This window comes from Streptomyces sp. NPDC048383 (assembly GCF_040651775.1).
GTDB lineage: Bacteria > Actinomycetota > Actinomycetes > Streptomycetales > Streptomycetaceae > Streptomyces.
The window spans coordinates 1-57671 of sequence record NZ_JBEZKS010000050.1; the positions used below are offsets into that span (position 1 = coordinate 1).

The 57671-nt window shown below is 72.7% G+C and carries 43 protein-coding genes and 1 other RNA gene (1 of these 44 running past the window's edge); 17 read left to right on the top strand and 27 right to left on the bottom strand.

The features are described 5' to 3' along the window. Positions 1-182: 182 nt before the first annotated feature. From AB0D46_RS28605 to AB0D46_RS28640, 8 genes are all read right to left on the bottom strand, one after another. A complete protein-coding gene (locus AB0D46_RS28605) occupies positions 183-464 on the bottom strand; it encodes an HU family DNA-binding protein (RefSeq protein ID WP_007264399.1) in 282 nt (93 codons plus the stop codon). Between the two features lie 643 nt (positions 465-1107). Beyond that, the gene (locus tag AB0D46_RS28610; RefSeq protein WP_362881640.1) at positions 1108-2514 is read right to left on the bottom strand and encodes an NAD-dependent malic enzyme; all 1407 of its coding nucleotides are present in this window, start codon (positions 2512-2514) and stop codon (positions 1108-1110) included. Between the two features lie 548 nt (positions 2515-3062). Continuing rightward, positions 3063-5369 carry a UvrD-helicase domain-containing protein gene (locus AB0D46_RS28615; RefSeq protein ID WP_362881641.1) on the bottom strand — a complete coding sequence of 769 codons (2307 nt, stop codon included), beginning with the start codon at positions 5367-5369 and terminating at the stop codon, positions 3063-3065. 272 nt (positions 5370-5641) lie between these two features. Further along, positions 5642-6220 carry an ABATE domain-containing protein gene (locus AB0D46_RS28620; RefSeq protein ID WP_362881643.1) on the bottom strand — a complete coding sequence of 193 codons (579 nt, stop codon included), beginning with the start codon at positions 6218-6220 and terminating at the stop codon, positions 5642-5644. A gap of 82 nt (positions 6221-6302) precedes the next feature. Continuing rightward, positions 6303-6845: a GNAT family protein gene (locus AB0D46_RS28625; RefSeq protein WP_362881644.1), complete on the bottom strand. Its 543-nt coding sequence runs from the start codon at positions 6843-6845 to the stop codon at positions 6303-6305. Between the two features lie 76 nt (positions 6846-6921). Continuing rightward, positions 6922-8217 (bottom strand): uroporphyrinogen-III synthase, encoded by a 1296-nt coding sequence (locus AB0D46_RS28630; protein ID WP_362881646.1) that lies wholly within the window; start codon positions 8215-8217, stop codon positions 6922-6924. A gap of 227 nt (positions 8218-8444) precedes the next feature. Continuing rightward, positions 8445-9815 carry a nitrate/nitrite transporter gene (locus AB0D46_RS28635; protein ID WP_362881647.1) on the bottom strand — a complete coding sequence of 457 codons (1371 nt, stop codon included), beginning with the start codon at positions 9813-9815 and terminating at the stop codon, positions 8445-8447. A gap of 96 nt (positions 9816-9911) precedes the next feature. Then, complete coding sequence (locus AB0D46_RS28640; RefSeq protein WP_362881649.1) at positions 9912-10880, bottom strand: LysR family transcriptional regulator; 969 nt, start codon at positions 10878-10880, stop codon at positions 9912-9914. 84 nt (positions 10881-10964) lie between these two features. Here AB0D46_RS28640 and AB0D46_RS28645 point away from each other — a divergent pair, with 84 nt between their 5' ends. The 4 genes from AB0D46_RS28645 to AB0D46_RS28660 all read left to right on the top strand — a co-directional run bounded on the left by AB0D46_RS28645 (position 10965) and on the right by AB0D46_RS28660 (position 14311). Further along, entirely contained in the window at positions 10965-12251 is a 1287-nt protein-coding gene (locus AB0D46_RS28645; RefSeq protein ID WP_362881650.1) for an MFS transporter, read from the top strand. Positions 12252-12345: 94 nt separating this feature from the next. Next, positions 12346-13587 (top strand): SH3 domain-containing protein, encoded by a 1242-nt coding sequence (locus AB0D46_RS28650; protein WP_362881652.1) that lies wholly within the window; start codon positions 12346-12348, stop codon positions 13585-13587. A 194-nt stretch (positions 13588-13781) separates the two neighbouring features. Then, a complete protein-coding gene (locus AB0D46_RS28655; RefSeq protein WP_362881654.1) occupies positions 13782-14057 on the top strand; it encodes a type II toxin-antitoxin system Phd/YefM family antitoxin in 276 nt (91 codons plus the stop codon). After that, the gene (locus AB0D46_RS28660; protein ID WP_362881656.1) at positions 14054-14311 is read left to right on the top strand and encodes a Txe/YoeB family addiction module toxin; all 258 of its coding nucleotides are present in this window, start codon (positions 14054-14056) and stop codon (positions 14309-14311) included. The genes AB0D46_RS28655 and AB0D46_RS28660 overlap by 4 nt, the downstream gene beginning before the upstream one ends. Before the next feature lie 62 nt (positions 14312-14373). On the opposite strand, the gene ssrA is transcribed toward AB0D46_RS28660, so the two are convergent. From ssrA to ftsE, 5 genes are all read right to left on the bottom strand, one after another. After that, positions 14374-14762: a transfer-messenger RNA gene (gene ssrA, locus AB0D46_RS28665) on the bottom strand. 128 nt (positions 14763-14890) lie between these two features. After that, a complete protein-coding gene (gene smpB / locus AB0D46_RS28670) occupies positions 14891-15376 on the bottom strand; it encodes an SsrA-binding protein SmpB (protein ID WP_362881658.1) in 486 nt (161 codons plus the stop codon). A gap of 18 nt (positions 15377-15394) precedes the next feature. Next, positions 15395-16612, bottom strand: a complete 1218-nt coding sequence (locus AB0D46_RS28675; RefSeq protein ID WP_362881660.1) for a S41 family peptidase — start codon at positions 16610-16612, stop codon at positions 15395-15397. Positions 16613-16679: 67 nt separating this feature from the next. Beyond that, entirely contained in the window at positions 16680-17660 is a 981-nt protein-coding gene (ftsX, locus tag AB0D46_RS28680; protein WP_362881661.1) for a permease-like cell division protein FtsX, read from the bottom strand. 17 nt (positions 17661-17677) lie between these two features. Further along, positions 17678-18367 (bottom strand): cell division ATP-binding protein FtsE, encoded by a 690-nt coding sequence (ftsE, locus tag AB0D46_RS28685; RefSeq protein WP_030240478.1) that lies wholly within the window; start codon positions 18365-18367, stop codon positions 17678-17680. Between the two features lie 225 nt (positions 18368-18592). Here ftsE and AB0D46_RS28690 point away from each other — a divergent pair, with 225 nt between their 5' ends. Then, complete coding sequence (locus AB0D46_RS28690) at positions 18593-18784, top strand: hypothetical protein (protein WP_362881663.1); 192 nt, start codon at positions 18593-18595, stop codon at positions 18782-18784. Between the two features lie 108 nt (positions 18785-18892). On the opposite strand, the gene prfB is transcribed toward AB0D46_RS28690, so the two are convergent. Further along, positions 18893-20002, bottom strand: coding sequence for a peptide chain release factor 2 (gene prfB / locus AB0D46_RS28695; protein WP_362881665.1), 1110 nt, complete (start codon positions 20000-20002; stop codon positions 18893-18895). 319 nt (positions 20003-20321) lie between these two features. Here prfB and AB0D46_RS28700 point away from each other — a divergent pair, with 319 nt between their 5' ends. Continuing rightward, entirely contained in the window at positions 20322-21377 is a 1056-nt protein-coding gene (locus AB0D46_RS28700; RefSeq protein ID WP_362881667.1) for a 2-oxoglutarate and iron-dependent oxygenase domain-containing protein, read from the top strand. A gap of 65 nt (positions 21378-21442) precedes the next feature. Here the strand turns inward: AB0D46_RS28700 and AB0D46_RS28705 are convergent, their stop codons facing one another. Together AB0D46_RS28705 and AB0D46_RS28710 are read right to left on the bottom strand one after the other, a co-directional pair. Further along, the gene (locus AB0D46_RS28705; protein ID WP_362881669.1) at positions 21443-22702 is read right to left on the bottom strand and encodes a serine/threonine-protein kinase; all 1260 of its coding nucleotides are present in this window, start codon (positions 22700-22702) and stop codon (positions 21443-21445) included. Between the two features lie 220 nt (positions 22703-22922). After that, positions 22923-24704, bottom strand: coding sequence for a protein kinase (locus tag AB0D46_RS28710; RefSeq protein WP_362881670.1), 1782 nt, complete (start codon positions 24702-24704; stop codon positions 22923-22925). A 489-nt stretch (positions 24705-25193) separates the two neighbouring features. On the opposite strand from AB0D46_RS28710, the gene AB0D46_RS28715 reads away from it, so the two are divergent. The 5 genes from AB0D46_RS28715 to AB0D46_RS28735 all read left to right on the top strand — a co-directional run bounded on the left by AB0D46_RS28715 (position 25194) and on the right by AB0D46_RS28735 (position 34309). Beyond that, positions 25194-28145, top strand: coding sequence for an FtsK/SpoIIIE domain-containing protein (locus AB0D46_RS28715; protein ID WP_362881713.1), 2952 nt, complete (start codon positions 25194-25196; stop codon positions 28143-28145). 118 nt (positions 28146-28263) lie between these two features. After that, positions 28264-29652 carry an ABC transporter substrate-binding protein gene (locus tag AB0D46_RS28720; protein ID WP_362881672.1) on the top strand — a complete coding sequence of 463 codons (1389 nt, stop codon included), beginning with the start codon at positions 28264-28266 and terminating at the stop codon, positions 29650-29652. A 63-nt stretch (positions 29653-29715) separates the two neighbouring features. Continuing rightward, positions 29716-31029: a sugar ABC transporter permease gene (locus AB0D46_RS28725; RefSeq protein ID WP_362881674.1), complete on the top strand. Its 1314-nt coding sequence runs from the start codon at positions 29716-29718 to the stop codon at positions 31027-31029. Then, entirely contained in the window at positions 31026-31901 is an 876-nt protein-coding gene (locus AB0D46_RS28730; protein WP_362881676.1) for a carbohydrate ABC transporter permease, read from the top strand. Before AB0D46_RS28725 ends, AB0D46_RS28730 begins: the two co-directional genes overlap by 4 nt. Positions 31902-32002: 101 nt before the next feature. Continuing rightward, positions 32003-34309 carry a bifunctional glycosyltransferase family 2 protein/CDP-glycerol:glycerophosphate glycerophosphotransferase gene (locus AB0D46_RS28735; protein ID WP_362881678.1) on the top strand — a complete coding sequence of 769 codons (2307 nt, stop codon included), beginning with the start codon at positions 32003-32005 and terminating at the stop codon, positions 34307-34309. Positions 34310-34373: 64 nt separating this feature from the next. On the opposite strand, the gene AB0D46_RS28740 is transcribed toward AB0D46_RS28735, so the two are convergent. After that, positions 34374-34988, bottom strand: coding sequence for a TetR/AcrR family transcriptional regulator (locus AB0D46_RS28740; RefSeq protein ID WP_362881680.1), 615 nt, complete (start codon positions 34986-34988; stop codon positions 34374-34376). 162 nt (positions 34989-35150) lie between these two features. Between AB0D46_RS28740 and AB0D46_RS28745 the strand changes: the two genes are divergently transcribed. Both AB0D46_RS28745 and AB0D46_RS28750 read left to right on the top strand, forming a co-directional pair. Further along, positions 35151-36056, top strand: coding sequence for an ABC transporter permease (locus AB0D46_RS28745; RefSeq protein WP_362881715.1), 906 nt, complete (start codon positions 35151-35153; stop codon positions 36054-36056). 88 nt (positions 36057-36144) lie between these two features. Continuing rightward, positions 36145-36888 (top strand): ABC transporter ATP-binding protein, encoded by a 744-nt coding sequence (locus AB0D46_RS28750; protein ID WP_362881717.1) that lies wholly within the window; start codon positions 36145-36147, stop codon positions 36886-36888. 82 nt (positions 36889-36970) lie between these two features. On the opposite strand, the gene AB0D46_RS28755 is transcribed toward AB0D46_RS28750, so the two are convergent. The 3 genes from AB0D46_RS28755 to AB0D46_RS28765 form a co-directional block, all read right to left on the bottom strand. Beyond that, positions 36971-41938: an NAD-glutamate dehydrogenase gene (locus tag AB0D46_RS28755; RefSeq protein WP_362881682.1), complete on the bottom strand. Its 4968-nt coding sequence runs from the start codon at positions 41936-41938 to the stop codon at positions 36971-36973. Positions 41939-42308: 370 nt separating this feature from the next. Then, positions 42309-42977: an HAD family hydrolase gene (locus AB0D46_RS28760; protein ID WP_362881684.1), complete on the bottom strand. Its 669-nt coding sequence runs from the start codon at positions 42975-42977 to the stop codon at positions 42309-42311. Beyond that, positions 42974-43474, bottom strand: coding sequence for a hypothetical protein (locus tag AB0D46_RS28765; RefSeq protein ID WP_362881686.1), 501 nt, complete (start codon positions 43472-43474; stop codon positions 42974-42976). Before AB0D46_RS28765 ends, AB0D46_RS28760 begins: the two co-directional genes overlap by 4 nt. A 317-nt stretch (positions 43475-43791) precedes the next feature. Between AB0D46_RS28765 and AB0D46_RS28770 the strand changes: the two genes are divergently transcribed. Then, the gene (locus tag AB0D46_RS28770) at positions 43792-44277 is read left to right on the top strand and encodes an Rv3235 family protein (RefSeq protein WP_362881688.1); all 486 of its coding nucleotides are present in this window, start codon (positions 43792-43794) and stop codon (positions 44275-44277) included. Positions 44278-44396: 119 nt separating this feature from the next. Here the strand turns inward: AB0D46_RS28770 and secA are convergent, their stop codons facing one another. After that, the gene (secA, locus tag AB0D46_RS28775) at positions 44397-47189 is read right to left on the bottom strand and encodes a preprotein translocase subunit SecA (RefSeq protein WP_362881689.1); all 2793 of its coding nucleotides are present in this window, start codon (positions 47187-47189) and stop codon (positions 44397-44399) included. A 240-nt stretch (positions 47190-47429) separates the two neighbouring features. On the opposite strand from secA, the gene AB0D46_RS28780 reads away from it, so the two are divergent. Together AB0D46_RS28780 and AB0D46_RS28785 are read left to right on the top strand one after the other, a co-directional pair. Continuing rightward, a complete protein-coding gene (locus AB0D46_RS28780; RefSeq protein ID WP_362881691.1) occupies positions 47430-48011 on the top strand; it encodes a GNAT family N-acetyltransferase in 582 nt (193 codons plus the stop codon). Positions 48012-48021: 10 nt separating this feature from the next. Further along, a complete protein-coding gene (locus AB0D46_RS28785) occupies positions 48022-49212 on the top strand; it encodes a crosslink repair DNA glycosylase YcaQ family protein (protein WP_362881693.1) in 1191 nt (396 codons plus the stop codon). Between the two features lie 12 nt (positions 49213-49224). Here the strand turns inward: AB0D46_RS28785 and AB0D46_RS28790 are convergent, their stop codons facing one another. From AB0D46_RS28790 to mtrA, 6 genes are all read right to left on the bottom strand, one after another. Then, on the bottom strand, positions 49225-49953 hold the full coding sequence (locus tag AB0D46_RS28790; RefSeq protein ID WP_362881695.1) for a response regulator transcription factor: 729 nt from the start codon (positions 49951-49953) through the stop codon (positions 49225-49227). A 184-nt stretch (positions 49954-50137) separates the two neighbouring features. Beyond that, positions 50138-50833, bottom strand: a complete 696-nt coding sequence (gene raiA, locus AB0D46_RS28795) for a ribosome-associated translation inhibitor RaiA (RefSeq protein WP_362881697.1) — start codon at positions 50831-50833, stop codon at positions 50138-50140. Positions 50834-51187: 354 nt separating this feature from the next. Beyond that, on the bottom strand, positions 51188-51946 hold the full coding sequence (locus AB0D46_RS28800; protein WP_362881698.1) for a phosphoribosyltransferase family protein: 759 nt from the start codon (positions 51944-51946) through the stop codon (positions 51188-51190). 462 nt (positions 51947-52408) lie between these two features. Then, complete coding sequence (locus AB0D46_RS28805; RefSeq protein ID WP_362881700.1) at positions 52409-54247, bottom strand: LpqB family beta-propeller domain-containing protein; 1839 nt, start codon at positions 54245-54247, stop codon at positions 52409-52411. After that, entirely contained in the window at positions 54237-56213 is a 1977-nt protein-coding gene (gene mtrB / locus AB0D46_RS28810; protein ID WP_362881702.1) for an MtrAB system histidine kinase MtrB, read from the bottom strand. The genes AB0D46_RS28805 and mtrB overlap by 11 nt, the downstream gene beginning before the upstream one ends. Next, positions 56185-56874 carry a two-component system response regulator MtrA gene (gene mtrA, locus AB0D46_RS28815; protein ID WP_199810456.1) on the bottom strand — a complete coding sequence of 230 codons (690 nt, stop codon included), beginning with the start codon at positions 56872-56874 and terminating at the stop codon, positions 56185-56187. The genes mtrB and mtrA overlap by 29 nt, the downstream gene beginning before the upstream one ends. 239 nt (positions 56875-57113) lie before the next feature. Between mtrA and AB0D46_RS28820 the strand changes: the two genes are divergently transcribed. Further along, positions 57114-57671 carry the 5' end (the start) of a glycerophosphoryl diester phosphodiesterase membrane domain-containing protein gene (locus AB0D46_RS28820; RefSeq protein WP_362881704.1) on the top strand. Its footprint extends 708 nt past the window's final position, so 558 of the gene's 1266 nt are visible here — the first part of the coding sequence; its start codon is at positions 57114-57116; its stop codon lies off the right edge, out of view.

The following is a 57671-nucleotide window of genomic DNA, read 5'->3' on the forward strand; positions in this document are numbered from 1 at the left end:
CGGCGTCGAGCGGGTTGGTGATCTCCGGTGAGCTGTATTCGGGGTGCGCGTATCTCGTCGCCGAAACCGGGGACGAAGCGGTAGATCATCGCGGACGCGAAGATCGCGAGGAGGATGATCGCGAGCCGCAAGCTCGGCCTGACCCCCGGCACCCGGCTCCTGCCCTCGGCACAAGGGCGGTGCTACTTGCCCTTGGCGGCTTCCTTGAGCTTGGAGCCCGCGGAGACCTTCACGCTGTAGCCGGCCGGAATCTGGATGGGGTCGCCGGTCTGCGGGTTGCGCGCGGTGCGAGCGGCACGGTGGGTGCGCTCGAAGGTCAGGAAGCCGGGAATGGTGACCTTCTCGTCGCCCTTGGCGACAATCTCGCCGACGGTCTCGGCGAGCGCGGCCAGAACGGCGTCGGCGTCCTTGCGGGTCACCTCGGCGCGCTCGGACAGAGCGGCCACCAGCTCACTGCGGTTCATGTTGTACTCCCGTGTTCAACTTGCCTTAGAGGCGTGAGATCGAAGCCGATGCTGCCAGGGCCCTCGGACAGTCCCCGGACCCGGGTCTGAACGTCAGACCCTCTCGCCCGGTTACGCATCCTGCCCCCACCAGCGGCGGGAAAGCCAATCCGGCACCCGCCAGGGTCACACGAAAAGCGCCACAGTCACGCCGCGGTGACGCTCCGTCCGCACCGGAGGCCATCCGGTTGGATGCGGACCGCGAGCCACGCGGGCATCCCCGCAACCCTAGAGGCGGCCCGCCGGGCCCGCATCCCGCGACGCGCCGGGACGCGGGCGTGGGGCCCGTCACAACGGCGGCCGGAACGCGCTTCGAACGGGTCTTCGGACAGCCGTGGGACCGTCCGGCAGCGGCCGTTCGGACGGAGCGCCCGAACGGGCGGCCGGAACGGCGCGCGGGGGGCGGTCCGCGGGGCGGGCCGACGGAGGCCGGCCCGAGGGGCCGAACGGGGCTCCGGGCCCCGCCTGTCGGCCACGGGCCGCCCGTACGGCCGTGGCGGCACGCGGCGGGTGCGTGCGGCGCCGCACGCACCGCCCCACGCGCCGTCAGGCACGCCGAACGGGCCCAGCGGGTCCGTGGTGGCCGCCGAGCCCGTCCGGGAGGCTACTGACCGGCGGTGGCGGCCTTGCGGACCGCTCCGGCGACCGCGCCCGCGACCTTGTCGTTGAAGACCGACGGGATGATGTAGTTCGCGTTCAGCTCGTCCTCGCCGACGACGTCCGCGAGGGCGGTGGCGGCGGCCAGCATCATGTCGGTGTTCACGGTGCGGGACTGAGCGTCCAGCAGACCGCGGAAGACGCCCGGGAAGACCAGCACGTTGTTGATCTGGTTCGGGAAGTCCGAGCGGCCGGTGGCCACGACGGCCGCCGTCCGGCGGGCGACGGCCGGGTCCACTTCGGGGTCCGGGTTCGCGAGCGCGAACACGATGGCGCCCTCGGCCATGGCCGCGACGTCCTCGCCGGAGAGCACGTTGGGGGCCGAGACGCCGATGAAGACGTCGGCGCCGACCACGGCCTCCTTGAGGGTGCCGGTGTAGCCCTCGGGGTTGGTGTTGTCCGCGATCCAACGCAGCGGGGAATCGGCCGCCGCGTCCACCAGGTCGGGACGGCCCGCGTGCACGACACCGTGGATGTCGGCGCTGACCGCGTTCTTGACTCCCGCCGCGAGGAGCAGCTTCAGAATGGCCGTACCGGCGGCGCCGGCGCCGGACATGACGACCTTGACGTCACCAACTGCCTTGCCGACGACGCGAAGTGCGTTGGTCAGCGCGGCGAGGACGACGATCGCGGTGCCGTGCTGGTCGTCGTGGAAGACGGGGATGTCGAGGGCCTCGCGCAGCCGGGCCTCGATCTCGAAGCAGCGCGGTGCGGAGATGTCCTCCAGGTTGATGCCGGCGAAGCCCGGGGCGATGGCCTTGACGACGGCCACGATCTCGTCGGGGTCCTGGGTGTCCAGGCAGATCGGCCAGGCGTCGATGTCGGCGAAGCGCTTGAAGAGGGCCGCCTTGCCCTCCATGACCGGCATGGCGGCCATCGGGCCGATGTTGCCCAGGCCCAGCACGGCGGAGCCGTCCGTCACAACTGCGACGGTGTTGCGCTTGATGGTCAGGCGCCGGGCGTCCTCGGGGTTCTCGGCGATCGCCATGCACACGCGGGCGACGCCCGGGGTGTAGATCATCGAGAGGTCGTCACGGTTGCGGATGGGGTGCTTGGACGCCATCTCGATCTTGCCGCCGAGGTGCATCAGGAAGGTTCGGTCGGAGACCTTGCCGAGGCTGACGCCCTCGATGCCGCGCAGCTTCTCGACGATCTCGTCGGCGTGCGCGGTGGAGGTCGCGGCGATGGTGACGTCGATACGGAGCTTTTCGTGGCCGGAGGCGGTCACGTCGAGGCCGGTGACCGAGCCCCCTGAAGACTCCACGGCGGTGGTGAGCTGGGAGACCGCGGTTCCGCTCGCGGGCACTTCCAGGCGGACCGTCATCGAATACGAGACGCTGGGCGCCGTTGCCATGGCCGTGTTCCTCTTCTGTCCCTGATTTCGCTGTACACGGGGCCCGCACACGACAGGTGTGACGGGTCCCGTTGTCCGATCGTCCCACCTACCAGCCGGTAAAAGGTAACCAGCTACAAATTTCGGAAGAACTCTTCCACCATACGAGAGAGTCAGGGCCGGCGGAATGGTGGATTAACACAAAACAGGTCCGCGCCCCCCACTGGGTGGAGGGCGCGGACCTGGTGTTCCGTCTAAGACACCGACCCGCCATGCTCGCCTCGCGGCAAGTGGTCGCTCTGAGCGACGAAGGTTGGGCCCGGGGGCTTGGATCGAGCCGGTGTCCTGACCAGGCTAACAAAGGTTCGCCGAATGCGATCCCCCTCCAGCGGGTTCGATCGCCCGATCACGCTCCTGGCCGCGGGCCATCCGGCCCCGCCCGGGAAGCCGACCCGGGGGCGGGCGGCGGGAACCCGGCCCCGGGACGCGGGCGGCGTACGGGGCCGGGGTTCGCGTACCGGGTTCGGGTACCGGGTTGGCGTACCGGGTTGGCGTACCGGGTTCGCCCCTCAGGGCCGCAGCAGCTCCGCGACGCCGTCCGGGCCCGGCCGGTCGCCCGGCGCCGAGACCACCGTCAGCTGCTGCGTCGCGCGCGTGAGCGCCACGTACAGGACGCGCAGGCCGGCCGGGGACTCGTTCGCGATCTCCGCCGGGGAGACCACCACCGTGGCGTCGTACTCCAGGCCCTTGGCCTCCAGGCTGCCCAGCGCCACGGCACGCTCCCCGAGGTCGGCCAGCCAGCCGGCCGCCTCCGCCCGGCGGTCCATGGCGACGACGACGCCGACCGTGCCGTCCACCTGCTCCAGCAGCCGCCGGGTCTCCTCCCGGACGGACGCGCCCAGGTCTGCGCCGGCCACCGCGAAGCGGGGCTCCAGGCCGGTGGAGCGCACCGCGGTGGGCGGCTCCATGCCCGGCATCGCCAGCTTCAGCACCCGCGAGGCGACCTCGGCCACCTCGGCCGGGTTGCGATAGTTCACCGTGAGCGTGAAGCGCCGGCGCGGCCTGCGCCCCAACGCCTCGTCCCGGGCGGCGGCCGCCTCCTCGGGATCGGTCCACGAGGACTGCGCCGGGTCACCGACCACCGTCCAGGTGCCCATCCGGCCCCGCCGGCCCACCATCCGCCACTGCATCGGCGTCAGGTCCTGGGCCTCGTCGACGATCACGTGCGCGTACTCGGTGCGCTCGGCCGCGATCCGTTCCGCCCGCTCCCACTGGGTCTCCTCGCGGGTCGGCATCAGCTCCTCCAGCCCGCTGAGCTGGTCCAGCGGATCCATGTCCCGCCTGCGCCTGGGCCGCGCCGGCGCGCCGAGGAGCTGCTGGAGCTCGTCCAGCAGGGCCACGTCGTGCACCGACAGCGGACCCTTGCCGTCCGGGCCGACCCGGCGCAGGGAGCGCGCCAGCTGCCGGGTCTCGCGCGGGTTCAGGTCCCGGCGAGACCAACGGCCGAGGCGCCGCTCGTCGGCCATCGCCGCGAGGACCTTGCGCGGGGTGAGCTCGGGCCACCAGGCGTTCAGGAACCCGATGAAGTCGTCCTCCGTCGAGATGTCCTCGTCGAACGCGGACCGCAGCTCGGCCGCGAGCTCCGGGTCGCTGTGCCGGCCCGCGCCGCCGGACTTCGAGTAGAGGGCGTCGAGGAGCAGCTTGCGGGCGCGCGGGCGCAGCAGGTTCACCGGCGCCGTCCCGCCGAGCACGTTCTGCCGGATCCGGTTCAGCTCGGCGGACTCCAGCTCCTGACGCCGCCCGAAGGCCACGACGCGCAGTCGATCGGGCGCGTCGCCCAGCTCCAGGGCGCCCCGTACGGCCTTGCGGAGCACCTTGAGCATCCGGGAGGAACCCTTGATCCGGGCGACGGCCGGATCGTCGTACGTGGTCGCCTCGGCCCCGTCGACGAGCGAGCCGAGTGCCCGGATGGCGACCTGCCCCTCCTCGCCGAGGGACGGCAGCACGCCCTCCGTGTAGGCGACGAGCAACGGGGTCGGCGACACGATCAGGATGCCGCCGGAGTAGCGCCGCCGGTCCTGGTAGAGCAGGTACGCCGCCCGGTGCAGGGCGACGGCGGTCTTCCCGGTGCCGGGCCCGCCCGCCACCTCGGCGACGGACGCGGCGGGGGCCCGGATGACCAGGTCCTGTTCGGCCTGGATGGAGGAGACGATGTCGCGCATGGAGTGCGTCCGCGCCCGACCGAGGGCGGCCATCAGCGCCCCGTCGCCGATGGCGGGCAGCTCGACGCCGTCGAGGGTGGCGGTGACCTCGGGACGCATCAGGTCGTCCTCGACACCGAGCACCTTGCGGCCCTTGGACCGGATCACGCGCCGCCGCACGACACGGCCGGGGTCCTTGGGCGTGGACCGGTAGAACGGCGCGGCCGCGGGGGCGCGCCAGTCGATGACGAGGGGCGCGTAGTCGGTGTCGAGTACGCCGATGCGCCCGATGTGCAGGGTTTCGGCGATGTCGGCGGTGAGGTCCGGGCGGATCGCGTCGTCGGCGGGCTCGACGGAGGTGAAGGCGCCGTCGGCGCCGCGCTCCCCGTCCTTGCCCTGGACCAGGTCGATCCGTCCGAAGAGGAAGTCCTCGAACTCGTTGTTCAACCGGTTGAGGTGGATCCCGGCGCGGAACACCTGCGCGTCGCGCTCGGCGAGCGCGCCGGGCGTGCCGACCTGGCCCCGTTTGGCGGCGTCGTTCACCAGGAACTCGGCCTCGTGGATCTTCTCCTCAAGGCGTCGGTACACCTGGTCGAGATGCGTCTGCTCGCCCGCGATCTCCCGATCGCGGACGGAATCCGCCGTGCTGTCGACAGCGGCATTCTGCGCGGCCACCAAGGCCCCCTTCTGACGTGCATGGGCGACCGTCAACCGTACGCGAATCCAGCCCCTGTCCGCACGCCGGTTCCGCGCGCCGGACGAATTGCGCGGATCGGGGCGGGGGGAGCGCGATCGGACTTGGGGGGGTTGGGGAGGGTTTGAGGGGAGGGGGTGGGGAGCGGGTCTCTCAACGATGAGACGAGGGGACGGACCCGTTCCTGCCCATCCGTCCCCCATGCCGTTCCTTCGGGGGTTTCCCCCCCCCGAGGTGCGCCGCCCACCCGTCGTCAGCCCGACCCCGCCCCCGCCACCCCCGCCACCCTCCGGCGGTGGCGGGCCACGCGTTCGCGGTTGCCGCAGAGTTCGCTGCTGCACCAGCGGCGGCGGTGGCCGCGGGAGGTGTCCAGGTAGACCCGGGCGCAGCCGTCGCCCGCGCAGGCGCGGAGCAGGGCCATGTCGCCGGGTTCCGTGAGGAGTTCGACGGCGTCGCGGGCCACCGCGGCGAGCAGGCCGGCGCATTCGACGCCGCCGCACAGTTCCCGTACGAGGTGGCCCTCACGGTCCCGGACGGCGCACAGGCCCGGGGGTGGGCCCGCGGCCGCCGCGTTGACCCGGGCGAGGGCGTCCTCGGCGGGGGGCCGGCCATTGAGTGCGGCGCGGACGAGGCGGTCGACGTCGTCGCGCAGGCCGCGGAACGCGGCCACCCAGTCGGGGCCCAGGCCTCCCAGCGGGGTCCGGTCGGGCACCAGGCCGGCGCCGACGAGCCACAGGCGCAGCTCGTCGCCGTCGCGGAGGCCTTCGGTGTCCCCGTGGGGGGTGAAGGTGGCCAGCAGGGCCAGACAGACCCGTCCGGACTCGAACCACATGCCCGTCACCGCCTCGGTCGCCGGGAGCCGCCTCCCCAGAGTGCCGTCGGCGGGGGCGATGCGGAACCCCCCGCGAGGGGGGCTACGGGGCGGGCGGGTCGTCGTGGAGCAGGCGTTGGAAGAGGACGTGGTCGCGCCAGGCCCCGTTGATGTGGAGGTAGCGGGGCGCGAGTCCGTACGCGGTGAAGCCGGCCTTGGCCAGGACCCGCTGGGAGGCGAGGTTGTCCACCAGGGTGCCGGCTTCGACGCGGTGCAGCCCGGCCTCGTCGCGGGCGATCCGGCAGACCTCCTCGACGGCGGCCGTCGCGATCCCCTTGCCGGCCCACACCCGGTCGATCCAGTAGCCGACGCCGCCGCTGCACAGCGGGCCGCGGACGAGGTTGCCGAGGTTGATCGTCCCGATCGGGGCGCCGTCGGCGGTCAGGACGTACGGCAGGGCCCGCCCGGCGTCGCGGTCGGCGAGCAGGGTCCGCAGCCGCTCCAGCTGGCCCCCCTCGGTGTAGAACTCCGGGGCGCGCCCGGGCTCGTACGGCGCCATGTACGCGCGGTTGCGGGCCAGTACGTCGGCCAGCCCGGCGGCGTCGTCGAGCGTGACGCCCCTCATCCCCACCCCGTCAACGATCATCCGAGCACGCTAACGGAACCGCCCCGCCCTGCCCAGGCCCCGGCCCGGCCGGCTCACGGGCAGGGCGCCCCGCCCCTCACCCCCGCTCCGCGAAGCGGTCCTCGCCGCCGGCGTCCACCGACAGCCGGTAGCCGCGTTTGACCACCGTCTGGATCAGCAGCGGCGCCCCGAGGGCGGCCCGCAGTCGGGCCATCGCCGTCTCGACGGCGTGCTCGTCGCTGCCCGCGCCCGGCAGGGCCCGCAGCAGGTCGGCCCGGGACACCACCCAGCCGGGCCGCCGGGCCAGCGCCGCGAGCAGGGCCATGCCGGCCGGGGGCACCGCCCGCAGCTCGGCGTCGACGAGCACCGCGTGTCCGCGGATCTCCAGCCGGTGTCCGGCCACGGCGAGCACCCGGGCCCGCCCGGGCAGTTCCTGGCAGAGCAGTTGGACGAGCGGTCCGAGCCGGAAGCGTTCGGGCTGGACGGTGGGGACGTCCTCCGCCTGTAGCGGCAGCGCGGTGACCGGGCCCACGCAGGCGGCCAGGACGGGCCCGCGCAGCGCCTCCAGCACGGCCTCCCGCAGTCCGCGTTCCGCGGCCCGGGAGAGCAGGGAGGCGGCGGCGGGCGCGGAGGTGAAGCCGAGGGCGTCGACGGTGCCCACGGCCACCGCGTCGAGCAGTCGGTCCAGCGGGGCGAGGTCCTCCGGCGGCATCCACCGGTAGACGGGTACGGGGACCACGTCGGCGCCGCCGGCGCGCAGCGCCTCGACGAAGCCGGGCAGGGGTTCGCCGTGGAGTTGGAGGGCGATGCGGCGGCCGGCGACGCCGCCGTCGAGCAGCCGGTCCAGGACCTCGGCGAGCGATTCGGACGCCGGTGACCAGGACTCCACCAGCCCGGCGGCCCGTACGGCGCCCTTCACCTTGGGTCCGCGTACGAGGAGTTCGCTCGCCCGGAGCCGGGCCAGCAGGTCCTCGCCGATGCCCCACCCGTCGGCGGCCTCGATCCAGCCGCGGAAGCCGATGGCGGTGGTCGCGACGACGACGTCCGGCGGGCTGTCGACGAGTTGCTTGGTAGCGGCCATCAGCTCACTGTCGTCGGCCAGCGGCACGATCCGCAGGGCGGGCGCGTGGATGACGGCCGCCCCGCGCCGCTTCAACAGCGCGATGAACTCGTCCGCCCGGCGGGCGGCGGTGACCCCGACGGTGAACCCGGCGAGCGGTCCGGTGGGAACGGCCGCTCCTCCGGCCCCTCCCCCGCCCGCTCGGGCCGCGCCACCGGCGGCCCGACGCCCGCCGCCGGCCGAACCCCCGTCCGCGCTCCCGCCCGCGCTCCCGCCCGCGTCCGCGGCCCGTCCGCCGTGCGTCGCGTCGTCGCCCTCGTGGTCGTCGTCCATCGTTGTGACCTGCCTCGGCTGCCGTGCCCGGGGCCCGCTGGGCCTTCCCGGGTGGGGTGGGGTGTCTCGTACGCGGTGGAGTCTCCCGTCCCCGAGGGGGTCGGGGTGTCCCGTCCCCCGATCGGATCGGGGTGTCCCGCCGCGCTCACCGAGCCTGCCAAGCCGGCGTGTCGGACTCGGTTCCACCGCATTTCGGCGCCGTAACGCCGCCCGCCGCGCCGGTGCCGTCACACGGCGGTGAGCTGCGGTTTCGCCTCGGTTCCGGCGGTGGGTGCCGGTACCGCCGCCGGGCGGCGAAGGTATACCGCCCAGGTGACGGCGCAGCACGCCGCGTAGAAGCCGAGGAAGGTGACGAAGGCGGCGGTGCCGGAGCCGGAGGAGGCGAACGCCTCCCGGAACACCAGGTTGATGGCGAGTCCGCCGAGCGCGCCGACGGCCCCGATCAGTCCCATGGCGGCGCCGGAGAGCCGGCGGCCGTACGCGGCGGCGTCCTCGCCGTCCATTCCGCGGGCCAGGGCCTTCGCCTGGAAGATCCCGGGGATCATCTTGTAGGTGGAGCCGTTGCCGACGCCGCTGAGCGCGAACAGGGCGACGAACCCGATCAGGAACACGGGCAGGGAGGCCCGTACGGAGGCCAGGACGACCACTCCGGTCGCCGCCGCCATCGCCACGAAGCAGGCCAGGGTGATCCGGGCGCCGCCGAGCCGGTCGGCGAGCGCGCCGCCCACGGGCCGCACCAGGGAGCCGAGCAGCGGTCCGATGAAGGTCAGCGACGCGGCCTGGAGCGGGGTCCGGCCGAACTGGGTCTGGAGCACCAGGCCGAAGGCGAAGCTGTAGCCGATGAAGGAGCCGAAGGTGCCGACGTAGAGGAACGCCATGATCCAGGTGTGGGCCTCACGGACCGCCTCCCGGACGGCGCCCGCGTCGTTGCGCACGGGTGCCAGGTTGTCCATGCGTACGAGGGCCAGGGCGGCCGCGGCGACGATCAGCGGCAGGTAGGCGGCGAGCAGCAGCCGGGGCCGGTCGGCCCCGGCGGTCGCGATGACGAGGAGGGCGGCGAGCTGCACGACGGGGACGCCGATGTTGCCTCCGCCCGCGTTGAGGCCGAGGGCCCAGCCCTTCTTGCGGAGCGGGAAGAAGGCGTTGATGTTCGTCATCGACGAGGCGAAGTTGCCGCCGCCCACCCCGGTGAGCGCGGCGACGACCACGAAGGTGGCGTACGAGGTGCCGGGCTCCATGACGAAGAGCGCGGCGACGGTCGGCGCGAGGAGCAGCAGGGCGCTGACGACGGTCCAGTTGCGGCCGCCGAAGCGGGCGACGGCGAAGGTGTAGGGCACGCGCACCAGGGCCCCGACGCAGGTGGCGGTGGCGATGAGGAAGAACTTCCCGGCGGGGTCGATGCCGTAGCGGGGACCCATGAAGAGGACCATCACGGACCACATGGACCAGATGGAGAAGCCGATGTGTTCGGAGAGGACGGAGTAGAGGAGGTTGCGGCGGGCGGTCCGCTCCCCGGTCTCCTTCCAGAACGTCTCGTCCTCGGGGTCCCACCGCTCGATCCAGCGGCCCCCCTCGCGCGGTGCGGTCGTACGGGTCATCACTCGCCTCCACAGCTCTCGCATCCTTGGTCCGACGGTAGGAAGGGCGCGTTTCGGCCCCGGTCCCCGCCGGATGACCGGCGGGATACCGTGCACTCACCCGCCGCCGGGGCCCGGTGTGAGTGTGGCGGGGAGCCAGCTGCCCGGGGGGACGTCCAGCCAGCCGGCCGGGCCCTGGAGTTCCTCGACGGCCCGCAGCAGGGCGTCGAGGCCGGGGTGGCGCAGGTCCGTGCGCCACACCATGGCCAGCGGGGACAGCGGGACGGGGTCGACGAGGGGCCGTTTGACGGCTCCGGGCATGTCGGCGAAGCCGACGGTGACCAGGACCGGGTTGCGGGTCTTGGCCATCACCCGGCCGAACTCCTCCTTGCCGACGGCGACCGGGGCGGGCGGCGCCGCGTGGATGCCCCGGCCGGCGAACAGTTCGCCGGCCAGCCGCGTCCACTCCGCGGTGCGCGGGTTCCCGGCCCCCGTGTACACGGTCTCCCCGGCCAGCGCGGCCAGTGGTACGTCGTCCCGCGCGGCCAGCGGGTGCCCGTCGGGCAGCAGCACGGCGAGGGGTTCGTACCGCACGGGCCGGTGCGCGAGGCGGGAGCGCAGCGCCGGGTCGAGGCCGGCGGCGTAGCCGAAGGAGACGTCCAGCCGGCCGGCGACGACCTCCCCGGCGGCGTGGGTGAGGCCGCTCTCGAAACGGGCCATCAGTTCGCAGCCGGGGGCGAGTTCGCGGGCGCGTTCCAGGACGCTGCGGCCGGTGCCGGGGCCGTCGGTGTTGACGTCGACGAGGAGGGCGCGGGGCGGCCCGGTGAAGGCGGCGGCGAGTTCCTCGTGCGCGCGCAGCACCTCGCGGGCGTACGGGAGCAGTCGCTCGCCCTCGGGGGTGAGTTCCACGGCCCGGGTGGTGCGGGCGAACAGCGGCGCGCGGACGAGAAGTTCGAGGCGGCGCACGTCGCGGCTGAGCGCCTGCTGGGCCACGTGGAGGCGGGCGGCGGCGCGGGAGAAGTGGAGGTCCTCGGCGACGGCGACGAAGCCGCGCAGCAGCCGGGGGTCGACATCGCGGGTGGTCATCCCCGGAGATTAACAACTCGGAGCGGTGAATGGCCCCCGAACAGGTGTTGGACCGCGGGCCGATGCGGGCCGCAGGCTCGTGGCATGCCGCAGAAGACCCCGTTCATGGCCGTAACGGGCAGCACCCTGGTCCTGTCCCCCCGCCGCCCCGGCCCCGTCGCCCCCGCCCGCGCCGTCGCCCCCGCCACCCGCCGTACCCGCCCGCCGGGCCCGTACCGCCGGCTGTTCGCCGTGCCGGGCGCCCGGGGCTTCACCGCCGGGAACCTGATCGCCCGCCTGCCGATGGGCATGTTCGGGATCAGCGCCGTACTGATGATCGCGGGCCAGCGCGGTTCGTACGCCCTCGCCGGCGCGGTCACCGCGACCGGACTGGCGGCCACCGCGCTCGTCGCCCCGTGGACGGCCCGGCTGGTCGACCGGTACGGCCAGGCCCGGATCGCCCTGCCGGCCACCGCGGTCGCGGTCCTCGGCTCGCTGTCGCTGGTCCTGTGCGTCCGTACGCAGGCACCGGCCTGGACCCTGTTCGCCTCGTACGCGGCCACCGCCACCACCCCCAACATCGGCGGCATGTCCCGGGCCCGCTGGACCCACCTGCTGCCCCCGGCCTCGCACCACACGGCGATGTCCTTCGAACAGGCCGCCGACGAACTCTGCTACCTGCTCGGCCCGGTGGCGGCCGCGTTCCTGTGCACGGCGCTCTTCCCGGAGGCGGGCACCCTCGTCGCGGCGGTCCTGCTGCTGACCGGGATGGCGGTGTTCACCGCGCACCGCGCCACGGAGCCGCCGGCCGCCGGCGCCCGGCCCGTGACCGGCGCCGACCCTTCCCCGGCGCGCCGGCTGCTGCCGCTGCTCGGGCTGTTCCTCGCCACCGGGGTCGTGTTCGGCTCGATGGAGGTCACCTCGATCGCGCACCTCGGCGCGCAGGGGCTCGGCGCCGCCACCGGCCCGGTCCTCGCCCTCCAGGCGGCGGGCTCCTGCGCGGCAGGCCTGCTCTACGGCACCCGCCGGCCCCGGAGCCTGCGCACGTGCCTGCTCGCCCTGGCCGCGGCGATGGCGCTGCCCTGGATCGCGGCCGGCGCCGAGTCCCTGGCCCTGTTGGGCTGCGCGCTGTTGCTGGCGGGCGCGGCGACGGCCCCGGCGATGGTCACCGCGATGGCCCTGGTCCAGCGGGCCACCCCGCGGGAGCGGCTGAACGAGGGGCTGACCCTGGCCGTCACCGCCATCCTCGGCGGCATCGCCGTCGGTTCGGCCACGGCGGGCCTGACCGTCGACCGCCTCGGCACGACGACGGCGTACCTGCTGCCCGCCGCGGCCGCCCTGTTGGCCCTGCTCGGCGCCGTGACGGGACGATTTGATCCGGCGGCCGAGTGATCACTCCCGCGTGGTACGCACCACCGCCGCGCGGGATCGGCCATAACTGGGGAGCCTTCCCCCCGACGCCCTTCCCCTTGCGGAGGAACACCCCTTGCCTGCTTCCCGTTCCGTGCCCGCCGCCCTGTTCGTCGCCGCCGTCACCGCCGGCTGCCTGCTGCCGGCCGCGCCGGCCCTGGCCGCCGCCTCGGACCTGCGCTTCTCCCAGCCGTACGTCCCCTCGATCGCTCCCGGCACGACGGGGCGCGTGGTCATCTCGGCCGCGGGCGGGGCGGACGCGACGCGCAGCAGCACCTTCCGCATCACCGCTCCGGAGCGGACGACGTTCCCCGAGGCCCGCGTCTACTGGAACGGCGACCGCGCGGCCGGTTCGTGCGAGCGCTCGTCGGACGCCCGCCTGCTGACCTGCGACGCGGGAACCCGCGCGGGCTTCACCTTCCCGGCGAACACCCGGACCCGGCTCGCGGTGGCGCTGCACGTGGACGCGGACGCCCCCGAGGGCGCCACCCTGGACGGCGGCGAATGGGCCGCCGGCTCCGAGGAGTCGGCCCTGTTCGCGGTGTCCACCCCGGTGACGGGCCCCAAGGGCGACGACGGCCGGCCGGGCCACGACGGTCACGACGGCAAGCCCGGCCACCACGGCAAGCCGGGCCGCCCCGGCCCGCAGGGCGACAAGGGCGACAAGGGCGACCAAGGGGACCAGGGCGAACGCGGCCCCAAGGGCGACCGCGGCGACACCGGCCCGCAGGGCCCGAAGGGCGACCAGGGCCCGTCGGGCGGACCCCGCGGCGAGAAGGGCGACCGCGGCGAACGGGGCGAACGCGGCCCCAAGGGCGACCGCGGCGACACCGGCCGGGGCGGCCCCGCCGGTCCCCGCGGCGAGGCGGGCCCGCGCGGCCCGAAGGGCGACCGCGGCCCGTCCGACGGCCCCCAGGGCCCGAAGGGCGACCGCGGCCCGAAGGGCGACAAGGGCGACAACGGAAAGCCCGGCGCCTGCAAGAAGTGCGAGAACGGCCACGGCGGTCACGACAAGCCCGGTCACGACAAGCCGGGCCACAGCAAGCCCGGTCACAACAAGCCGGGCCACGACGAACACGGCAAGAAGACCCCGAAGGCCCGCATCGTCCCGCCCGGCAAGGGCCTCGGCATCCGCTCCGGCCCCGGCACCAACTACGCCGAGAAGGGCAAGGCGCCGACCGGCACGGTCGTGGCCCTCCAGTGCAAGGTCAACGGCCAAAAGGTCCACGGCAACACGATTTGGTACAAACTCGCCGACGGCACCGGCTGGATCGCCGCCCGCTACGCCCAGAACCTCAACAAGGTCCCCTTCTGCTGACCTGACCCCCGCACGGGTCCCCCACCCCGCCCGGACATGACGAAGGCCCCGCTGCCAGGAGCTGCGGGGCCTTCTTCTTCAAGGAGCACCGAGGAGCACCGGAACCGGAGGAAGAGGAGACCCCCTTCCAGATAGGTACCAGTTCACGGTACCGGTCTCGTACCGTAAACTGGTACGAGCGAGAAGGAGTGATCATGTCCATGAGCGCCAGCGAAGCACGGGCCAACCTCTTCCCCCTCATCGAACGCGTCAACACCGACCACCACCCGGTGCGGATCACGTCGCGCGGCGGCGACGCCGTCCTCATGTCCGCCGACGACTACGACTCCTGGCAGGAGACCGTCTACCTGCTGCGCTCCCCGGCCAACGCCCGGCGGCTGATGGAGGCCGTCGCCCGCGACCGGGAGGGTGCGCCCACGACGGTGACATCCCTCGATGAGCTTCGGGAGTTGGCCGGAGGCGAGGAGTGAGGAGCGTCCACTTCGACTCCGACGCCTGGGAGGACTTCCTCTTCTGGCTCGCGTCCGACCGGAAAAGGGCTCGCAGGATCACCCGTCTGATCGGGGAAATCCAACGCGACCCGTTCACCGGCATCGGCAAGCCCGAGCCCCTGAAGGGAGAGCTGTCCGGCTACTGGTCCCGCCGCATCGACGACGAGCACCGCCTCGTGTACCGGGCGGACGAGAAGGAAGTGAAGATCCTCAAGGCCCGGTATCACTACTGACCCCGCCCGGGCATGACGAAGGCCCCGCAGCCAGGAGCTGCGGGGCCTTCGCCTACATGGGGTGGTGGAGATGGCGGGAATCGAACCCGCGTCCAACGGTGCAGAAGTAGGGCTTCTCCGAGCGCATTCCGCTGCGCTTTTCTCGGCCCCGGAGATCACACGGACAAGTCTCCGACGGGCTCAGTCACTGTTTGATTTCCCTCTATCCCCCGTGACCGGAGTTAGAGGTTTAGATCCCTAATTGACGCCAGGATCCGGACCGGGACCACTTCCGGGCTGACGCTCCTCACAGAGGCTTCAGCTCACTGTTATTAGGCAGCGAGGGTGAAGCGGGAGTTATCGCTCTTGGAGTTGGCGATTATTGTTTGCGACATATGGTTAACGAGATCATTGCCGCTTCCTCGGCTCGCTTCCCCTACATCGACAGCCGCTGTCGAAACCGATCATCCCCATGTTTCACGCTGTTCAGTTATTGAGATCCAGCGGGCGCTCTCCATGCGTCCCGCTCGACCGGCGCCACCCGCAAGCGCGTGGTGCTGACGCCATCGTACGCGAAGTGGACCACTGCGTGCCAGGACATTAGAGCCGGCCCCGCTCCTTGCGCTTGACGGCCGAGATCACCCGGTTCGTCTCGCGCGTGTCCTGCTTCTCGCGCAGCGACTGGCGCTTGTCGTACTCCTTCTTGCCCTTCGCCAGCGCGATCTCGATCTTCGCCCGGCCGTCCTTGAAGTAGAGGGCGAGCGGCACGATCGTGTTGCCGGTCTCCCCCGTCTTCGAGTCCAGCTTGTCGATCTCCTCGCGGTGCAGGAGGAGCTTGCGCTTGCGCCGCGCGCTGTGGTTGGTCCAGGTGCCCTGGCTGTACTCCGGCACGTGCACGTTGTAGAGCCACGCCTCGCCGCTCTCCACCGACACGAACCCGTCCACCAGCGAGGCCCGGCCCTGACGCAGGGACTTGACCTCGGTGCCCGTGAGCACGAGACCGCACTCATAGGTGTCGATGATCGTGTAGTCGTGCCGCGCCTTCTTGTTCTGGGCGATCATCTTGCGCCCTGTTTCCTTAGCCATAGTGCGGTCATTTTCGCACTACGGACCCACCCCGAGGCCACCCAATACCTTGCGCGCCCGTTCCTCGGCCCCTTCGCGGGCCGCGAGGTCCGGGGTGATGCCGCCGCCGTCGAGGCTGCGGCCCGCCGGCGTGCGGTACGTGCCGACGGTCAGCTCGGCCACCGAGCCGTCCGGGAGCTCCGTGGGCATCTGCACCGAGCCCTTGCCGAAGGTGCGGGTGCCGACGGTGACCGCGCGGCCGCGGTCCTGGAGGGCGCCGGTGACGAGTTCGGCCGCGCTCATCGTGCCGCCGTCGACGAGGGCGACCAGGGGCCGCCCGGTGTCCCCGCCCGGGGCGGCGTACAGGGCGCGCTCGGAGCCCCGTACGTCGTACGTCGCCACCAGCCCGCCGTCCAGGAACGCGGAGGCCGCGGTCACCGCCTCGGCGACCAGCCCGCCCGGGTTGCCGCGCAGGTCCAGCAGGACGCCGGCGCCGGGCGGCGCCTCGCGGACGGCCGCCCGCACCCGCTCCCCCGAGCCGCGGGTGAAGGAGTCGACCTTGATGACGGTGACCCCGTCCGCGAGCCGGCGCACCGTCACCGGCTCGGCGCGCAGTTGCTCCCGGCGGACGGTCTCGGTGAGGTCCGCGCCGTCCCGGCTGAGGTGCAGCACCACCGGTGTGCCGGCCTCGCCGCGCAGCAGCGCCACCACGTCGACCACGGCGAGGCCGGTGACGGCCCGCCCGTCCACGCTCAGCAGTCGGTCCCCGGCGCGCAGGCCGGCCCGGGCGGCGGGGCCGGCGGCCTGGACGCGGTCGACGCGGATCCAGCCCTCGCGGGTACGTTCGGCCCAGAGCCCGACCCCGGTCCACCGGCCGTCGAGGTCCTCGGCGAAGGCGGCGTACTCGCCCCGGTCGTAGACGATGCCCCAGCGGTCCCCGCTGCGGCTGACCACCTCCTGGGCGGCCTTCTTGCCGGACTTGCCCTCGGCGACCGCCTCGGCGGCGGCCCGGGCGACGGCCTCCCGGTCGGCGGTGCCGCTCGCCCCGTCGGGGACGGCGGCGGGCGCGGGGCCCGGCGTCGGCCCGGAGGCGGCGGCCCGCGCGGGAACACTCGTACGGGCGAGGGCGCCGGCGTGCGCGGCGTCCCGGTGGCCGGTGCTCGCGGCGGCGACGACGGAGGTCACGAACACCAACGTCAGGACGGCCCCACGACGCAGGTCGCGGGGCCGGAGACGGTGAGCGGGCAGACCCGGCATGGCGCCGAGTCTAGGACAAGGCCCGCCGTGGCACGGCGGGTTGGGCGTACCTCACAGGGGGCGCTCGTCACACCTTCAGGTACTTGCGCAACGCGATGAAGGCGGCCAGCGAGGGCATCAGCAGCCCGATGACCAGCACCAGCGGCAGCTTGGTGAGGACGGCGTCCCAGCCGATGAAGTTGATCAGTTCGAGCTTGTCGCGGAGCGCGGCGCCGTGGTCGATCACGAAGTACTGGCCGGTGCCCAGCATCACGCAGGCCAGGACCGCCCCGATGAGGCCGGCGACGGCCGCCTCCATGATGAACGGGACCTGGATGTAGAAGCTGGAGGCGCCGACGAGCCGCATGATGCCCGTTTCCCGCCTTCGGCTGAAGGCGGAAACCCGCACGGTGTTGACGATCAGCAGCAGCGCCACGACCAGCATGATCAACATGATGCCGAGGGCCGCCCAGTTGAGGTAGCCGAGCAGCTTGAAGAGGTTGTCGAGCTGCGAGCTCTGGTCGGCGACCGACTGGACCCCGTCGCGGCCCGTGAAGGCGGAGGTGATGACCTCGTACTTCTCCGGGTTCTTCAGCTTCACGCGGAAGGAGTCGGGCATCTGGTCCGGGGTGACGACCGAGGCCAGTGCCGTGTGCCCGAAGCGCTCCTTGTAGTGCTTGTACGCCTCGTCCGAGGACTCGTACGTGACGGTCTGGACGAGCGTCATCGCCTTGAGCTCGGTCTCGATGCCCTGGCGCTGCTCGGGCGTCACGGCCCCCTTGGCGCAGGCGCGCGGCGAGCCGACCGCGTCGGACGCGCCGCCGGCGGCGGGCGGGCCGGCGGCCGCGGTCCCGGCGGCCTCCAGGGCGTCGTTCTTGGTGCAGAGGTAGACCGTGACGTTGACCTTGTCGTACCAGTACCCCTTCATCGCGCTCACCTGGTCGCGCATGAGCAGGGAGCCACCGAACAGGGCCAGCGACAGGGCCACGGAGATGATGACCGCGAAGGTCATGGTGAGATTGCGGCGGAGGCCGACGCCGATCTCCGACATGACGAACTGGGCGCGCATGACGTCTCAGGGGCCTTTCAGTGCTGGTAGCCGTAGACGCCGCGCGACTGGTCGCGCACGAGTCGGCCCTGTTCGAGTTCGATGACGCGCTTGCGCATCTGGTCCACGATCTGCTGATCGTGCGTCGCCATGATGACGGTGGTGCCGGTCCGGTTGATCCGGTCCAGCAGTTTCATGATCCCGACGGAGGTCTGCGGGTCGAGGTTGCCCGTCGGCTCGTCCGCGATCAGCAGGGCCGGACGGTTGACGAAGGCGCGGGCGATGGCCACGCGTTGCTGCTCGCCGCCGGACAGCTCGCCGGGCATCCGGCCCTCCTTGCCGCCGAGGCCCACGAGTTCCAGTACCTGCGGGACGGCCTTGCGGATCTCGCCCCGCGGTTTGCCGATGACCTCCTGCGCGAAGGCGACGTTCTCGGCGACCGTCTTGTTGGGCAGCAGCCGGAAGTCCTGGAAGACCGTCCCCAGCTGGCGCCGCATGTGCGGGACCTTCCAGTTGGAGAGCTTGGCGAGGTCCTTGCCCAGGACGTGCACCTGGCCGTGGCTGGCCCGCTCCTCGCGCAGGACGAGGCGCAGGAAGGTGGACTTGCCGGAGCCGGAGGAGCCGACCAGGAAGACGAACTCGCCCTTGGCGATGTCCAGGGAGACATCTCTGAGTGCGGGCCGGTTCTGCTTCGGGTAGGACTTGGAGACGTTGTCGAATCGGATCACGGGTGCACCACGGGGTCGCCGGGAGTAGGTGTGCGTGACCATACGCGAACGGACGGTGGGTGTGGACCCGGCCACCGCAGTTGCCCGAATAATCCCCGGGTACCCCCGCAGCCCGATCGTGATTGCCCGGACGGGCCGCGCCGAATGCCCTCGGAGCCGGCACAGTGGTAGAGGGAACGGACTCGGTCCCTGTGCCGTTGTACGAGGGGACGAGAGGAGGAGCGCATGACTTATGACCGGCTCGTGTGCGCGAACTGCGCCGCGCCCGTCAGCCAGGGCCGGTGCCCGGTGTGCCGGGCGAACCGGAAGCACCTCCAGCAGGAGGGCAATCCCTTCGCCGGGCTGAACCCGGTGACACTCATCGCGCTTCTGGTGGTGCTGGTCGCGGCGCTGGCGCTGGCGGCGCAGACCGCCTAGCCCGCGACACGTCCCGATCACACGGAATGGGGAAGGGCCCGGACACCCAAGGTGTCCGGGCCCTTCCTCGCGTCGTACCGTGCTGGGCCCCGCCTCGCGGGAGGTCCGTTACGCGGACTGCTCCTGCTGCTTGCGCCAGCGGATCCCGGCCTCCAGGAAGCCATCGATCTCGCCGTCGAGGACCGCCTGCGGGTTGCCGACCTCGAACTCCGTCCGCAGGTCCTTGACCATCTGGTACGGGTGCAGGACGTAGGAGCGCATCTGGTTGCCCCAGGAGCTTCCGCCGTCCTTGAGGGCGTCCATCTTGTCCTTCTCCTCCTGGCGGCGCCGTTCCAGCAGCTTGGCCTGGAGCACGTTCATCGCGCTGGCCTTGTTCTGGATCTGCGAGCGCTCGTTCTGGCAGGAGACGACGATGCCGGTCGGCAGGTGCGTGATGCGCACCGCGGAGTCGGTCGTGTTGACGCCCTGGCCGCCGGGACCGGAGGCGCGGTACACGTCCACGCGCAGCTCGGTCTCGTCGATCTCGACGTGGTCGCTCGTCTCGACGACCGGCAGCACCTCGACGCCCGCGAAGGAGGTCTGGCGGCGGCCCTGGTTGTCGAAGGGCGAGATCCGGACGAGCCGGTGCGTGCCCTGTTCGACGGAGAGGGTGCCGTAGGCGTAGGGGGCCTTGACGACGAAGGTGGTCGACTTGATGCCGGCCTCCTCCGCGTACGAGGTCTCGTACACCTCGGTCGCGTAGCCGTGCCGCTCGGCCCAGCGCAGGTACATGCGCTGGAGGCGCTCGGCGAAGTCGGAGGCGTCGACGCCGCCGGCCTCGGCGCGGATGTTGACCAGGGCCTCGCGCTCGGCGTACTCGCCGGAGAGCAGGGTCCGGACCTCCATCTCGTCCAGCGCCTTGCGCACGGAGACCAGCTCGGTCTCGGCCTCGGCGAGGGTGTCCGCGTCGTCCATTTCCTGGGCGAGCTCGAACAGCACCGCGAGGTCGTCGATGCGCCCGCGCAGGTTCTCGGTCTTGCGGACCTCGGCCTGGAGGTGCGAAAGCTTGCTCGTGATCTTCTGGGCGGCATCCGGGTCGTCCCACAGGGACGGCGCGGCGGCCTGCTCCTCAAGCACGGCGATATCGGCCCTCAGCTTGTCGAGGTCCAGGACGGCCTCGATCGACCCCATGGTCGAGGAGAGGGACTTCAGCTCTTCGGATACATCGACAACTGCCACGGGCCCAGCCTAGCCGGTCCCCGGACGGCACTCTCCGGTCAGGCCGGATCGGCACGTACGGAAGGGGGTGGGTACAGGCGTACGCTCACCGTATGACTGTCCTCCTCCTCGTGAAGCGCCGCCATGTGGACCACATGCGTGTCACGACGACGAGCTGTCTGCCGACGGAACACGCACGAGCCTGATCCACCCCGATCCGACTTCGGTCCTGTACGCGGCGGTCACGCGGCCCCGGCGCCACCCCTGCCGACCTGCCGTTCCTCCGCTGCCCCGCCATCTTTGGGGCGCAGGACCCCGTGACATCCGAAACGGAGCCGTCATGCCGTCCGCGCACCCCTCCTCCTCCGCGGCCGCCTCTCCCGTGGCCCCTTCCGCCCCGCCGACCGCCTCCCTGGCTGTGATCGACCTCTCCCGGGCCGACGACCCCGCGCAGCGCGACGACTTCCTGCGGCAGCTCCACGCGGCCGCCCGGGACACCGGGTTCCTCTACCTGACCGGGCACGGGATCAGCGAGCGGGAGACCGCCCGGATCCTGGAGCTGACCAGGGCCTTCTTCGCACTGCCGGAGGCCGACAGGCTGGCCGTGAGCAATCTGAACTCCCCGCACTTCCGCGGCTACACCCGCATAGGTCACGAGCTGACGGGCGGCGCCTCCGACTGGCGCGACCAGCTGGACGTCGGCGCGGAACGGCCCGCGCCGCGGGTGGGGCCGGGGGATCCCGCGTACCTGTGGCTGGAGGGCCCCAACCAGTGGCCGGCGGCCCTGCCCGAGCTGCGGGAGGTGGTGCTGTCCTGGCAGTCCCGGCTGGCGGCGGTGGCCCACCGGCTGCTGCGGGAGCTGCTGGCCTCGATCGGCGCGGCCCCCGACGCCTTCGACGCGATCTTCGCGGACCGCCCCCACCTGCACACGAAGCTGATCCGCTACCCCGGCTCGGCCCCGTCGGGCGCCGATCAGGGCGTCGGCGCGCACAAGGACTACGGGTTCCTGACCCTGCTGCTCCAGGACGGGGTGGGCGGGCTCCAGGTGGTGCGGGACGGCGGCTACGTCGACATCCCGCCGATGCCGGGGGCCTTCGTGGTCAACCTGGGCGAGCTGCTGGAGATCGCGACGGAGGGCTACCTGGTGGCGACCGACCACCGGGTGGTGAGCCCGCCGGGCGCGGTGGAGCGGTTCTCGGTGCCGTTCTTCTACAACCCGCGGCTGGACGCGGTGGTGGAGACGGTCCCCGGGGAGTACCTGCGCACGGCCCCCGGGGTGGCGCACGACGCGTCGAACCCGCTGCACGCCGAGTACGGCCGCAACGAGCTGAAGGGCTGGGTACGGGCCCACCCGGCGGTGGCCCGCCGTTGGCACCCGGAACTGGTCACGGCCTGACGGCCGCCGACCCGGACCCGTTCGGGATCCGGGCCGGCGCACGGCCCCGTACCGGGCGGCCCGTCCTACGGTCGGGCGGGCGCCGAGCGCTTGCCGTCCTGCGGCGGGGCCTGGCCCTCGTCGTCGCCGGACAGGGCGAGCCAGCTGCCCAGTCCCACGGCGGCGGCCAGCGCCACCGCCGACGCGGACATCACCAGCCTCCGCTTGCGCGCCGCCTCGGCGCGGTGCCGGGCGGACCCGGGCCGGTGCCCGCCGGCGGGACGCGGGACGCGGGCGGTGCCCAGCGCCCCGCCCGCCAGCTCGTCCGGGCCCGGGACCCGCATGGAGGTGTGGGTGTCGCGGTTGGAGTCGGTGGCGGAGCCGGGGACCAGCGGGACCACGCCCCGGCGCCGGACCGGGTCGGCCGGCAGGTCCTCGGCCTCCGGTTCCTCCGGCTCGGCGTCGTCCGGTTCGTCCACGTCCAGCGGCGGCATGCCGGCCAGCAGCGGCAGCAGGTCGCGCAGCCGCGCCGACAGCTCGGAGGCGCGGAGCCGGGAGGCGGGGGCCTTGGCCAGGCACTGCACCATCAGCTGCCACAGCTCGTCCGGGATGCCCGGCAACGGGACCACGGTCTCCGTGACGTGCCGGCGCAGCACCGCGCCCGGGTGCCCGCCGCCGAAGGGGGTGAAGCCCGCCAGCAGCTCGTACAGCACCGTGGCCAGGGCGTATATGTCGACGGCGGCCCGCGGCGGCAGGCCCTCCACGATCTCGGGGGCCAGGTAGTCGGGGGTGCCGATGATCCGGGTCGGGGACGACGCCCGCGTCCCGGGCGCCCCGGAGGCCCGGCGCGGGGAGTCGATGAGCTTGGCCACGCCGAAGTCGGTGAGCAGCGCGGGGTGCGCGCCGCCCGGGCCGAGCGGGCCCTGCATGTCGAGGAGGACGTTCTCCGGTTTGACGTCCCGGTGGACGACGCCCGCCGCGTGTGCGGCGGCCAGCGCGTCCGCGACGTCCGCGACGATGGCCACGGCCGCCTCGGGGGCGAGTCTGCGCTCGCGGTCGAGGCGCGTGCGCAGGTCGGTGCCGCGGACGAGGTCCATGACGAGGGCGAGGTCGTTGCCGTCGACGACGAGGTCGCGGACGGAGACGACGTGCGGATGGTCCAGGCCGAGCAGCGCGCTGCGCTCCTGTACGAACCGTCCGACGAGTTCCTGGTCGGACGCGAGGTCCTCGCGCAGCAGTTTGACGGCGACGGGCCCGTCCGGCCCCTCGCCCAGCCACACCGTGCCCGCGCTGCCGCGCCCCAGGATCTGGTGCGCGGTGTACCGGCTGCCGATCTTCCGTGCCAAGACTGCTCCCTCAGCGGCTGGCGTACGCACCAAAGCTACGCGGCCGAATGGGGGTTGAGCGCTCCGGATCGCGGCGACCTTCACTTCTAGGGGCGAAATCACGTCCCGGATGTCGACAAATCCACGAACTCGGCGCTACGGACGGCCACGCCGGCGCTCCGCCGGGCCGCCGGAGCGGGCCGGCGAGCGCCGGAGGGAACGTACGGAGGGCCGGTCCCGCTCAGGGAGTGGCGGAGCCGTCCCCGCCGGCGCCGCCGACGGAGGTGACCCAGTCGACGGTGTCGGAGCCCCAGGTCCACACCTGGTCCCACCAGCCGCGGCCTGTGCCGACCCATTCCTGGAGCGGGGTCAGTTCCCAGACCAGCCAGCCCGCCACGAAGAACAGCAGGATCATGACGAGGCAGCCCTTGAGGCAGCCCAGGCCGGGGATCCGCACCGGGTTGGCGCTGCGCCGGCGCGGCTCGCGGGGTTCGCGCGGGGGCCGCGGAGCCCGCTGCTGCGGCGGCGGGGACTGCGGCGGCTGCTGCTGCGGCGGCTGCCGGTACTGGGGCTGCTGCGGCTGCTGGTACTGCTGGGGCGGCGGCTGCGGCTGGTACTGCTGGGGCTGGTGCTGCGGCTGCTGGTGCTGCGGCCCCCGGTGCTGGGGCTGCGGCTGCTGGTACTGCTGCGGCGGCTGCGACTGCTGCTGGTAGTGCTGCGGCGGCGGGGCCGGGCGGTACTGGGGAGGCTGCTGCGGCTGCTGCGGCGGGCGGGGCTGGTGCTGCGGGGGCGGCGGGGCCTGGCGCTGCGGGCGGCGGCGCAGCGGGTCCTGGCTCGGGTCGAGGTAGTGCATCTGCGTCTGCTCGTTGCGGTCGCGGACGGCCCGCATCTGCGACTGCCACGGGTGCGCGGCGTCCGGCTGCTGCACGGGCGGCATGACGGAGGTCGCCTCGGCGGGCGCCGCCCCGGTGGTGGGCAGCACGGTGGTGGCGTCGGCCCCGCCGATGGGCGGCATGACGCTGGTCATGGCGTTGGGGTCGTACGCGTCCTGCGGGCCGGCCGGCGCGTGCGCCGGGCCGATGACCCCGGGCGTCGCCGGGACCGGGGCGGGCGAGGGGTCGGGGGCGAGCAGCGCGCCGACCCCGAGGGCGGCCTCGACCTCGGCCGGCGAGGAGTGCACGCCGATGCCGGAGGCGACCACGCGCAGGCCGCGGGCCAGGCTCTGGGCGCTGGGGCGCTCGTCGGGTTCCTTGCGCAGGCAGCGCTCGATGACGATCCACACGGGTTCGGGCAGGGTCGCAGGTCGCTGCGGCTCCTCGCTGAGGTGGCGGTGGAGCACTTCGAGCGCGGAGCCGCCCGCGAACGGCGGCCGGCCGGTGACCAGCTCGTACAGGAGGATGCCGGCGCCGTAGATGTCGACCGCGGAGGTCTGCGGGCGTCCCTCGGCGGATTCGGGGGCCACGTAGGCGGGGGTGCCGACGAACTCGTGGGTGCGGGTCAGGCCCGGGGAGTCGGCCAGGCGCGCGATGCCGAAGTCGGTGAGCATCGGCTTCATCTGGCCGTTGCTCTCGTCGAGCAGCACGTTGGCCGGCTTGAGGTCGCGGTGGACGACGCCGTCGGCGTGGCTGGCGGCGAGCGCGTCCGCGATCTGGGCGGTCAGCAGGCTCGCGGCGACCGGGCTGAAGGGGCCGTTGGCGCGGAGGTACTTGTGCAGGTCGGGACCGTCGATCAGGTCCATGACCAGCGCCAGCAGGTCCCCCTCGACGACGAGGTCGCGGGTGCGCACGATGTTGGGGTGCGTCAGGCGCAGCAGGACGGAGCGTTCGCGCAGGAAGCGCATGACGATGTCCGCGTCCTGGGCCAGCTCCTCCTTGAGGACCTTGATGGCCACGGTCTCGCCGGGCTGCCCGGCGACGGCTGCCTCCGCACCGGCGGTCTCCCGCTGGCGGGCACGCCAGACAGTGCCCGTGGCGCCGCGTCCGAGCGGCTCCTCGAGCAGGTACTTGCTGCCGACTGGCCGCACGTCTCGCGCTCCCCTGCTGTCGTCTGTTCCGGTGTTCGGGGCTTCCGGTTCCCGGCTGGGACCGGAGTTCCTCGGCTGATTCCGCTGGATGGGTTTCGGCCCCCCAACTCTAGGGGGTGTCCTCGGGGAAGACGCGGGGCGACGGAGGTTGGTTGCCGCACATATGTACGAAGAGTGAGATTCACCGGGTATGCCGGGGGCGTTTTCGCTCGGATTTCATCCGGCGGCCTGTCCGGATTTGTTCGGTCCGGACGCCCCCGCCGACCGATCAAGATCATTTGTTGCCGGGTGCCGGGCGTGTTGTGCGTGACAGGTGCGAGGATGCACCCGTACGGAACGGCCGGGACGGGAGCCCTGCCCTTCCGGCGTACCTGACCGGACGACGCGTCCGCGCCGGGTGGGGGTGGTCGGGCAGGCATGTCCCACCGGTTCCCCGCCGGGCGCACGCACCGCGCACTGCGCTCCGCGCAGAAGGGACCGCTGACGGCGATGCAGATCCGGCTGACCGTCCTTGGGTCGCGCAGCGGCCACCAGACCGCCGGCGCGCCGGCCAGTGGTGACGTACTCGTCACCGCGCCCGCCGGTACCCCGCTGGCCGCCGTGGCCTCCGGGCTCGCCGCGACCGCGGGCGGCCCCGACACCGGCGGAACCGTGGTGCTGTACGCCGGCTCGCAGCGCCTCGATCCGCAGCGGGCCGTCCTGGGCGAGCCGCCGCTGGTCGACGGGGCGGTGCTGGCCCTGCACACCCCGCTGCCGAACGCCGACGCGCTGCCCGACGAGGGCCCCGGCGGCGCGCAGCTGCACGTGGTGGCCGGCCCGGACGCGGGCGGGGTGCACCTGCTGCACCCCGGAGCGATCCGGATCGGGCGCTCGGCGGACGCCGACGTACCGCTCGACGACCCGGACGTGTCACGGCTGCACTGCGCGGTGACCGTGATGGCGGACGGCCGGGTCGCGGTGGCCGACCTCGGATCGACGAACGGCACCACGCTCGACGGGACGCCCGTCGGACCCCGGCCGGTCGCGCTGGCCCCGGGAGCCCTGCTGCGGATCGGCGAGTCCACGCTGCGGCTGGCCCGCGGGGGCCCGGCCCCCCTCGCCGTGGTCCCGGACCTGGAGGGTCACCTGTCCCTGACCCGCCCCACCGACGGGCGCGAGCCGGAACCGACCCCGCCCCCGACCCCCGACGCCGGTACGAGCGCCGCCCCGCGCGAGCCCGCCCCGTACGCGGCCGGCGACCCCGACGGCGGCGACCCGGCCGGCGCCGCCGACCCGTACGCCGATCCGTACGGCGGCGCGGGCCCCGACGCGTCCCCGACCGGCGGTGCCCGGCCGCGCCGCGGGATCGGGGCCTGGGCCCGCAAGTGGGTCCGGGGCGAGGAGGTCGAGCCGGAGGCCGTGGTGGAACCGGAGGCGCCCGTCGCCGCGGCGCCCGACCCCGACGAGCCCGCCGCGCTGTTGCTGGCCGCCCTCGGGCCCACCGACCGGCTCTGGTCGCGCGGGGCCGGGCACCCCCGGCTCCTGGAGGTCGGCCTCGGCGCCGGCAGCCGGGTCCCGCTGCTCACCACCGGCTCGCTCGGCATCGCCGGCCCGCGGGCCCGACTGACCGGGGTGGCCCGCTCGGTCGTCGCCCAGCTGGCCGCGCTGCACCCGCCCGGGCAGCTGGAGATCGTCCTGATCGCCGCCGACCGGGCCCGGCCCGTGCAGGAACGCCTGCGGGACTGGGGCTGGTTGGGCTGGCTGCCCCACGTACGGCCCGCGCACGGACAGGACTGCCGGCTGCTGCTGGCGTACGACCGCGACCAGGCCGCGGCCCGGGCCGGGGAACTGACCCGGCGACTGGACGACAGCCCGCTCGGCACCCCCTGGGCCGGCGCGGACCCGGCCGCCGTGCGGGAGGCGGCCCGCGGCTACGAGGGGCCGCGCACGGTCGTCGTCGTCGACGGCGATCCCGGCTCGGGCGCCCTGCGGGACCTGACCGGCCGGCTGGCCTCGCACGGTCCGGCCGCCGGGATCCACGTCGTCGCCCTCGCGGAGGCCTCGGCGGCCACGCCCGCCTCCCCGGTGCTCACCACGTACGAGAGCGCCTGCGCGGCCACCCCCGCCTTCCGCGACTGCGCGACGGCCGCCCTGCTCAGCGGGGACGTCGCCACGGCCGTACGGACCTTCGCGGTCAGCGGCGGCAGACCCGTGGCGCCCGGCGGTACCGCCGTCGCCGACGGTGTCTCCGCCGCCTGGGCGGAGCGCTTCGCCCGGGCGCTGGCCCCGCTGCGCGCGGACGCGCCGGCCGCCGGCGACGGGTACCGGCCCGCCGCCGCGAACCTGCCCGCGGCCTCGCGGCTGCTGGACGAACTGGGGCTGGCCCGGGCCACCCCGGCCTCCCTGATGGCGCGTTGGGCCGCCGCGACCGAGCAGGGGCAGGGTGTCGGCGGCCTCGCGGAGATCGTCCTCGGCACCGGCAAGCGCGGCCCGGTCGGCGCGGAACTGGCCCACGAGGGCCCGCACCTGCTCATCGAGGGGCCGGCCGGCAGCGGCCGTACGGAGCTGCTGCGTTCCCTGGCCGCCTCGCTGGCGGCGGCGGCCCGCCCCGACCGTCTGGCCCTCCTGCTCCTCGACGGCGCCGGCGGGGAACGCGGCGACGGCCTCCTGCCCTGTACGGAGCTGCCGCACGTCTCGGCGCACCTGGTGGCGTCCGACCCCGTGCGGATGCGGGAGTTCGCGCAGGCCCTCGGCGCCGAACTCAAGCGCCGCCACGAGCTGTTGGACGGCATGCCCTTCGCGGAGTGGCACGCCCACCGGACGCTGTCCGACCACATGGTCTCCCCGCGCCGGCCCGCCCCCGGCGAGCAGCACGGCGACCTGGATCCGTCGCGCACCGGGACCCTGCGGCTGCGCGCCTCGACCCCGCGCACCGATCCGGCGGCGGGTCCCAGTCCGTTGCCCCGGCTGGTGGTGCTGGTCGACGACTTCGACGCGTTGGTGGCGCCCGCCCTGGGCAGTACGGGCCGGCCCGCGGCCGGTTCGGTGGTGCGGGCGCTGGAGGCGGTGGCCCGCGAGGGGACCCGGCTCGGGGTGCACCTGATCGCGGCGACGGCCCGCCCGGAGCGTACGTCGGACTCCGAGCCGGCCCGACTGGCGGCGCTGCGCGTCGTGTTGGACTCCCCCGACCAGCCGGGTCCCGGGCGCGGGGTGCTGCGGTACGCCGACGGGCGCCGGGTGCCGTTCCAGGGCGGTCGGGTCACGGGCCGGATCCCGCGGACGGCGACGCTGCGGCCGACGGTCGTGCCGGTGGAGTGGGACCGGATGGGCGACCCGCCGGCCCGCCGGCCGGTGCGCGAGTTGGGCAACGGTCCGACCGACCTGGCCCTGCTGGCCAGCGCCCTCGAACGGGCCTCCCACCTGGTGTCGGCGGTGCCCGTGCTGTTCCCGCCGGCCCCCTGACGTCCTCCCCCGTTCCACCGGTGCCCCCGCGAGGCGGTATTGCGGGGGTGCGCGGGGCGGCGTAGACCTTGTGGCACGGGACACACCATCAAGGCCACACGGCATCGGGGGCACCACCATGCGACGCCAGCGAGCACAGCGAAGTACGGGCCGTACGAGGGGCCTCGCGCACAGCGGGGCGTGGACGGCCCTGGCCGCGGCGGGGGCGCTGACCCTCGCCGGCTGCGGGGACGGCAAGGATCCGGAGTCCGGCCCCCCGCAGGGGGAGCGGCCCTCGGCCAACCGCGTGCAGTTACCGCAGTTGCCCGGCGAGAAGCTGGAGGTCGCGGCGGTGTGGACGGGCCCGGAACAGGCCAACTTCACCAAGGTGCTCAAGGAGTTCGAGAAGCGGACCGGGGCGAGCGTCACCTTCGTCCCGGCGCAGGACCCGATCGTCACGTTCCTCGGTACGAAGGTGGCGGGCGGCGCCCCGCCGGACGTGGCGCTGCTCCCGCAGGTGGGGGCGTTGCGGGCGGCGGTGCAGAACAAGTGGGCGCAGCCGGTGGGTCCGGAGGCGAAGGCCCAGCTCGACGCGAACTACTCGGCGGGCTGGAAGGACCTCGGCGCGGTCGACGGCACCCAGTACGGCGTGTACTACAAGGCGGCCAACAAGTCGCTGATCTGGTACAACGCGAAGGTCTTCGAGGCGGCGGGGGTGACGCCCCCGAAGACGTGGAAGGACCTCGTGGCCGCGGCCGACACGCTCTCGGCGTCCGGTACGCCGGCGGTGTCGGTGGCGGGGGCGGACGGTTGGACGCTGACGGACTGGTTCGAGAACGTCTACCTCTCCCAGTCGGGTCCGCAGAAGTACGACCAGTTGGCCAAGCACGAGCTGAAGTGGACGGACGACAGCGTCAAGCAGGCGCTGACGACGCTCGGCGAGTTGTTCGGGCGCAAGGACTTCCTGGCGGGCGGCCAGAGCGGGGCGCTGTCGACGGAGTTCCCGAAGTCGGTGACGCAGACGTTCACCGGTGGTGACCGGCCGGCGGCGGCGATGGTCTTCGAGGGCGACTTCGTGGCGGTGAACATCGCGCAGACCGAGGCGAAGGTGGGTGAGGACGCCCTGGTGTTCCCGTTCCCGGCGGTGGGCGCGAAGCCTCCGGTGGTGTCGGGCGGTGACGTGGCGGTGGCGTTGAAGCCGTCGAAGGGCGCGCAGGCGCTGTTGACGTTCCTGGCGTCGCCGGACGCGGCGGAGATCCAGGCCCGGGAGGGCGGTTTCGTCTCACCGAACAAGGCCGTGGACCCGGCCGCCTATCCGAACGACATCCAGCGCGGGATCGCGAAGTCGCTGATCGCGGCGGGCGACGACTTCCGCTTCGACATGTCGGACCAGGCTCCCGCGGCGTTCGGCGGTACGCCCGGCTCGGGCGAGTGGAAGGCGCTCCAGGACTTCCTGGCGAACCCGGCGGACGTGGCGGGGGCCCAGGCGAAACTGGAGGCGGAAGCGGCCAAGGCGTACGGGGGCTGACCGGTGGCGGCCACGACTTCACGGGAGCCGACCCCGGGTACGCCGGCCCCGGCCGGGCCGACCGTGCGGAAACCGGTCCCGGGCAGGTCGGCCGAGGAGCGGCGGCGGCGACTGATCGCGGCGGCGTTCCTGCTCCCGGCCCTCGTCCTGCTGGGCGCCCTCGTGGTGCACCCCATCGGCTACTCGGTGTACCGCAGCTTCTTCGACCGCTCCGGCGGCGCGTTCGTCGGCGGGGCCAACTACCGGGAGATCCTGGGCGACGACACGATCCGTACGGCCCTGACGAACACCGCGGTGTGGGTGGTGCTGGCGCCGACGACGGCGACCGCGCTCGGCCTGATCTTCGCGGTGCTGACCGAACGGGTGCGCTGGGGAACGGCGTTCAAGTTGATCGTCTTCATGCCGATGGCGATCTCCATGCTGGCGGCGGGGATCATCTTCCGGCTGGTGTACGACCACGACCCGGGCAAGGGCGTCGCCAACGCCGTCTGGGTGGGGGTGCACGACACCTTCGCGGAGTCCTCGGCCTTCCCCCGGGCCCGCCCGGGCCGCGACTCGCCGCTGGAGCCCGTCGCCGGCGGCGCGTTCGAGACGCGCGAGCCGGTACGGGCCGGCGCGGCGGTCCTGCTCCCGTTGGTCGGGGTGGCGCCGGAGGACCTGCCGCAGGGAACCCGTACGGCGAAGGCGGCCGGCTCGGATCCGCTGAAGGTCACCGGCACGGTCTGGCAGGACTTCACGCGGGGCGGCGGCGGGACGACGAACGCCGTGGACCCCACCGAGTCGGCGTTCGCCGGGATGCGCGTCGAGGCGGTCAAGGACGGCAGGGTGGTGGAGTCGGCGACGACCCGCGCCGACGGCATGTTCCTGATGTCCGCGAAGGCGGACGGGGCGCGGCTGCGGCTGCCCGCCGAGAACTTCCGGGAGGCGTACGCGGGGGTGCAGTGGCTCGGTCCGACGTTGGTGACCCCGGCGGTGATCGGGGCGTACGTCTGGATGTGGGCCGGTTTCGCGATGGTGCTGATCGGGGCCGGGTTGGCGTCGGTACCGCGGGAGCTGTTGGAGGCGGCGCGGGTGGACGGGGCGAGCGAGTGGCAGGTGTTCCGCAGGATCACGGTGCCGTTGCTGGGGCCGGTCCTGGTGGTCGTGCTGGTGACGCTCGTCATCAACGTCATGAAGGTCTTCGACCTGGTCTTCGTGATCGCGCCGGGGGCGGTCCAGGACGATGCGAACGTGCTCGCGCTCCAGCTGTACCGGACCTCGTTCGGCACGGACGCCGATCCGGGGTTGGGCAGCGCCATCGCCGTCCTACTGCTGGTGCTGGTGGTGCCGGTGATGCTGGTGAACATCCGTCGGCTGCGCAAGGAGGGATCGCGATGAGCGGCGCCGCGGGTGGACGGACCGCGTCGGCCGGCCGGGCGGTGGCCGCGCGGGTGGCGTCGGGGGCGGTGCGGGTGTTCCTGGTCGTCGTCGCCGTGTTCTGGCTGGTGCCCGCGCTCGGGCTGCTGCTGTCCTCGTTCCTGGCTCCCGACGACCTGAACCGGGGCGGCTGGTGGCAGGTGCTGACCGCGCCGTCACGACTGACGGCGTCGAACTACGGGCGGCTGCTGGAGAACGACACGATCACCGGTTCGCTGCTGAACACGGTGGCGATCGCCGTCCCGGCCACGCTGCTGGTCCTGGTGCTGGGCGCGTTCGCCGGATACGCCTTCGCCTGGATGGAGTTCCCCGGGCGGGACTGGCTGTTCCTGCTCGTCGTCGGCTTGTTGGTGGTCCCCGTGCAGGTCGCGCTGATCCCGGTGTCGGAACTCTTCGGCGCCATCGGCCTGTTCGAGACGACGGCGGGCGTGGTGTTGTTCCACACGGCGTTCGGGCTGCCCTTCGCGGTGTTCCTGCTGCGGAACTTCTTCGCGGAGATCCCGCGCGAGCTGTTGGAGGCGGCGCGCCTCGACGGGGCGGGCGAACTGCGGCTGTTCGCGCGGGTGGTGCTGCCGCTCGGCGGGCCGGCCCTCGCCTCGCTCGGCATCTTCCAGTTCCTGTGGGTGTGGAACGACATGCTGGTCGCGCTGGTCTTCGCCGACTCGGCGAACCCGCCGGTGACGGTGGCGCTCCAGCAGCAGGTACGGCAGTTCGGGAACAACATCGACGTCCTGGCCCCCGGCGCGTTCCTGTCGATGGTGGTCCCGCTCGTCGTGTTCTTCGCCTTCCAACGGCAGTTCGTGACGGGGGTGATGGCCGGAGCGGTCAAGTGATCCATTGGCGATCACGTCGTTGACGTGGGACGTTGACGCCAGGTCATCCGAATGCCGCAGCCGGCGTAACCCGATCACCACACCCGGGGTTCCTGGGCCATATGCCCGCGCCGACCCCTGGATGTGCCGTGCCCCGGTTCAGCGTCATCGTGCCCGCGTACAAGGTTCAGGCGTACCTCCAGGAGAGTCTGGATTCGGTCCTGTCCCAGTCGTACCCGGATCTGGAGCTGATCGCGGTCGACGACGCCTCCCCGGACGCCTGCGGTGCGATCATCGACGAGTACGCGGCCCGCGACCCCCGCGTCACGGCCGTGCGCCTGGAGCACAACCAGGGCCCGGGACCGGCCCGCAACGCGGGTCTGGCCCGGGCCGGCGGCGACTACCTGATCTTCCTCGACGGTGACGACACCCTCGCCCCGGGCGCCCTCCAGGCCGTCACCGACCGGCTCAAGGCCACCGGATCGCCCGACGTCCTCGTCCACGACCACGCGCGCGTCCTGTGGACCGGCGAGGTGGTGCGCGACCGGGTCGCGGACCGGTTGAGCGAGCAGGGCCCGGCCAGTTTCCGGCTGACGGACCGCCCGGAGCTGCTCGGCATGCCGATGGTGGTGTGGAACAAGGCGTACCGCCGCGCGTACGTGGAGCGCGAGGGCCTCACCTTCCCGCCCGGCTTCTACGAGGACACCCCCTGGACCTGTCCGGCGCTGCTGGCCGCCGAGTCCGTGGCCGTCCTGGACCGGGTGTGCGTCCACCACCGCGAGCGCCGCACCGGCTCGATCCTCACCACCTCCAGCCGCCGCCACCTCGACCTCCTCGACCAGTACGAGCGGGTCTTCGGCTTCCTCGGCGCCCGACCCGAGCTGGAGCGTTGGCGACCGACCGTGTACCGGCGGATGGCCGAGGACTTCTGCGCCCTGTACGCCGACCCGCGCCGCCTGCCGCGCGCGGGGCGCGCCGAGTTCTTCGCCCGGGCCGCCACCCTGCTGCGCGGCCACCGGCCCCCGGTCGGCCCGGCCGGGGGGCGGTGGCGCCGCAGCGGGGTGACGACCCGGACGGACCGGCTGCGGCACGCCCTGATGCGGCTCGGAGCCCGGCGGACCCACCGGGTGCTGTCGCTGGCGCGCCAAGCCGCCCTGACCGCGGGCGGCGGGGCCCGGGTGCTGGGCCGGGGCCTGCGCGAGACGCTGCTGCGGCTGCACTACCGGATCCAGCGGTGGCTGCCGCTGCGCCCGGAGCTGGCTGTCTTCTCCGCGTACTGGCACGGCGGTTACGCCTGCAACCCCGCGGCGATCGAGGCGAAGCTGCGCGAACTGGCGCCGCGGATGCGGACGGCGTGGATCTGCGACCCGGAGCACGCGGCGACGCTGCCCGCGGCGACGACCGCGCTGCGTCCCGGTTCCGCCGCGTACTGGACGGCCCTCGCCCGGGCCACCTACCTGACCACGAACGTCAACTTCGACCGTGCGCTGGTCAAGCGGCCCGGGCAGATCCTGACGCAGACCCAGCACGGCACCCCCCTCAAGCGGGTCGGCCTGGACCTCCGGGACCGGCCGGCGGCGACCCCGACGACGGACTTCGCTGGGCTGCTGCGGGGCGCCGACCAGTGGGACTACCTGCTCTCCGCGAACCGGCACTCCACCCTGGTCTGGGAGCGGGCGCTGCCGTCCTCGTACACCACGCTGGAGTACGGCTACCCGCGCAACGACGTCTTCCACCGGGCCGGCCGCGCCGAGGTGCTGGAGCTGCGCGAGCGCCTGGGCATCGCGCCGGGTTCCACCGCGATCCTGTACGCCCCCACGCACCGGGACTACCGGCGCAGCCGCCCCGACCACCTGGACTTCGAGCGGGTGCTGCGCGATCTGGGCCCGCGCTTCACCGTGCTGGCCCGTACGCACCTGACGTACGCGGGCACCACCGCGCCGTGGGAGCCGCACCCGCGGCTGATCGACGTCTCGGCGCACCCCTCGGTGGAGGAGCTGTGCCTCGCCTCGGACGCGCTGGTCACCGACTACTCGTCCCTGATGTTCGACTACGCGACCCTGGACCGGCCGATCGTGATCCACGCCGACGACTGGGAGGCGTACGAGGCCGCCCGCGGCACCTACTTCGACCTGCGGGCGTGCCCGCCGGGGGCGATCGCCCGCACCGAGGACGAGCTGGTGGACATCTTCGCCACCGGCCACTGGCAGGGCTCCCGCTCGGCCCAGCTGCGGGCCTCGTTCCGCTCGCGGTTCTGTGCCCACGACGACGGCCACGCGGCCGAACGCGTCGTGCGCCGGGTCTTCCTGGGGCAGGCCGTCCCGCTGCCGACCACCGTCCCGCCGGCGGAACGCCGGCCGGCGCCCGCCGCGCCCGCCCCGGCGCCGGAGCCGACGTTGGCGAACCTCGGCGCGGGCTTCGGCTTCTGAGCGCTCCCCCGCCGGGCGGCCGGCTTCCGCCGGGCGGGCTTCCGCCGGGCGGGCCGGGTACGGGTCAGCCGGCCCGCAGGCCGGCGACCACCGAGCGGGCCAGCTCGTCCAGGTAGCCGGCCGGCACCGGTTCCCGTACGACCACCTGCCGCCAGTACAGCGGGCCGATCGCCAGGTCCAGGGCGCGGTCGGGGCGTGTCGACTCCGGCAGTTCGCCGCGCGCGACCGCCTGGGACACGATCCCCTCGGCGAGCCGGCGCTGACCGTCCAGGATCGCGCCGCGCACCGCGTCCGCGATCTCGGGGTTGCGCGCGGCCTCGACCAGCAGGTCGGGGATGACCGCCGAGGCCACGGGGTGGCGCAGCACGTGTGACATCACCTCCAGCAGGGCCCGTACGTCCCCCTGGAGCGAGCCGGTGGCCGGCACCGGCAGGCCGTCGACGGCGAAGGCGCCGACGAGGTCCAGGACCAGGTGCAGCTTCGACTTCCAGCGGCGGTAGACGGCGGTCTTGCCGACCCCGGCACGGCGGGCGATTCCCTCGATCGACATCCGCGCGAAGCCCACCGCCGCCAGCTCCTCGACCACGGCCGCCCGGATCGCTTCGGTGACGTCCTCGCGCAGGACGGCGGCCCCGGCGGGGGCTCGGCGGGCAGGGCTGGCTGCGGGCTCGGAAGTCATGCGGCGAGCATAGCCGCGCACGCCGGCCCCCGTCCGTCACGACGATACGGTTGCGTTCCGACGTGGACGGGCCTAGTGTCCACGTAGCGACGATACGGACACGTCCCATCGCCATCCGGTGCCAAGCCCCCGTCGAAAGCGACCCCTGTGACCGCGACCACCGTGACCACCGCGACCGCCCCGGCGGAGCACGCGCCACCGCCCACCCCGGCCGAGCTGGCCGCGGCCCACGGCCTGACCGTCAGCGGCGCCCGCCCCACGCTCCCCCAGTACGTCGCGCAGCTCTGGGACAGGCGCCACTTCGTGACGGCGTACGCCACCGCCCGCATGCACGCCACGTACAGCACGGCCAAGCTCGGGCAGGTCTGGCACCTGGTGACCCCGCTGCTCAACGCGGCCGTCTACTACTTCATCTTCGGCCTCGTGATGCGGGCCGACCACGACGTGCCCGACTACGTGCCGTTCCTGATCACCGGCGTCTTCGTGTGGGACTTCATCGGCAGTTCCATCAACACCGGCACCCGCGCCATCCACGGCAACCTGGGCCTGGTGCGCGCCCTGCACTTCCCGCGCGCCAGCCTGCCGCTGTCCTCCGTCGTCCAGCTCTTCCAGCAGCTGCTCGTCACGATGGGCGCGCTGGTCGTCCTGCTCCTGGCCTTCGGCCAGACCCCGTCCTTCTCCTGGTTCCTCGCCGTCCCGACGCTCTTCCTGATGGCGGTCTTCTGCGCCGGCTGCGCCATGGTCATGGCCCGCATCGGCAGCAAGAACCCCGACGTCAGCCAGCTGATGCCGTTCGTGCTGCGGACCTGGATGTACTCCTCGGGCGTCATGTGGTCGATCGACAGCTTCCTGCGCGCCGACGACCTGCCGCACTGGGTGCTGTTGGCCCTGAAACTCAACCCGGCGGCCGTCTACATCGACCTGATGCGCTTCTCCCTGATCGACAGCTTCGGGACCGGTTCCCTGCCCCACCACGTCTGGCCGATCGCCATCGGCTGGGCCCTGCTCGCCGGCGTCGGCGGGTTCGTCTACTTCTGGAAGGCAGAGGAGGAGTACGGCCGTGGCTGACACGTCGACCCGCACCGCACCCGCACCCGTTTCCGTATCCGCGTCCGCACGGACCGCCGCGCCGGTCCCCGACACCCGCGTCCCGACCGTGATCGCCGACGAGGTCCACGTCGTCTACCAGGTCCACGGATCCGGCGCCCGCAAGGGCGGCGCCACCGCCGCCCTCAGCCGCGTCTTCTCCCGCCGACCGGCCCCCGGCGTCCGCGAGGTGCACGCCGTCAAGGGCGTCAGCTTCACCGCGTACAAGGGCGAGGCCATCGGCCTCATCGGCTCCAACGGCTCCGGCAAGTCCACCCTCCTCAAGGCCATCGCCGGACTCCAGCCGGTGGCCTCGGGCACCGTCTACTCGCACGGCCGGCCCTCGCTCCTCGGGGTGAACGCCGCCCTGATGAACGACCTGACCGGCGAACGCAACGTGGTCCTGGGCGGCCTCGCGATGGGCATGTCCCGGGAGCAGGTCCGCGAGCGCTACCAGGACATCGTCGATTTCTCCGGCATCAACGAGAAGGGCGACTTCGTCTCACTGCCCATGCGCACCTACTCCTCCGGCATGGGCGCCCGGCTGCGCTTCTCCATCGCCGCCGCCAAGGACCACGACGTCCTGATGATCGACGAGGCCCTCGCCACCGGCGACGCCGCCTTCCAGCGCCGCAGCCAGGCCCGCATCGAGGAACTCCGCGAGCGCGCCGGCACCGTCTTCCTCGTCAGCCACGGCATCGGCACGGTCCGCGAGACCTGCGACCGGGCGATCTGGCTGGAATCGGGCGTCCTGCGCATGGACGGCCCCTCAGCCGAGGTCTGCGACGCCTACGAGGCGTTCACCCGCGGCTGAGCGGGCGCCGCACCCACCACGGGGAAGGCCCCGGTTCCCGGACGTGGTCCGGGAACCGGGGCCTTCCCCGTTCGGGATGGTGTCAGCCGTGCGTGCGCAGCAGGCTGCGCATCGTCCGCATCGCCACCGACAGGTTCGCCAGGTCGAAGTCGTCCGATCCCTGGATCTCCTCCAGCGTGGAGCGGGCCCGCCCGATGATCGCGGCGTTCTTGTCCTCCCACGCCTTGAACCGCTCCTCGGGGGTCGAGGTGCCGTTGCCCACCGCCAGGACGTCGGCGGTCAGCGCGGCGTGCGCGGCGAACAGGTCCTCGCGGATGGAGGCCCGCGCCATCGACTGCCAGCGGTCGGCCCGCGGCAGCTCGATGATCCGGTCCATCAGCTGGGTGATGTTCAGCCGGTCGGCGAGGTCGTAGTAGACCTCGGCGACGTCCAGCGGGTCCACGCCCGTGCGGTCCGCGATGGCGACGATGTCCAGCGTCGGGAAGGCCGAGGAGAACCCGGCGACCTTGGCCGCGAGTTCCTCCGGCACGCCCTCGCCGGTCAGCTCGTCCATGATCGACCGGTACCAGTCCAGGTCGGCGCCGCGCACCAACTTGGGCAGCTCCGACCAGACCTCGGAGACCCGACGGCCGAAGGCCTCGATGGTCTCGGTGATCTGGAGCGGCTGCGGCCGGTTGTTCAGCAGCCAGCGCGTACCGCGCTCGACCAGCCGCCGCGAGTGCAGCCGCACCCGGGTCTGGACACTGGCCTCGACCTCGTTGTCCAGCGCCTCGACGTCGTTCCACACGTCGGCCAGGCCGAAGATCTCGCGGGCCGCGAGCTGCGCCCGCACGATCTCCTCCAGGGAGGCCCCGGTCTCCTCGCGCAGCCGATGCAGGAACGTCGAACCACCGGTGTTGACGGTGTCGTTGACCAGCAGCGTCGTGATGATCTCCCGGCGCAGGGCGTGGCCCTCGATCTGCTCGGGGAACTTCGCCCGCAGCGCGCCCGGGAAGTAGGCGTGCAGCAGCCGGCGCAGGTACGGGTCGTCCGGCAGCCCGGTGGCGATGAGTTCGTCCGCCACCGTGATCTTGGTGTAGGCGAACAGGACGGCCAGCTCCGGCTGGGTCAGGCCCTTGCCGTTGCTCAGCAGCTCGCGGATCTGCCGGTCGGTGGGCAGGAACTCCAGCGCCCGGTTGAGCAGCCCGTCGCGCTCCAGGCGGCGCATGAAGCGCTGCTGGGCGTGCAGCAGGCTCGGGGCCTGCGCGGCGCCGTTGGCCAGGGCCACGTTCTGCGCGTAGTTGTTGCGCAGCACCAGGTGGCCGACCTCGTCGGTCATCTCGGCGAGGAGCGCGTTGCGCTGCTTGACGGTCAGGTCGCCGTCGGTGACGACCGCGTTGAGCAGGATCTTGATGTTCACCTCGTGGTCGGAGGTGTCCACGCCCGCGCTGTTGTCGATGGCGTCGGTGTTGATCTTTCCGCCCTCGCCACCGGCTCCGGTGCGGGCGAACTCGATCCGGCCGAGCTGGGTCAGACCCAGGTTGCCGCCCTCGCCGATGACCCGGGCGCGGACGTCGGAGCCGTTGACGCGGATGGCGTCGTTGGCCTTGTCACCGACGTCGGCGTGCGTCTCGGCCGTGGACTTGACGTAGGTGCCGATGCCGCCGTTCCACAGCAGGTCCACCGGGGACCGCAGGATGGCCTGCATCAGCTCGGCCGGGGTCATCTTGGTGACGCCCGCCTCGATGCCCAGGGCCTCGCGGACCTGCGCGTTGAGCGGGATGGCCTTGGCGCTGCGCGGGTGGACGCCGCCGCCCGCCGACAGCAGCGAGGTGTCGTAGTCGGCCCACGAGGAGCGCGGCAGGTCGAACAGGCGCCGGCGCTCGGCGTAGGAAGTGGCCGCGTCCGGGTTCGGGTCGATGAAGATGTGCCGGTGGTCGAAGGCCGCGACGAGGCGGATGTGCTCCGAGAGCAGCATGCCGTTGCCGAAGACGTCGCCGGACATGTCGCCGACGCCGACGACGGTGAAGTCCTGGGTCTGGGTGTCGTGCCCGAGCTCGCGGAAGTGCCGCTTGACGGACTCCCAGGCGCCACGGGCGGTGATGCCCATGCCCTTGTGGTCGTAGCCGGCCGAACCGCCGGAGGCGAAGGCGTCGCCCAGCCAGAAGCCGTAGGCCTCGGCGACCCCGTTGGCGATGTCGGAGAAGGTGGCGGTGCCCTTGTCGGCGGCGACGACGAGGTAGGTGTCGTCCTCGTCGTGACGGACCACGCCGGTCGGCGGGACGACCTCGCCCGCGACCATGTTGTCGGTGATGTCGAGCAGCGCCGAGATGAAGATCTTGTACGCGGCGATGCCCTCGGCGAGCCAGGCGTCGCGGTCCACCGACGGGTCGGGCAGGTTCTTGGCGACGAAGCCGCCCTTGGCGCCGACCGGCACGATGACGGTGTTCTTCACCATCTGCGCCTTGACCAGGCCGAGGATCTCCGTACGGAAGTCCTCGCGGCGGTCGGACCAACGCAGCCCGCCGCGGGCGACCTTGCCGAAGCGCAGGTGGACGCCCTCGACGCGCGGGGAGTACACCCAGATCTCGTAGGCGGGGCGCGGGGCCGGCAGGTCCGGGATGGCCTGCGGGTCGAACTTCACCGACACGTAGGAGTGCTGCTCGCCGGTGCTGGTGAGCTGGAAGAAGTTCGTGCGCAGGGTCGCCTTGATGAGGGTGAGGAAGGCGCGCAGGATGCGGTCCTCGTCGAGCGAGGCGACCTGGTCCAGGGCCCCGTCGAGCTCCTCCAGCATGGCGTCGACGAGTTCGCTGCCGGCGGCCTGGCGGACCGGCGACATCCGCGCCTCGAAGAGGGAGACCAGCAGCCGGGTGGTGTGGACGTTGTTGCGGAGGGTGTCCTCCATGTAGTCCTGGCTGAAGGTGGAACCGGCCTGGCGCAGGTACTTGGCGTACGCGCGCAGCACCACGGCCTGGCGCCAGGTGAGCCCGGCACCCAGCACGAGGGAGTTGAAGTTGTCGTTCTCCGCCTCGCCCTGCCAGACCGCCGCGAAGGCGTCCTGGAAGCGTTCGCGGGCGTCGTCGCCGAGGTAGGAGTCGTCGTTGCCGCTCGACAGCGGCATCCGCAGGCCGAAGTCGTAGATCCAGTCGCTGACCCGGTCGGTGCGGCGCAGCTCGTACGGCCGCTCGTCGGTGACCTCGACGCCCAGGCGCTGCAGGACGGGCAGGACGGCGGACAGCGAGACCTGGTCGCCGGTCCGGTAGATCTTGAAGCGGCGCTCGCCGGGGCCCGCGCCGACGGGCTCGTACAGCGAGAGCGCGAACTCGCGGTCGCTGGCGGAGAGCCGCTCCAGGTGGCACAGGTCGGCGACGGCCGCGCGCGGCGAGTGGTCGGCCTTGTAGCCCTCGGGGAAGGAGGTGCCGTACTTGCGCAGCAGCTCGCCGGCGCGCTCCTCGCCCAGCTCCGCGACGAGGGCCTCGCCGAAGCCGTCGGCCCAGGACCGGGCGGCCTCGACGAGCCGCGCCTCGATGCGCTCCACGTCGCCGTCGGTCAGGACGGGCAGTTCCTTGCCCTGCGGGACGCGGACGACGAAGTGGATGCGGGACAGGATCGACTCGGTGTTCCAGGCGGTGAAGTCGACGCTGATGCCGTCGAGCTCCTCCTTCAGGATGTCGATCAGGCGCAGCCGCACGCCGGTGGTGTAGCGGTCGCGCGGCAGGTAGACCAGCGCGGAGTAGTAGCGGCCGTACTCGTCCTGGCGCAGGTACAGCCGCAGTCGGCGGCGTTCCTGGAGGTACAGGACGGAGGTGGCGATCGACTGGAGCTGGTCGACGGGGGTCTGGAACAGCTCGTCGCGCGGGTAGGTCTCCAGGATCTGGAGCAGGTCACGGCCGTCGTGGCTGCTGGGCGAGAACCCGGCGCCGTCCAGCACCTCGGCGACCTTGCGGCGGATCACCGGGACGCGGCGCACCGACTCGGTGTACGCGGCGGAGGAGAACAGGCCTAGGAAGCGCCGCTCGCCGACGACGTTGCCGTCGGCGTCGAACTTCTTGACGCCGACGTAGTCGAGGTACGAGGGGCGGTGCACGGTGGAGCGGCTGTTGGCCTTGGTCAGCACCAGCAGGCGGTGTTCGCGGGCCTTGGCGCGGGCGTCGGCGGGCAGCCGGTTGAAGGACGGCGAGACCGGGTGGCCGTCGTCCTTGCCGCTGTGGTGCGGGTCGGAGCGCAGGATGCCGAGGCCGGTGCCGGGGACGGCGGACAGGGCGTCGCCGTCGACCAGGTTGTACTCGCGGTAGCCGAGGAAGGTGAAGTGGTCGTCGGCGAGCCAGCGCAGCAGCTCGCGGGCCTCTTCGAGCTCGTACTCGCGCAGGTCCGGGGCGGTCGGCTCGGCGGGCAGCTCCTCGGCGATGCGCAGCGCGGCGTCGCGCATCTTCTCCCAGTCCTCGACGGACTCGCGGACGTCGGACAGGACGCGCAGCAGATCGACGGTGATCTGCTTGAGGTCGGCCTTGTCGGTCTCGCGGTCGATCTCGACGTGGATCCAGGACTCCACGAGGGAGTCGTGGGGGCGCGCGGTGCGGGGACCGTGGGCGTCACAGTCGGGGCCGAGGATCTCGATGAGCTTGCCGGTGACGTCACGGCGCACGACGACCTGCGGGTGGATCACGACGTGGATGCCGCGGCCCTGGCGGGACAGCTCGTTGGTGACGGAGTCGACCAGGAACGGCATGTCGTCGGTGACGACCTCGACGACCGAGTGACTGGAGGTCCAGCCGTTCTCCTCGACCGTGGGGGTGTGCACGCGTACGTTCGCGGTGCCCTGCGGTCGCTTCTCGCCCAGCCGGTAGTGCGAGAGCGCTGCCCCGAACACGTCGACGGGGTCCCGGTCCAGCAGGTCCTCGGGTGCGGTGTGCAGGAAGTAGCGCTGGAGGTAGGACAGCGTGGTTCCCCGGTCGGTGCGCTCCCCCCGCTCGGACCCAGTCGGAAGTAGCCCCCCGGCCGGGCTGTTCTCAGCTACCCGTGCCGCCCGCGCGAGCAGCTCGGCCTTTGCTTCGTCCAGCTTGGTCTGCATGTCCTCTGGCTCCTGTCGCGCGCCATTGCGTGACGTAGGTGGTGAAGGAAGGAATGACGAGGCGCCGCCAGGAGGCGGGATGTCCGTCAGGAATCGTTGCCGACGCTATGGCGTCGACCGGGCCGACCGGGAGGGATTCGGCCAAGATCGGCTCGGTGTCCCGGCAGCGGAGATCGGCGAAGGCCCGGGCACGGTCGTGCGCCGGGCGCGGGCCGGGGGCTTCAGTGCCCCCGATGACTATCGCGCTGATCACGGGTACCAGGCTATCCCGTTCCACCCCCGGCCCGTCATGAGCTGCATGTGTACAAATCCGGGGGTGGAACTTTGACACTCTGGACAGCGACCGGGCGGCCCTGTTCGTGCCCGGTGGCTATCCGGCCTGTTCGCGAGCTGCGGCTACGGCTTCGGCCAGGGTGTCCACGACGAGCACTCCGGCCGATTCCAGACTTGCGCGGCTGTGCGAACCTCCGGTGTAGAGCACCGCGCGGGCGCCGACATGGGCCGCGGCGAGCGCGTCGTCCACGGCGTCCCCGATGAGGACCGTACGGGTGGCGCTCACCCCGGCCGCCTCCATGGCCGCCAAATGGCGTACGAGATGTCCTGCCTTGGTCGTGTGCGAGGGCCCGGTGCGCCCGTCGACGCGCAGGAAGTGCCGGTCGATGCCGTGCGTCCGCACCAGGGGCACCAGCTTCTCGTGGGGCGCCAGCGACAGCAGGGACTGGGTCAGTCCGTCGTCCTGCCAGCCCCGCAGCAGCTCCAGCGCGCCCTCGGCCAGCCCGGCGCCGTCGGCGGCGGCCCAGTAGTGCCGGTGGAAGGCCTCGTCCATGACGAGCCACTCGGCGTCGGTGGGCAGCCGTCCCATGAGGCGCTCGTAGAACTTCGGGACGGGGACGACGTACAGGTCGCGGTAGGTCTCCAGCGTGATCGGGTCGAAGCCGAGCTCGGCGAAGGAGGCGTTGGTCGCGGCTATGACGGCGTCGATGTCGTGCAGCAGCGTGCCGTTCCAGTCCCACACGAGATGGGGGTTCGAGCCGGTCATCTCAGCAGCCCCGGGATCTCCTGGACACCGAACCACAGCAGCTCGTGGTCCTCGGAGGCGTCCACGAGGAAGCGGGCGGCGCCGTCCCCGCCCTCGGCGGCCTCCACCGCCGCGGCGGCGGCCGTGACGTCCTCGCGGGCGTCCTCGGCGTCGAGGTGGACGGCGGCGGCCACGGCCAGGCGCACGGGCGCGGCCAGCGCCACCCGGCCGAGGGCGGCCTCGTCGGGCCCGGGGTCGGCGGTGGCGGCCTTGTCGTCGACGTCGACGGCGACGACGACCCGTGTGCGGGGCGCGGCCGGGTCGGCGGACAGCAGCCGCAGCGAGGCGACGGCGGCCCGGTTCAGGGCCGCGTACTCCAGTTCCTCGATGTCGTCGGACACGTACCACTCCCGCAGCTCCGGGGTCACCGCGTAGGCGCGGAGCGGGGCGGGCCCCAGCTCGCCCGCCTCGTGCGCCGCGGCGAGGGCCGGGAGGGTCAGGGGGACGTAGACGCGCATGGCCGGCTGCTTTCGGTAGTCGGAAACGCCCTCAGGATACGACCGCCCGCCCGGTTCCCGGAGGTGCGTCCGCCGGAGTGACGGGCCCGTACCCTTTCGGGCCCGCCCGGCCGCCCCCGGGCGCGTCCACCGGCGTCCCACCGGGCGGTGCCGGGTACGCGGCGGCAGGGCCGCGGCCACCCGGATAAGTGAACCGGCCCGCCCACCGGCCCGGCCACGCGCCCCGGTTGCGGAGCGTGTTCGGCGGCCGTAGACATCCCCCACCGAGTTACCGCCCGGTACGACCAGCCGGGCCCGGCCCGCACGGGGGAGACGCCATGGACACCACCACGCGCAGCACGGCCGGCGGCGAGGGCAGCCGCAGCAGGCCCGCCGCCGCCCCGCCCGGCGGCCGCCACCGCCCCGCCGGTCGGCGCGACCAGCGGCGGCCACCGTCGGGCCCCCGCACGGTCCCCCGGGTCGCCCCGCGCCCCCTGCGGCGCCCCGGCGGCCCGCACGACTGGTTCGCCGAACGCCTCCTGGCGGTGCTCAGCGGCCAGCGGCCCGTGCACTCCCTGCTCGGCCTCACCGTCGGCGGGGCGTACGAGCAACTGGTCGTCCTGGCCCCCACGGGGCCGCCGCGCGAGCGGCTGCGCCCCGTGCTGCGCCACTGCGGCCGCTTCCACCCCGGCCCCGGCGTCATCGAGGCGTTCGCCCGCATCACGACGGGCGACCGGGTCTCGGCGATGGCCTTCCGCCTGGAGCAGGGCTCCGACCTGCGCTGGCGGTGCGCGGCCGTCGAGGTCGGCGCCCCGCGCCCCTGACCGGCCCGGAGCCGCCGCGGTCCCCGTACCCGCCCCGGCGGAACGGGAACGGCCGGGGCCGGGCACCCTCACGGTGCCCGGCCCCGGCCGTCGTACGCGGGGTCGCAACCCCTACGCGGTCACTTCTTGCGACGCCGCCCGCCGGAGGCCTTCTGCGCCTTGCGGCGCTCCGCGCGGGTCATGCCGTCGCCGCCGTCGACCGAGCCGTCCGTGTCGAACTCGCCCTCGATGACACCGCCCTCGCCGTCCACGGACGGGGCCGAGAAGTGCAGCCGGTCCGGACGCTGCGGGGCGTCCAGGCCCTTGGCCCGGATCTCCGGGCGGGCCGCCGGCTCCTTCGTCAGCGACGGGGAGTCCTGCACCGGAAGCTCCTCGACCTGCTGCTCGACCTGGACCTCCAGGTTGAACAGGTAACCGACGGACTCCTCCTTGATGCCCTCCATCATGGCGTTGAACATGTCGAAGCCCTCGCGCTGATACTCGACCAGCGGGTCCTTCTGGGCCATCGCGCGCAGGCCGATGCCCTCCTGGAGGTAGTCCATCTCGTAGAGGTGCTCGCGCCACTTGCGGTCCAGCACCGACAGCACCACGCGCCGCTCCAGCTCACGCATGATGTCCGAGCCGAGCGCCTTCTCACGGCTCTCGTACTGCTCGTGGATGTCGTCCTTGACGGACTCCGCGATGAACTCGGCGGTGATCCCGACGCGGTCGCCCGCGGCCTCCTCCAGCTCCTCGACCGTGGTCTTGATCGGGTAGAGCTGCTTGAAGGCGCTCCACAGCCGGTCCAGGTCCCACTCCTCGGCGAAGCCCTCGACCGTCTCGGCCGCGATGTACGCGTCGATGGTGTCGTCCATGAAGAAGCGCACCTGCTCGTGCAGGTCCTCGCCCTCCAGGACGCGACGGCGCTCGCCGTAGATGACCTCGCGCTGGCTGTTGAGGACCTCGTCGTACTTCAGGACGTTCTTGCGCGTCTCGAAGTTCTGGGTCTCGACCTGCGACTGGGCCGACGCGATCGCGCGCGTCACCATCTTGTTCTCGATCGGCACGTCGTCGGGGACGTTCGCCATGGCCATGACCCGCTCGACCATCTGCGCCTTGAACAGGCGCATCAGGTCGTCGCCGAGCGACAGGTAGAAACGGGACTCGCCCGGGTCGCCCTGACGGCCGGAACGACCGCGCAGCTGGTTGTCGATGCGGCGCGACTCGTGCCGCTCGGTGCCCAGGACGTACAGCCCGCCCAGCGACTTGACCTCCTCGAACTCGGCCTTCACGGCCGCCTCCGCACGGAGCAGCGCCTCGGGCAGGGCCTGCGCCCACTCCTCGATGTGCTCCTCCGGGTCGAGGCCGCGCTGGCGCAACTCCGCCTCGGCGAGGTCGTCCGGGTTGCCGCCGAGCTTGATGTCCGTACCGCGACCGGCCATGTTCGTGGCGACCGTGACGGCGCCGCGGCGGCCGGCCTGGGCGACGATCGAGGCCTCGCGCTCGTGCTGCTTCGCGTTGAGGACCTCGTGCGGGACGCCGCGCTTGGAGAGCTGCTGCGAGAGGTACTCGGACTTCTCGACCGAGGTGGTGCCGACCAGGATCGGCTGGCCCTTCTCGTGCTTCTCCGCGATGTCGTCGACGACGGCCGCGAACTTGGCGACCTCGGTGCGGTAGATCAGGTCCGGCTGGTCCTTGCGGACCATCCCGCGGTTCGTCGGGATCGGGACGACGCCCAGCTTGTAGATCTGTTGGAACTCGGCGGCCTCGGTCATGGCCGTACCGGTCATGCCGGACAGCTTCGAGTAGAGGCGGAAGAAGTTCTGCAGGGTGATCGTGGCGAGGGTCTGGTTCTCGTCCTTGATGTCCACCCCTTCCTTCGCCTCGATCGCCTGGTGCATGCCCTCGTTGTAGCGGCGACCGGCCAGGATGCGACCGGTGTGCTCGTCGACGATCATGACCTCGCCGTCGATGACGACGTAGTCCTTGTCGACCTTGAAGAGTTCCTTGGCCTTGATCGCGTTGTTGAGGTACCCGACGAGGGGGGTGTTCACCGACTCGTACAGGTTCTCGATGCCGAGCCAGTCCTCGACCTTCGCGACACCGGCCTCGTGGATGCCGACGGTGCGCTTCTTCTCGTCGACCTCGTAGTCGCCGGTCTCCTCGATGCCCTTCAGCGGCTGGCCCGCCTCGCCCTTGGTCAGGCGGGTGACCAGCTTCGCGAAGTCGGCGTACCACTTGGTGGCCTGGTCGGCCGGGCCGGAGATGATCAGCGGGGTACGGGCCTCGTCGACGAGGATCGAGTCGACCTCGTCGACCACGGCGAAGTTGTGGCCGCGCTGGACGAGCTCGTCCTGCGACCAGGCCATGTTGTCGCGGAGGTAGTCGAAGCCGAACTCGTTGTTCGTTCCGTACGTGATGTCGAAGCCGTACTGCTCGCGGCGCTGCGCCGGCGTCATGTTCGCCAGGATGCAGCCGACGTTCAGGCCGAGGAACTTGTGGACGCGGCCCATCATCTCGGAGTCGCGCTCGGCGAGGTAGTCGTTCACCGTGATCAGGTGGACGCCCTTGCCGGACAGCGCGTTCAGGTACGCGGGCAGCGTGCCGACGAGGGTCTTGCCCTCACCGGTCTTCATCTCCGCCACGTACCCGAGGTGCAGCGCCGCGCCACCCATGATCTGGACGTCGTAGTGACGCTGGCCGAGGACGCGCTTCGCCGCCTCGCGGACCGTCGCGAAGGCCTCGGGCAACAGGTCGTCCAGGCTCTCGCCGTCCTGGAAGCGCTGCTTGTACTCGTCCGTGAGCGCACGCAACTCGGCGTCGGAGAGGTTGACGAAGTCCTCTTCGATGGAGTTGACCTGGTCCGCGATGCGGTGCAGTTTGCGCAGGATCTTGCCTTCGCCTGCACGCATGAGCTTGTTGAAGACGGACACCGAGGTTTGTCTCCTTGCCGGTCGGGCCTGGGCACTGTACGTACACGGGCACGGCAGGTGGGCCCCACCGCGACGGCCATCGTAAGCGAGGACGTGGTCGCGTCGGGAGGTCCGCCGGGTCCGCAGGGCACGGACGCCCGGAATGAGAACGTACGGGGGCGGCCGAAGGTGCCGCACTTCACGGCAGGGCTTTGCGAAATCTGTTCGCGGTACCACCGGCTCCGCCCGCAGAATCCGCCCATGAAGCCGATCACGCTCACCACCGACCGCCTCGCCCTGGGCCCCTTCACCCCCGCCGCCGAGGACGAGGTGTACGCCGCCGCGCAGGACCCGGACGTGCAGCGCTGGACGATGGTCCCCTCCCCCTACGAACGCGCCCACGCCCACCACTTCGTGAACGAGGTGGTCCCCACCGGATGGCGCGAGGACACCGCCTACTCCTTCGCCGTGCGGATCGCCCCCGACGGCCCCCTGGTCGCGGCCCTGGGCCTCCACCGGCGCGATCCGGACGTCTTCGAGATCGGCTACTGGGCGGTCAGGGAACACCGGGGCCGGGGCTTCATGACCGAGGCCGTCACCGCCGTCGCCCGCTGGGCCTTCACCGAGCTGGGCGCCGTACGACTGGAATGGCGCGCGGAGGTCGGCAACGCGGGCTCCCGGGCCGTGGCGCAGAAGGCCGGCTTCCGGATGGAGGGCCTGCTGCGGGCCGCCCTGCGCCGGAACGACACCACCCGCGACTGCTGGATCGGCTCGCTGCTGCCCTCCGACCTCGGCCTGACCCCCGCGCTCGCCCACCTCCCCGCTGTCGGTGACCCGGCCTAGGCTGCGGCCCATGACGAGCCTGCCGCAGCCGACCCTGTCCCTGTCCGCCGACGAGGCCCGCCGCATCGCCCTGCGCGCGCAGGGCTTCCTGGGGGCGCCCGACCGCAGGGGCGGGGTCCGCGGGGTGCTGCGCCACCTCGGCGCCGTGCAACTGGACACCATCTCGGTCCTGGCCCGCTCGCACGAGCTGATCCCGTACGCCCGCCTGGGCGCGGTCGGCCGGAGCACCGTCGAGCAGGCGTACTGGTCGCAGGGCCACGCCTTCGAGTACTGGTCGCACGCCGCCTGCGTCCTGCCGATCGAGGAGTGGCCGCACTTCGCCTTCCGCCGGCGCGCCAACCGGGCGCGCGGCCACCGCTGGCACGTCCTGCAGGACAAGGAGCGTTCGACGGCGGCGGTCCTGGACCGGCTGCGCGCGGAGGGCCCGCTGACCTCCACCGAACTCGGCGGCGCCAAGAACGGCGGCGAGTGGTTCGAATGGTCCGAGACCAAGATCGCGGTGGAGTGGTTGCTCGACACCGGCGAGGTGGTCTGCGCCGAGCGGCGCGGCTGGAAGCGGGTCTACGACCTGCCCGAGCGGGCCGTCCCGGACGCCCTGCTCCACGACGACCTCGACGACCACGAGTGCCTGCGGCGCCTGGTGGCCCTGGCCGGCCGCTCGTTGGGCGTCGGCACCCGCGCCGACATCGCGGACTACCACCGCCTGAAGGGCGACCAGTTCGACGCGGTCGTCGCGGAGTCCGGACTGGTCCCGGTGACGGTCGAGGGGTGGGGCAAGCCCGCGTGGGCCGACCCCCAGGCGCTGGCGTCCGTACCGCGCGGCCGGCACCGCACCACCCTGCTGTCCCCGTTCGACTCGCTGGTCTGGGACCGCCCCCGGACCGAGCGGATCTTCGGGTTCACCCACCGGCTGGAGGCGTACGTCCCCAAACCGCAACGGATCCACGGGTACTTCGCGATGCCGCTGCTGTCCGGCGGTCGACTCCAGGGGCGCGTCGACCCGGGCCGCGAGGGCGCCGTCCTGGTGGCCCGACAACTGTCGCTGACGTCCCCGAAGGAGGCCGGCGCGATGGCCGAGGCCCTGTGGGAGGCGGCCCGGTGGGTGGGCTGCGAGGAGGTCCGCGTCGACCGGGCGGCCACCGCTCGGGAGGCGCAGGCGGTGACCGCCGAACTCCGCGCGCGCGGCGCGCTCGGCGCCTGAGGAGCGTCCGCCTCAGCGGATCTCCAGGATCTTCTCCCGCATCGCGTAGACGACGGCTTCCATCCGGGAGTGCAGCTGGAGCTTCTCCAGGATGTTGCGGACGTGGTTCTTCACCGTGTTCTCGGAGATGAACAACTGCTTCGCGATGTCACGGTTGTTCATGCCGGTGGCCACCAACTTCAGGACCTCCAGCTCCCGGTCCGTGAGCCGGGGTGCCGGTACCAGCCGGCGCTCGTCGGTGCGCTGGATCATCGACTTGAACTCGGTGAGCAGCTTCGACGCCATCGAGGGACTGATCTGCGACTGGCCGTCCGCCACCGCGCGGATCGCCGTCGCGACCTCGTCGGTGGAGATCTCCTTGAGCAGGTATCCCGTCGCGCCGGCCTTGATCGCTTCGTAGAGGTCCGCCTCCTCGTCGCTGATCGTCAGCATGATGATCTTCGCGGAGGGGGCCACCTCCTTGATCGAGGTGCAGGCCTCGATGCCGCCGCGCCGGGGCATCCGCACGTCCATCAGGATGATGTCCGGCAGCAGGTCGGCGGCCTTGTCCACGGCCTCGGCGCCGTCCCCGGCCTCGCCGACGACCTGGATGTCCTCCTCCTGCGCGAGGACGATCTCCAGGCCGCGCCGGAAGAGGGCGTGGTCGTCGACGACGAGCACCCGGATGGGCTCGCCGGCCGGGTCCGCGTCCCGACAGCCCGCGCCGTCGTCACCGCGCACCGGCCCGAAGCTGTCCGCCATCGTTCCTCCCCCTGCATGTGCTGAGCTGCTGGGCCGAACCGACGGGATGGAGCGCCGGCTGACTGTCCGCCATGATTCCACGTCCGCGGCGCCGAACGGGGATCCGGCGAAATTCGACTGGCTCATACCCGTCCATGCGGATGCCCCCGCGGAACGCGGGGGCATCCGCATGGAGCGGGACGGATCAGCCGCCGAGCGCACCGCCCGCGCCGGCCGCTCCCTCGTCGGAGCTGGAGGCACCGTCCGCGTTCAGGTGGACCACGCCGTAGTCATAGGCGTGGCGGCGGTAGACGACACTGGGCATTTTGGTTTCGGAGTCAACGAACAGATAGAAGTCGTGGCCGACCAGTTCCATTTCGTACAGGGCCTGGTCGAGCGACATGGGTCCGGCGGAGTGCGTCTTCTCGCGGACGATGAGCGGGCCCTCGCCCTGGACCTCCAGCGGTCCGATCCGGGTGGTCGGGACCCCGTCCGACGTGTCCTCCCCGACGGGCTCGCCGTTGCTGTTGAGCGACGCGACCCCCGGCACCACGTCGGCGACCTCCGCCGCCGAAATCCGGCCGTTGCCGCGGCGCGTGTAGCGCTTGTCGTGCTGCTTGCGCAGCCGGGCCTCCAGCTTGTCCTGAGCCAGGTCGAGCGCCGCGTATGGGTCGGCTGCGGCGGCCTCGGCACGAATTACCGGGCCCCGCGAACGCAGGGTGATCTCCACGCGGTCGGAACGGTCGGCCTGCCGCGGGTTGTGCTCCTTGGACACCTCGACGTCCAAGCTGATCACCTTGGCGTCGAGCTTCTGGATCCGCTCAGGATTCAGCTTCTCGGCCACGTGCTTGCGGAACCGCTCGGGTACCTCGGTCTTGCGGCCCTTGACGACGATGTCCACGCAGAACTCCGTTCCCGGAGACCCTCGCCTCGTTCGGCGAAGCGTCTCCCTTTCGCACCAGACTCCGGTGAACACCGGAGCCTCGGACTTGGCGACTTTCACCTCTCCTCCCCCATCGGCAAGATCTACATCCCACCGACTTCGGAGTAGGGGGACACAGCCTCTTCACGAAGATTCCAAACGGGCGGACTGGTGCTCCGATACCTGGGGCCCAAGGATCGCCAGTTCCTCACAACCGAACATATCTCTCAATGCCGGTTGTCGGCACCCGCTACCGGAACGTACCTCCGTTCAGGTGGCTGTTCCCTCTTACTACCTGCAACGTTGCGCCTTCCCCAGCAGTTCCAAATCTATTCACAGGATTTTTGGTCTGTACGGGTACCCGCCCGGTTCCCGGACGGAGCCGCCGGCGCCCGGCCGGACGAAGGAGTCCCCCGGCGCCGCCACCACGGCCGCGACCTCCACCCGCAGCCCGGCCTCCCGCAGCGCCCTGGCGGCCTCCGCCAGCGTGGCCCCGGTGGTGACCACGTCGTCCACCAGCACGATCCGGGCCCCGCCCACCGGCCCGGCGCCGCCCCTGCGGACCTCCAGCGCCCCCGAGAGGTTCTCCCGCCGCTGCCGGGCCCCCAGGCCCGCCTGGTCCGCCACGGGCCTGCGCTGGCGCAGTACGGACGCCACGCGCGCGGCCGTACCGTCCCGCCGCAGCCGCGCCGAGGCGGCCAGCGCGATCCTGCGCGCCGGGTCGTGGCCGCGCGCCCGGACGGCCCGTCGCGCCGAGGGCGCCGGGACCAGGACCACCTCCCCCGCCCGACCCGCGCCCGAGCGGCGCACGGCGGCGGCCAGGGCGCCGCCCAGCGGCTCGGCCAACGGCAGCGCGCCGCGCTCCTTGTGGGCCAGTACGACGGCCCGTACGGCCCCTTCGTAGGGCGCGGCGGCGTACACCACCGGCAGCCCCGAGGGACCCGGCCGTCTCGACGCGGGACGCACCTCGGCGGCCCCGGACCCGCTCAGCCCGCCCCGACAGTCCGCGCACAACAGCGCCCGCGCCGCGCCGCAGCCCGCGCAGTCGACCGGAAGCACCAGCCCGGAGATCTCCCGCCACCAACCCCGCACGACCGCACCCCCACGACCCACTCTGCCGGGCCGCTCCCCCACCCGCCACCCCTGTGGAAAACCCCCGAGGACCGCCCCCGGCACCACCACGGACGGGCCGCACCGCCGACGGGCACACCGCGCACACCGGGCCGCACCCCGGCCGAAACGAACCACAGGCCCGAACCCACCGCGCCGGAGCGAACCGCAGGCCCGAGCCCACCGCATCCGGAACGAACCGCGGGCCCGAACACACCGCCGCTACCGACGGACCGCCGCCCCGGCGGCACCGCAGCCCGGACGTCCCGCAGCCGAAGCAGCTCCGCAGGCGAGTCACCCCGCAGCCCAGGCACGCCACAGGCGCGTCACACCGCAGCCCAGGCACGCCACAAGCCCGCCGCACCACCGGCCCGAGCCACCCCGGCCTCCGGCCGCCGGCCGTCAGCCCGGGGCCGTCAGCCGGAGTCCGTCAGCAGGAGTCCCTCAGCCCGGGTACACCGGGGCCTGGCCGCCCGCCGCCACCGTGCGCCACTGCGCGCCCGGGGGCAGCCACACGATGCCGTCCTCGCCCGAGTAGGCCACCACCGGCCGGGACTCGTCCTCGGCGGCGGCGATCGCGCTCAGTCCGGTCGCCCCGGGCAGACTCGCCGCGATCATCGAACCGTCCGCCAGCATGTAGCGGGCCTGGTCGACCCCGCCGCTCTCCCGCCCCACCACCAGCAGCCGGCCGCGCGGCGCCCAGCTCATCGCCGTCACCTCGGCCATCTGCGGAGCCGCCGGGCGCAGCTCGCGCACCGAGACCCGCGAGGCGTCGCCCTGCCCCTCGGGGCGCTCGATCCGGCCGGTGAACAGGTTCTTGCGGCCGCCCTCCTTCTCGACGAGCAGCGCCAGGCGCACCCCGTCGGCGGATGCCTTCAGCCCGGTGATCCGCCCGTCCAGCCCGGCGACGTCGACCTTCTGCGGGGCGCCGGTTCCGCCGGGGATCCGCCACAGGCCCTGGGCCTGCGGGTCGAGGTCGGCGACCCACAGGTCTCCGTGGGCGTCCCAACTCGGCGCGGTCAGCTTGCCGTTCTTGCTACTGAGCACGGGCTGCGGCATCGGTCCGGCCGTCGTCAGCGTGACCACGTACAGGTCGCGCCCTTCGAAGGAGACCACCGCGGCGCGCTTCTCGTCGTAGGTGACGGCCGCCGAGCCCACCTTGAAACCGGCGGCGGTGGCCAGCGGCCCGGGCGCCGGCTCCGCCTTGTCCTGCTGTTCGTCGGCGTTGACGCTGAGGAACATCCGGACGAGCCTGAAGTCCTTGTCCACGTAGTACTGGTGCTCGGGGGACGGCGTGGGGCTGACGAACGCGGCGGCGGACGCGGCGGTCACCGAGCACAGCAGCGACTTGCCGTCGGGACGCAGCAGTTCGACCCGGTCCAGCCGGGAGCCCGTCAGGTCCCGGACGGTGTACAGGAGTTGGGTGGCCATCTTCTGGCACTGCGGCTGGGCGACGTTGGAGCCGTTGAGGTTGAGCGGGACGCGCAGGGTGTTCTGGCCGTCGTAGGAGAGGGACTTGGTGCCCTCGCGCAGTTCGGTGCCGGTCGGGAAGCTCGTGGCGACGACCGGACCGAGCCACTTGGAGGGGCCGGCGAGCAGCGACTGGACGGTCTGCGTGGTCGGGTCCATGCGGGATTCGGGGTCGGTGCGCTGGCGGACGTACACCGGGTCGGCGACGAGCGAGTTGCCGGCGAAGTAGTACTTGTTGACCGGCTTGTAGATGCGCTGGAAGTCGGACTCGCTGAGCACGAGGCTGCTGGGCGGCGTCGCGATCCGCCACTGCTTGTCGACCTGGACGAGCTGGAGGTACTCCTCGTAGCGGCCGCCGCCGGTCTCCGGCTGGTAGGCGCTGCGCTCGTCGACGGTCGCGAGCTTCTTGCCGGTGACCTTCCAGCGGGGTCCGTCGGGGTCCTTCTCGCCCTGGACGGGAAGCCGGTCGAGGCCCGCGGACAGGACGGTGACGGCCGAGCCGGGCTTCCAGTCCTTGGCGGCCTCCGCGGTGAGGTACTTGCGGGCGGTCTCCAGCTGTGGGTCGTCGCTGGTCATGGCTTCGAGGAAGCCCTCGACGATGTCGGCCGGGCTCGCCTTGTCGGCGGGCGGTACGCCGAACACCCGGACCTGGGAGTCGACGCCCTGCGAGGCCTCGACGGAACGAATCTCGCCGCGGGTCGGCATGGACGCGCAGCCCGACACCAGTACGGCGCTCGCGCCGAGCGCGAGGAGCGCCGTCGCGGTCCTCGACCGTCCGACCTCCGCGCGTCGCGGCCCGCGCTCAGCGTCCACCGGTTCCGTCCTCCTGTGCTGTCGACTGGTCGGCCGGCCTGGCGACGACCCGGGAGCCGCTGCCCGGCAACGCCGTGGGGTCGGTGGGGACCGGCGGGGCCGTGGCGACGGCCGGGCGCGGCGGTATCGGGGAGCGGTCCGGGCGCTCGGCGGGGCGTCCGGCGGCGCCGGGTCCGCGGCCGGCGGCCTCGGCGGCGGCGCGGGCCCGGTTGCCGCGCGAGTCCTCGGGCTCCAACGGGATCGGGGATCCGCGCAGGGGCTCGTCGGCGGTCCGGGGCAGGGTGAGCCGGAACTGGGAGCCGCCGCCGGGTTCGCCCCAGGCCTGGAGCCAGCCGCCGTGCAGCCGGGCGTCCTCGACGGCGATGGACAGGCCGAGGCCCGTTCCGCCGGTCGTACGGGCCCGCGCGGGGTCGGCGCGCCAGAACCGGTTGAAGACCCGGGTGGCCTCGCCGGGCTTGAGACCGACCCCGTAGTCCCGTACGGCGACGGCGACGGCCCCGCCCGCGGAAGCGAGCCGGACCACGACGTCGCGGCCCTCGCCGTGCTCCACCGCGTTGACGACGAGGTTGCGCAGCACCCGCTCGACGCGCCGGGCGTCGGCCTCGGCGATGACGGGCTGGGTGTCGCCGAGGACCCTGATCCGGGTGCGCTTGTGCTCGGCGAGCGGTTCGGCCCCGTCGATGACGCGGCGCACGACGTCCCGCAGGTCGATCGGCTCGGCCTCCAGGGCGGCCGCGCCCGCGTCGAAGCGGCTGATCTCCAGCAGGTCGGCGAGCAGCGATTCGAAGCGGTCGAGTTGTCCGGCGAGGAGTTCGGCGGAGCGGGCGGTGACCGGGTCGAAGTCGACCCGGGCGTCGTGGATGACGTCGGCTGCCATCCGTACGGTCGTGAGCGGGGTGCGCAGCTCGTGCGAGACGTCGGAGACGAAACGGCGCTGCATCCGCGACAGGTCCTCCAGCTGCTGGATCTTGTTCTGGAGGTTCTGGGCCATCTTGTTGAAGGCCTCGCCGAGGCGGGCGATGTCGTCCTCGCCGGTGACCTTCATGCGTTCCTGGAGCCGCCCGGCGGACAGCCGCTCGGCGATCCCGGCGGCCATCCGCACGGGGGTGACGACCTGGCGCACGACCAGCCAGGCGATGGCGCTGAGCAGCACGACGACGAACAGGCCCGCGGTCGCGATGGTGCTCTTGACCAGGCTGAGGGACTCCTCCTCCTGGGTGAGCGGGAAGAGGTAGTACAGGTCGTACGGGGAGCCGTTGATGTCGGTGAGCTGCTTGCCGACCACCAGCGCGGGCTCGGGCGCCTTGTCGCCGACGCCGGCGGTGTAGCGGATCTCGGAGAAGGTCTTGAAGGTGCCGGTGGCGTTGTTGACGGCCCGGCGCAGCTCGATGGGGACGCTGGCGGTCGGGTCGACGTTGCCGGAGGCACGGGCGCCCTTGACGCCCTGGGCTCCGGACGCCTGCTCACCGGCGCCGAGCGCGGCGACCTCGAAAGCGGTCTGGCCGCCACTGGCGAGCTGTTTGACGAGGGAGTTCATCCAGGTGCTGGCGTCCCGGCCGACCTTGTTGTCGGTGGTGTCGGCCCCGTCCACGGACAGGGGCGTGTTCGCCTTCTCCTGTGCGACCGCGAAGCCGCCGGCGGCCTGGCTCTGCGCGGCCTCCTCCTTGGCTTCGAGGAGTCCCCTGCTGACCTGCGCGACGACGACGAAGCCGAGGGCGAGGACCACGGCGAGCGACATGAGCAGCGTCGCGACGACCACCCGGAGCTGGATGTTGCGCCGCCACAGCCGGACAGCCGGAAGCACCGGCCGGCGCACGAGGCGTACGCAGAGCCGGAGCACGGGGCCGCCGGCCACTCCGTCCGTCACCTGGCGGAGCCGCCGGCCGCCCCACGGGGCTCCCCATCGGGAGCCGCCCCGGGGCTTGCCGGGCTGCACGTCAGCTCGGTCCGGCCTTGTAGCCGACACCGCGCACCGTCACGACGATCTCGGGGCGCTCGGGATCCTTCTCGACCTTGGAGCGCAGGCGCTGTACGTGCACGTTGACCAGGCGGGTGTCCGCGGCGTGCCGGTAGCCCCAGACCTGCTCCAGCAGCACCTCGCGGGTGAACACCTGCCAGGGCTTGCGGGCGAGGGCGACCAGCAGGTCGAACTCCAGCGGGGTGAGTGCGATGGAGGCACCCTCGCGCTTGACCGAGTGCCCGGCCACGTCGATGACGAGGTCACCGATGGCCAGCTGCTCGGGCGCGGGCTCCTCCGACCGGCGCAGACGGGCCCGGATGCGGGCGACCAGCTCCTTCGGTTTGAACGGCTTGACGATGTAGTCGTCGGCCCCGGACTCCAGGCCCACGACCACGTCAACCGTGTCACTTTTGGCAGTGAGCATGACAATAGGCACGCCCGACTCGGCCCGGATCAGCCTGCACACCTCTATGCCGTCCCGTCCGGGCAGCATGAGGTCGAGCAGCACGAGGTCCGGCTTGGCCTCCCTGAAAGCAGCCAATGCCTTGTCACCGTCCGCTACGAACGACGGCTCAAAACCTTCTCCACGCAACACGATGCCGAGCATCTCGGCCAGTGCGGTGTCGTCGTCGACGACAAGGACGCGTCCCTTCATGCTTGACATCATCCCATTAGCTAATCGTTACCCGGCGGTGAGCTGTCCCACAGCCAAAAGGGCTGGAAATCGCCCCTCGGACCTGCGTGGTGATCAGGACGTCCAGTCTGCCCCGGATCGGCGCGACAATTGAAGGGACGAGCTGCCCGAGATCTCGGAGGGGGGACGGCCGGTCCGTCCGGCGTTCCCCCATGGCACGATGGCAGCCGACCAGCGCGCCCGCCACGGCAGGTGCACGTGAAGGAGCGACGATGAACGACTCGCCGGGCTGGGCCACCCCCGGTTCCCCGTCCGACGGCCAGGGCTCCGACGGCAGCCGGCCGCCCACGCAGCCCTCCGACGCCCCCAAGTGGTCGGACTCCCAGCCCCCGCCCGGACAGTGGTCGAGCCCGGGAGCGGGCCAGGCCCCGCCCCCGCAGCAGGGCGCCGGCTGGGGACCGTACGCCCCCCAGCCCGGACAACAGCCCGGGGCGCCCTACGGCGCCCCGTACGGCCATTCGGGTGGCCCCGGCGGCTGGGGCGGGCCCCCGCCCGCCGCCAAGCCCGGAGTGATCCCCCTGCGGCCCCTGGGCCTGGGCGAGATCCTGGACGGCGCCGTCAGCACCCTGCGCGCCCACTGGAAGACCGTCCTGTCCGTCAGCCTGGTCGTCGCCGCCCTGGTCCAGCTCGGCCTGCTCGGCACGCAGCGCCTGCTGCGGGACAACCTCGTCGTGTCGACCGACGAAACCGCCACCCCCGACGAGCTCGTGCGCCTGATGAACGACACGATGCTCGCCGGCTTCGCCAGTTACTACCTCCAGCTCCTCGGC

Bases quoted from the DNA above. Each gene is read 5' to 3' on its own strand.
- AB0D46_RS28690 (WP_362881663.1), top strand. From the start codon at position 18,593: ATGACTTATGACCGGCTCGTGTGCGCGAACTGCGCCGCGCCCGTCAGC.
- AB0D46_RS28735 (WP_362881678.1), top strand. From the start codon at position 32,003: ATGCCCGCGCCGACCCCTGGATGTGCCGTGCCCCGGTTCAGCGTCATC.
- AB0D46_RS28785 (WP_362881693.1), top strand. From the start codon at position 48,022: ATGACGAGCCTGCCGCAGCCGACCCTGTCCCTGTCCGCCGACGAGGCC.
- AB0D46_RS28700 (WP_362881667.1), top strand. From the start codon at position 20,322: ATGCCGTCCGCGCACCCCTCCTCCTCCGCGGCCGCCTCTCCCGTGGCC.
- AB0D46_RS28645 (WP_362881650.1), top strand. From the start codon at position 10,965: ATGCCGCAGAAGACCCCGTTCATGGCCGTAACGGGCAGCACCCTGGTC.
- AB0D46_RS28675 (WP_362881660.1), bottom strand. From the start codon at position 16,612: ATGCCGGGTCTGCCCGCTCACCGTCTCCGGCCCCGCGACCTGCGTCGT.
- ftsX (WP_362881661.1), bottom strand. From the start codon at position 17,660: ATGCGCGCCCAGTTCGTCATGTCGGAGATCGGCGTCGGCCTCCGCCGC.
- AB0D46_RS28620 (WP_362881643.1), bottom strand. From the start codon at position 6,220: ATGTGGTTCGAGTCCGGACGGGTCTGTCTGGCCCTGCTGGCCACCTTC.
- AB0D46_RS28655 (WP_362881654.1), top strand. From the start codon at position 13,782: ATGTCCATGAGCGCCAGCGAAGCACGGGCCAACCTCTTCCCCCTCATC.
- mtrA (WP_199810456.1), bottom strand. From the start codon at position 56,874: ATGATGTCAAGCATGAAGGGACGCGTCCTTGTCGTCGACGACGACACC.
- AB0D46_RS28740 (WP_362881680.1), bottom strand. From the start codon at position 34,988: ATGACTTCCGAGCCCGCAGCCAGCCCTGCCCGCCGAGCCCCCGCCGGG.
- AB0D46_RS28730 (WP_362881676.1), top strand. From the start codon at position 31,026: ATGAGCGGCGCCGCGGGTGGACGGACCGCGTCGGCCGGCCGGGCGGTG.
- AB0D46_RS28635 (WP_362881647.1), bottom strand. From the start codon at position 9,815: ATGACCCGTACGACCGCACCGCGCGAGGGGGGCCGCTGGATCGAGCGG.
- AB0D46_RS28770 (WP_362881688.1), top strand. From the start codon at position 43,792: ATGGACACCACCACGCGCAGCACGGCCGGCGGCGAGGGCAGCCGCAGC.
- AB0D46_RS28790 (WP_362881695.1), bottom strand. From the start codon at position 49,953: ATGGCGGACAGCTTCGGGCCGGTGCGCGGTGACGACGGCGCGGGCTGT.
- AB0D46_RS28760 (WP_362881684.1), bottom strand. From the start codon at position 42,977: ATGACCGGCTCGAACCCCCATCTCGTGTGGGACTGGAACGGCACGCTG.
- AB0D46_RS28765 (WP_362881686.1), bottom strand. From the start codon at position 43,474: ATGCGCGTCTACGTCCCCCTGACCCTCCCGGCCCTCGCCGCGGCGCAC.
- AB0D46_RS28640 (WP_362881649.1), bottom strand. From the start codon at position 10,880: ATGACCACCCGCGATGTCGACCCCCGGCTGCTGCGCGGCTTCGTCGCC.
- AB0D46_RS28780 (WP_362881691.1), top strand. From the start codon at position 47,430: ATGAAGCCGATCACGCTCACCACCGACCGCCTCGCCCTGGGCCCCTTC.
- AB0D46_RS28715 (WP_362881713.1), top strand. From the start codon at position 25,194: ATGCAGATCCGGCTGACCGTCCTTGGGTCGCGCAGCGGCCACCAGACC.
- AB0D46_RS28605 (WP_007264399.1), bottom strand. From the start codon at position 464: ATGAACCGCAGTGAGCTGGTGGCCGCTCTGTCCGAGCGCGCCGAGGTG.
- AB0D46_RS28630 (WP_362881646.1), bottom strand. From the start codon at position 8,217: ATGGACGACGACCACGAGGGCGACGACGCGACGCACGGCGGACGGGCC.
- AB0D46_RS28625 (WP_362881644.1), bottom strand. From the start codon at position 6,845: ATGATCGTTGACGGGGTGGGGATGAGGGGCGTCACGCTCGACGACGCC.
- AB0D46_RS28720 (WP_362881672.1), top strand. From the start codon at position 28,264: ATGCGACGCCAGCGAGCACAGCGAAGTACGGGCCGTACGAGGGGCCTC.
- smpB (WP_362881658.1), bottom strand. From the start codon at position 15,376: ATGGCTAAGGAAACAGGGCGCAAGATGATCGCCCAGAACAAGAAGGCG.
- AB0D46_RS28755 (WP_362881682.1), bottom strand. From the start codon at position 41,938: ATGCAGACCAAGCTGGACGAAGCAAAGGCCGAGCTGCTCGCGCGGGCG.
- AB0D46_RS28610 (WP_362881640.1), bottom strand. From the start codon at position 2,514: ATGGCAACGGCGCCCAGCGTCTCGTATTCGATGACGGTCCGCCTGGAA.